This is a genomic window from Ruegeria sp. BG3 (genome assembly GCF_056538485.1).
In genome coordinates, this window is record NZ_JBQFTE010000015.1 from 1 (window position 1) to 54825 (window position 54825).

The window sequence follows — 54825 nt, forward strand, 5'->3', positions numbered from 1 at the left end:
CCGTCGGCGCCGGCGTTGTGTCAAAAATCACTGAATAAGTCGCGCAAGCGAATGATCAGACGGAAAGGGCGTCCCTCGGGACGCCCTTTTTTTGTTTGAGCCATACGGTTTCGAGGTGGGCCTAAACGTGTTCGAACTGAGATGACGCTTAGAAAGTTCGCGGTCGTTAAAGGGCAAAAACGGATTGAGATTTCTTAATCCAAAGTCCACCTCACCCAAAGACAGGAAACCCACGTGTGATCTGAAACAAAAAGCGGGGCGTGCGCCGGCCGAGCCGCTGACGTAACTAGGAGGAAATCATGTTAGGTTTTGAATTCTGGAACTATGGAGCGCAAATCCTTCACAGCAAGGATCTGGAGGACATGCGTGCTGCGATCCTTAGTGACGACGACCAGGAAGTCGACTGTGATATCAGTGAGTTTAGCCGCGAGCGTAAGCGGTTCGACGTCCGGCTTGCCGAGCAGCCTAACAGAATCTGAAGCGCTAAAGCACGTCCAGAACCTGTGTCGTCAACCAGCGTATTCACTGTAGCGTGGGGTGAAAACCTTCCAGACCAAGTCGGTTTTCTCTGAATGCTCAATTGTCGCGTGTAGGCTGTACACCTCGCCCATAGTTCTTTAGCGCGTTCTTGTTGCGAAGTTGGTTCTGAAGATCAGTTCTTGGTGCTGGATCGCGTCGCTCTTTAAGGCGGGACAAAGCCAACAAACCCCTTGCCAAACCCCACCAACCCCACTAATACGCGCGAGTTCTCAATAAGAACGTCAAGGCGGGGTGATTCCCGCCTTTTGGGTTCGAAGAGGGTTGGCGATGCGCGTCTGTCCTCCTCTCAACCTCAACGCCTAAAAAAGGCTGTTAATATGCAAAGCCAAAATATCCGTATTCGGCTGAAGGCATTTGACTATCGCGTTCTGGATGCCAGCACGCAAGAGATCGTCAACACTGCCAAGCGGACCGGCGCGAACGTGCGCGGCCCGATCCCACTGCCGAACAAGATTGAGAAGTTCACGGTTCTCCGTGGCCCTCACGTTGACAAGAAATCCCGCGACCAGTTCGAGATCCGTACGCACAAGCGTCTGCTCGACATCGTTGATCCGACCCCCCAGACCGTTGACGCGCTGATGAAGCTCGACCTCGCTGCTGGTGTGGACGTCGAGATCAAGCTGCAGTCGTAAGATCGGAGGGTATAGATTATGCGCTCTGGTATTATCGCAAAAAAAGTTGGCATGACCCGCCTGTTCATGGAAGACGGCAAGCAGATCCCTGTGACCGTTCTTCACCTGGACAACCTGCAGGTTGTTGCACAGCGTACCGCTGACAAAGACGGCTACACCGCCGTTCAGCTGGGCGCCGGTGCTGCCAAGGCAAAACGCACCTCGAAAGCCATGCGCGGTCACTATGCCGCTGCAAAGGTTGAGCCCAAGCGTAAGCTGGTCGAGTTCCGCGTCTCCGAAGATGGTCTGATCGAAGTGGGCGCCGAGATTTCGGCAGAACACTTCCTGGAAGGTCAGAAAGTTGACGTTTCGGGCACCTCGATCGGTAAAGGCTTTGCCGGTGCTATGAAGCGTTGGAACTTTGGTGGTCTGCGCGCCTCGCACGGTGTTTCGATCAGCCACCGTTCGCACGGTTCGACCGGTCAGTGTCAGGACCCGGGCAAGGTTTTCAAAGGCAAGAAGATGGCCGGTCACATGGGTGCTGCCCGTGTTACCACCCAGAACCTGGAAGTCGTCAAAACCGACGCCGACCGGAACCTGGTCTTCATCAAAGGCGCCGTTCCCGGACCGAAATCGGGCTGGGTCACTGTCAAGGACGCCGTGAAGAAGAAAGCACCGGAAGGCCTGCCTTTCCCGGCTGCTGTGAAGTCGGCTGCAACCGAAGCACCTGCGGAAGAAGCGCCCGCGGAAGGTGGTGAAGCATGAAACTTGATGTAATCAAACTGGACGGCGGCAAAGCCGGCGACATCGAGCTGAACGCCGATCTGTTCGGTCTCGAGCCGCGTGCGGACATCCTGCACCGTGTGGTCCGTTGGCAGCGTAACAACGCGCAGGCCGGCACCCACAAGGTCAAGACCCGCTCGGAAACCAGCTACTCGACCAAGAAGATCTATCGCCAGAAGGGCACCGGTGGCGCACGCCATGGTGACCGTAATGCGCCGATCTTCCGTGGTGGTGGTATCTACAAAGGCCCCGTCGTGCGTTCGCATGGTCACGACCTGCCCAAGAAGTTCCGCAAGCTTGGCCTGCGCCACGCTCTGTCGGCCAAAGCCAAGGCAGGTGAACTGGTTGTGATCGAAAACGCCGAAGCCGAAGGCAAGACCGCCGCTCTGGCCAAACAGGTTGCAAACCTGGGCTGGAAACGTGCTCTGGTCATCGACGGCGCGACCGTGAACGAAGGGTTCCTGAAAGCGTCCAAGAACATCGAAGGTCTGGATATCCTGCCGTCGATGGGCGCAAACGTCTATGACATCCTCAAGCGTGACACCCTGGTGCTCACCAAAGCGGCTGTCGAAGCACTGGAGGCTCGTCTGAAATGAGCGCGAAGGCAGAACACTACGACGTGATCCGCAAGCCGGTCATCACCGAAAAGTCGACCATGGCGTCCGAGAACGGCGCGGTTGTCTTTGAAGTGGCGATCGACAGCAACAAGCCGCAGATCAAAGAGGCCGTTGAGGCTCTGTTTGGTGTGAAGGTCAAAGCGGTGAACACCACCGTGACCAAAGGCAAGGTCAAGCGGTTCCGCGGCCAGCTGGGCCGTCGGAAAGACGTCAAAAAAGCATATGTGACCCTGGAAGAGGGCAACACAATCGACGTGAGCACCGGTCTTTGATCCGACGCTTACTGCGACTATTCACGGCCTCGGCGGTTCAACCCGCCGGGGCCGATTTCGTTTCAGACCCTGGAACTGTGCGTGCGCAGGTGCTGGAGCAGATGCGGGCGTTCAGTGCCGAGCCTTATTTTCAGATTGCCGATGAGAAGCTGGGGCTGCTGTCGGTGTTTGATGATCTGAAATACGACCGGGCGGATGTGGACATGATCTCTCCGGCGATGCGCAAGCATGTGGTCGGCAAGCTTGGCCCGCTGGGGTTCCGCCAGACCTCGGGCACGGTGTTGGAGCACGCCGAGGCCGATATGCGCGTGCACATCCCCAAGTTCCACGCCCTCGGCGCGTCGCCTTTCGATATCGCGCGCTACACCGAGAAACGCCCGCAGGACTACTGCCTGCTGACGCCCACGCAGGTGGCTTGTCAGTACGTGGATCACTATGAGTTGGACGACGGGGTGCAGCGGATCGAGGCGTTGATTGCGAAGCACCCGATCAACCTGCTCAAACTGGCGGATTATCTGGAAGGCAAACCCAAACACCGCGCCTTTCGCGAGGTGCTGGGGCATATCAAACTCAAGCAGCGGATCGCGGTGGAGTCCGAGCCGCTGTGCCGCCGGCGATCCCTCGGATAAGAGTACAAGTCGCGCCAGAGACTGCCCCTGGGATGGCGCTTCGGGGGCGTTTGCGCCTCGCTCTGATTTCGGATGTATCTGCCACCATACAGCGCATTGATTAGCTCGCCCGGTGCCATCCCACAGGCTGTCGCTGTCGCTGTCGCTGACGCGGCGGCGTTCGGCTGCGGTGCCTGGTTCAGCAAATGGACAGACGTCGAAATGGTATATGTGGCCCTGGAACGGGGGACACCATTGGCGTGTCTATCTGTCTCTGACAGAACCCGTCTTTAGAGAAAAAGGTTCTCGTGAAAGCTGATTTTTTTGTTTGGTGCAGGGTCCATACCTTGCTTCTACCTGGGCAAGATCTCTATATGGCCGGGAAGTAAAATGACGAGAGAATATTGTATGACTACAGTTGGTTCCGATGGGATTGGAGGCAGTATGGAGCAGGTTGTTATTCCCGATCGGTATGAAGTACTTGCCAGAACTGATACAGGCAATATCAACGGGATTATTGTTCCAGTAGAGGACACTCTACTGGAGATCGACAAAATATTTGCTGTGATGGATATGTCCAATCGGGGAGCGTTTACTATTTTGCGTGGACGATCTGGCGCAGGGAAATCCACTTTCCTGCACACGTTGCACCTATACCGCCAGGGAGTAGAGAGCGTATCAGTTCCTGGCGGGGAAAGCGTGCCAGAATTCTTGGCGAAGGTTTCTGTTGAAACCGAAACCAAGCTCAAAGTCATTGTGTTGGAGGAGCGTGAAGCCGCCGTTTCTTTTACAGATGAGGAGTTGGAGAGTTGGCTGCACTCGATCAATGCATTCATTCGTGGTGAAGTGGGTCGGCGTTGTCTTGTGGTTTGGCCGTGCAACAGTGACACCCTCCAAAAACGATTGGTAAACCTAGCGATGCAAATTGGCGGCAAAAGTCTGCTTGGAAGCCGGGTAGACGCGTTGCCGTTCAAAGGTCCAAAAAAGCCAGAATTCTCTGACATTGGCGCTCGTACTCTAAGTATTTTAAACCAAGGGGCTGGATTATCCGACTTTGGACTCACAATTGGGGAGGTGGAAGATGTCGCTCAACGAGCTGAGACTGTTGGCGATTTTCTAGGCGATATCCGCGACCTAATAATTGATAAGCAAATTAAAGTTGCAAAGCTGTTGCCTCAAGAACAACCGAAGGTGTGGATAGTTGTGGTAGCTGGCAACGAGCCGATAGGTGACGTCGCGGGCTTGACGAGAGGCAATCTAGCGCTTGTCGATATGGATCGGTTAATGAGCTCAACAGACGCCAACATCGTGAAAGAGCTCAAGAAAAATCCCGAGCAATTGGGAGTTCTTGCTACAGTTCTAAATGCTAAAGTTCTACATCTTCCGGTTCTTGCAGCAACTGCTGCGGTCCGAGCATTTTCAGATGAGAAGCTCAAAGACAAACTGAGAGAGCAAGACTTCTCACTAGCGTCACCAAAACCCGATGAAGTGAAAAAGCGAATTCTGCAATCTGAGTTTGGGTCTGTGATCTCCATGGGTAGTCAAAAGACTCTCACGCGAGGACAAAAGCTCGGGTCAAAAAGCAAAGAATCGTTTGAGAAAGTTGCGAAAGTTGCTTCAAATGATGATGCTTCAGTTAACCGAGCAATTGGGCGGGCGTTGGTTCATTGTGGATTGGTAGACAGCTTTGACGTTGAAGTAAACCTGAAGGGAAGAAACACACTGCGTTCCGACCTCGTTGTTACTGGCAAATTCGGGGAAGCGCGAATCGAGATGATGTGGCGGTCCAAAACCGGGCGAGCTGAAATTTCTAACTACACATTGAAGAAGCTAGAGGGATACGGAAAAAACATTGGCTTGATATAGGCTCAAAGCCCCAATGGCTATTTTCCTACAGGTCCTAGACACCCACCCCCAACCCTGTTAAATGCTCCCAATCTTGCGGCCTCGGATTCGTTCCGGGGCCTCTGATATTTGTAACCGGGGACCTTCGGGGCCCTATACCCTTGGCACCTACGGGGGCCTATCACATAGCGGGGAAACTCCCTGCACTTGCTAAACGGAAGACAGAAAGCATGGCACTCAAGTCGTACAAGCCGACGACGCCGGGCCAGCGCGGGCTGGTGCTGATCGACCGTTCGGAGCTTTGGAAAGGACGTCCGGTCAAGTCTCTCACAGAGGGTTTGACCAAATCGGGCGGCCGGAACAACACCGGACGGATCACTTCACGCCGCCGCGGCGGTGGCGCAAAGCGTCTCTACCGGATCGTTGACTTCAAACGGAACAAATTTGATGTCGCGGCAACCGTCGAGCGGATCGAATATGACCCGAACCGGACCGCATTCATCGCACTGGTAAAATACGAAGACGGCGAGCAGGCATATATCCTTGCTCCGCAGCGTCTGGCTGTTGGTGACAAAGTCGTGGCATCCGCCAAGGCCGACATCAAGCCTGGCAACGCAATGCCGTTCTCGGGCATGCCCATCGGTACCATCGTCCACAACATCGAGATGAAGCCTGGCAAAGGCGGTCAGATCGCACGTGCGGCTGGTACTTACGCTCAGTTCGTTGGTCGCGATGGCGGCTACGCTCAGATCCGTCTGAGCTCGGGCGAGCTGCGCATGGTCCGTCAGGAATGCATGGCCACCATCGGTGCCGTGTCCAACCCCGACAACAGCAACCAAAACCTCGGTAAAGCCGGTCGTATGCGCCACAAAGGCGTGCGTCCGTCGGTTCGTGGTGTTGCAATGAACCCGATCGATCACCCGCACGGTGGTGGTGAAGGTCGTACCTCGGGTGGCCGTACACCGGTTACGCCGTGGGGTAAGGACACCAAGGGTAAGCGTACCCGCAACAAGAACAAAGCGTCCCAGAAGCTGATCATCCGCTCGCGGCACGCCAAGAAGAAGGGACGTTAATCTATGTCTCGCTCTGTTTGGAAGGGTCCTTTCGTCGATGCTTACGTGCTGAAAAAAGCCGAAGCAGCGCGCGAGTCGGGCCGCAACGAAGTCATCAAAATCTGGTCGCGTCGTTCCACCATTCTGCCCCAGTTCGTGGGTCTGACATTTGGTGTGTACAACGGCCAGAAGCATATTCCCGTCAACGTCTCGGAAGACATGATCGGTCAGAAGTTCGGTGAATACTCGCCAACTCGTACCTATTATGGCCACGCCGCAGACAAAAAAGCGAAGCGGAAGTAAGTCATGGGCAAGGAAAAGAACCCCCGCCGCGTGGCTGAAAACGAAGCAATGGCGAAAACCCGCATGCTTCGCACCAGCCCGCAGAAACTGAACCTGGTTGCGCAAATGATCCGCGGCAAGAAAGTTGAGAAGGCTCTGACTGACCTGACTTTCTCGAACAAGCGTGTCGCGCAGGACGTCAAGAAGTGCCTGCAGTCCGCAATCGCGAATGCCGAAAACAACCACAACCTGGACGTTGACGAGCTGATCGTCGCCGAAGCATGGGTTGGCAAAAACCTGGTCATGAAGCGCGGTCGCCCGCGTGCCCGTGGCCGTTTCGGCAAGATCATGAAGCCGTTCTCGGAGATCACCATCAAGGTGCGTCAAGTTGAGGAGCAAGCCTAATGGGTCATAAAGTAAATCCGATCGGCATGCGCCTGCAGGTCAACCGCACCTGGGATAGCCGCTGGTACGCCGACACCAAGGACTACGGTGATCTTCTGCTGGAAGACCTCAAGATCCGTGAGTTCATCAACAAAGAGTGCAAGCAGGCCGGTGTTGCCCGTGTGATCATCGAACGTCCGCACAAGAAGTGCCGCGTTACGATCCACACAGCACGTCCCGGTGTCATCATCGGCAAGAAAGGTGCAGACATCGAAGTTCTGCGCAAAAAGCTTGCTCGTATGACCGACAGCGAACTGCACCTGAACATCGTCGAAGTGCGCAAGCCCGAGCTTGACGCGCAGCTGGTTGCCGAGTCCATCGCTCAGCAGCTGGAACGTCGTGTTTCGTTCCGTCGCGCCATGAAGCGCTCGGTTCAGAACGCCATGCGCATGGGCGCCCTGGGTATCCGGGTGAACGTCGCTGGTCGTCTGGGCGGCGCCGAAATCGCACGGACCGAGTGGTATCGCGAAGGCCGCGTGCCTCTGCACACCCTGCGTGCCGACATCGATTACGCACATGCCGAAGCGATGACCCCCTACGGGATCATCGGGATCAAGGTCTGGATCTTCAAAGGTGAGATCATGGAGCACGATCCGCAGGCACGTGACCGTAAAGCACAGGAACTCCAGGACGGCCCTGCACCTCGTGGTGCTGGTGGCGGTCGTCGCTAAGGAGGGAAAGATATGCTTCAACCAAAGCGTACTAAATTCCGCAAGATGCACAAAGGCCGGATCAAGGGTCTCGCCAAAGGCGGCTCTGATCTGAACTTTGGCACCTACGGCCTGAAAGCTCTTGAGCCTGAGCGTGTGACTGCACGCCAGATCGAAGCTGCACGTCGTGCCATGACGCGTCACATGAAGCGTCAGGGTCGTGTCTGGATCCGCATCTTCCCCGACACTCCGGTCACGGCCAAGCCGATCGAAGTTCGTATGGGTAAAGGTAAAGGTTCGGTCGACCGCTGGGCATGCAAGGTCAAGCCTGGCCGCGTGATGTTCGAGATCGACGGCGTCAATGACGACATCGCCCGCGAGGCCCTGCGCCTGGCCGCGATGAAGTTGCCGATCAAGACTCGCGTCGTGGTTCGCGAAGACTGGTAAACAGTCCGGGAAAACCCGAACAGTATTGCCCCCGCCGAGAAATCGGTGGGGGCTTTTTCGTTTGTGGCCTCTCGCAAACCCGCTAGGCGCCCAATTCCGCGATTCAATACCGGCATTGCAAAAAAGATGGGGCTCAGGGGTGGCATATTCTCTCATCTGGTGAAAAGAAGCGCTCGCAAAACCTTCTCAATCAGAGCTTGGGTCGATCATCCTCCGACACGGCTTGAGCACGTACCGTGCCTTGGCTCTGAAACCCCGCTGAAAGACCGAGGACACGTATGGGCCTTACTTGCCGGGACGTTATGGTCCCCCCTGAAAAACAGAAGACAATTCATCCCGATGACACAGTCGCCAAGGCGTTTGAGATCATTCGCGACAGCCGCGCCCGGTTCTTGCCGGTGGTGGGGGATGACGGTAGCTTCCAAGGCGTTTTCACCGCGCCCACGCTGATCAAGATGATCTTGCCACAGGCCGCCCGTATTGGCGTCAGCGATGAGACCTCGCGCGTTGCAATCAGCCATCTCAACTTTATGGATCTGACCAAGGAAGACATCAGCGAACAGATCAAGCGCCTGCACGAAGAGCGGGTCGGAGATCACATGTCGAACCCGGCCAACATCCCGGTTCTCGCACCAGACACGCCGGTGATGGAAGGCATTTTCCTGATCCACAAATTCAAACGCCACGTTTTCCTCGTGGAACCCGAGACCAATCGCTTCGTCGGCTCTGTCAGCCCGAACTCGTTGATTGATCACGCGCTGAGCTAACCCCTAAAGACCGGATCAGACCATTGACCGACCATTCCGTTTCGCATGGAGAACACGCGTTCTCCGTACCTCAAATGTTGGGGATTGACCCTCTGTGGGTCGCCACCGGTATCTTGATCGCAGTATATGCCGTCCTGGTGACCGAAAAAGTGAACCGCGCCATTCTGGCCATGCTGGGGGCATCGCTGATGGTGCTGTTCGGCATCATCAACCAGGAACAGGCCGTCGCGGGCGTTGATGCCAACACCTTGGCGCTGCTGATTGGCATGATGGTGATCGTCGGGATCACCAGCAAATGCGGGTTGTTCCAATTCGTCGCCATCAAGGCCGCAAAGGTGGTCAAGGCCAATCCGACAGGCATCCTGATCATGCTGACGCTGATCACGGCGGTGTTCTCGGCTCTGCTCGACAACGTAACGACCGTTCTGTTGATCGCGCCGATCACTTTGCTGATCACAGACGCGCTCGAGACGCGTGTTTACCCGTTCTTCTTTGCCGAGATACTGGCCTCGAATGTGGGCGGTACGGCCACTCTGATTGGTGACCCGCCGAACATCATTATCGGCTCGGCTGCGGGCCTTAGCTTCAATGACTTTGTGGTCAATCTTGCGCCGATCTCGGCCATCTGTCTGGTGGTGTTGACCGGTATAATTTATTTGATGAACCGCCGCACGCTGGCTGACATCCCCAAATCGGCCTGCGAAAAGATCATGCGTTTCAATGAAAACGAAGCGATCACCGATGTCGGCTTGATGATTAAGTCTCTGTCGGTTCTGGCGCTGACCTTGCTTGGTTTCACGCTTGGCCATGGCTACGGCATCCAGCCGGGCACCTCGGCACTGGCCGGTGCTGCGCTGCTGATGCTTTTGGCTTACGGACACCAGCATGGTGAGGAGCAATCCGAATCCGTTCACCACATTTTTGGTGAGGTTGAGTGGATCACCATTTTCTTCTTCGGCGGTTTGTTCGTCATCGTTGCAGGCGTTGAGCACGTCGGCCTGCTTGAGTTCTTTGGAGAGAAAGTGCTGGAGCTGACCGAAGGCGACATGATGTGGACTGCGTTCTTCATCTTCTGGGCCTCGGGCATCTTGTCGGCCATTCTGGACAACATCCCCTTTGTGGCGACGATGATCCCTCTGATCGAGTCAACCGCTGATACGTTCGGCGGGCCTGATGCGATCGAGCCTCTGTGGTGGTCGCTGGCTCTGGGCGCCTGTCTGGGCGGTAATGGTACCTTGCTGGGCGCAAGCGCCAACCTGACGGTTGCTGCCTTTGCCGAAAAGGCCAAGCAGCCGATTGGCTTCGTCAAATTCGCGCTCATGGCGTTCCCGATCATGATCCTGACCCTGATGATCGCCAACGTCTACCTGTGGCTGCGCTACTTCTACTAAGGCGCTTAACGATAAGTCGCACCCGAGCAGCCGCTTTTCTGAGGCGGCTGCTCTCGCCCTCGTGCCTCGGCTGGGATATAGCCGGGGCATGGCACAGATTGAATCACTCTTCGTTACCCGTCTCTATCGCGCAGCTTTGTCCGAGTTCGATCCCGAGATCGACGCGGGCGAGCTGAAAAACTCCTGCCTTGTTATCGCCGAGGATGATGAGGCCGGGCAGGAATGGTGTGAAGAGAATGGCTATCCCGGCTATACCAGCTACGCCTCGCTGACCGATCTGCCGTGGCGTTTCCCGATTTTTAACGATCTGGTGAAAGCGCTGGATCAGCACGTCGCCGCCTTTGCCAAGGATCTGGAATTTGATCTGGGCGAGGGGGAGCTTAAGCTTGAAGACCTATGGATCAACATCCTGCCGGAGGGTGGGATGCACTCCAGCCATTTGCACCCGCACAGCGTGATCTCAGGCACGACCTATGTTGCGATGCCCGAAGGGGCGAGCGCGTTGAAGCTGGAGGACCCCCGCTCAGGCCGCATGATGGCCGCGCCGACGCGGATCAAAGGCGGGCGCCGCGATTTGCAACCGTTCATTTATATGAAGCCACAAGTGGGGGATGTCCTACTCTGGGAAAGCTGGCTGCGGCACGAGGTGCCGATGAACATGTCGGAAGAAGAGCGGATCAGTGTTAGCTTTAACTACAAGTGGGATTAATCCTTGCGTAAAATACGCTGTAGAAGCTTCGACCCCTGTTCTTTGGGGTGGAGTTGCATTGCTTAGTTTTCTGACATTCTATCGAACAGATTGGGATATTCGCGAGACTATTTTGGAGATTTTTGGATTTCGCGGGTTGGCCAATAAAACGGTGCTTGAAGTACTGGTTTTGGCCGCGACTTTGGGCGCAACAATTTATGTTGTCTTCCAGGCGATGGAAGCTTGTAAACAGACTTTGAGCTAGTCTTGTTTCGATGTCTTGCGGGTGCGTTTCAACTTCCTCTTGCCACCCACCCATTAAACCCTTATACGGCGGCATCCTGCAAGTCCCCCGGCCGAGTCGGGGGATTCGCATGTCTATCATTCATCCACCAGGTCCAAGGTGACCCTGTCAGGGGGCCTTCTGGTGTTTTGAGCAAAGGAAAAAGGCGATGAACGCCCAAGAACTGCGTGACAAGACCCCGGACCAGCTCCGCGAGGAACTGGCCAACCTGAAGAAAGAAAGCTTTAACCTGCGCTTTCAACAGGCAACCGGTCAGCTGGAAAACACTGCTGGCATCAAAGCGGCTCGCCGCAACGCTGCCCGCGTCAAAACCATTCTGAACGAAAAGGCCGCTGCTGCGGCATCGGAGGAGTAATCCTATGCCCAAGCGTATCCTGTCCGGCGTGGTAACCAGCGACGCCAACGAGCAAACCGTAACCGTTTCGGTTGAGCGTCGTTTCAAGCACCCGCTGCTGCACAAAACCGTTCGTAAGTCCAAGAAATATCGGGCTCACGACGAAAAGAACGCCTTCAAGGTCGGCGACACAGTCCGCATCATCGAATGCGCGCCGAAATCGAAGACGAAACGTTGGGAAGTTCTGGAAGCGTAAGCCTCCGGGATTTTCCCATTTGTCGAAACCCTGGGGGATCTAACGAGACCAGCCCCCACAGGTCGGGAGAAACCACATGATCCAGATGCAGACCAATCTGGATGTCGCTGACAACTCCGGCGCACGCCGAGTTCAGTGCATCAAGGTCCTGGGTGGTTCCAAGCGTAAATACGCCTCCGTTGGCGACATCATTGTCGTCTCGGTGAAGGAAGCCATCCCGCGCGGCCGCGTAAAGAAAGGTGACGTCCGTAAGGCCGTCGTCGTACGCACCGCCAAGGAAGTCCGTCGCGAAGACGGCACCGCGATCCGTTTCGATCGCAACGCCGCCGTCATCCTGAACAACAACAACGAGCCAGTCGGTACCCGTATCTTTGGCCCCGTTGTTCGTGAACTGCGCGGCAAGAACTTCATGAAAATCATCTCGCTGGCTCCGGAGGTGCTGTAATCATGGCTGCTAAACTCCGCAAAGGCGACAAGGTCGTCGTGCTGGCCGGCAAGGACAAGGGCAAAGAGGGAACCATTTCCTCGGTTGACCCCAAAGCCGGTAAAGCTGTTGTCGAAGGCATCAACATTGCCATCCGTCACACACGTCAGTCGCAAACCTCGCAAGGTGGTCGCCTGCCTCAGGCAAACCCGATCGAGCTGTCGAACCTGGCGCTGCTGGACAAGAACGGCAAAGCAACCCGCGTTGGCTTCCGCATGGAAGGCGACAAGAAGGTGCGCTTCGCCAAGACCACAGGGGACGTGATCGATGCTTGATACCGCAACCTACACCCCGCGTCTGAAAGCTCAGTACGTTGAAACAATCCGTGCCGCTCTGAAAGAAGAGTTCGGCTACAAGAACGACATGCAGCTGCCCAAGCTGGACAAAATCGTTCTGAACATCGGTTGTGGTGCTGAGGCGGTCAAAGACTCGAAGAAAGCGAAAGCTGCTGTCGAAGATCTGACTGCGATTGCTGGTCAAAAGGCCGTTGCAACCAAGGCGAAGAAGTCGATCGCGGGTTTCCGCGTCCGTGAAGACATGCCGCTGGGCGCGAAAGTGACCCTGCGCGGTGACCGGATGTACGAATTCCTGGATCGCCTGATCACCATCGCGCTGCCGCGCGTTCGTGACTTCCGCGGTGTTAAGCCTTCTTTCGATGGTCAGGGCAACTTTGCCATGGGCATGAAAGAGCACATCGTGTTCCCGGAAATCGACTTCGACAAGGTCGACGAGGTCTGGGGCCTGGATATTGTAATTGCCACCACAGCGAAAACCGACGCTGAAGCGAAGAGCCTGTTGAAAGCATTCAACATGCCGTTCAACGCGTAAGCGCCGGGAGGATTGAGACATGGCTAAAAAAGCAATGATCGAACGCGAGAAGAAGCGCGAACGCCTGGTGGCCAAATATGCCGCAAAGCGTGCCGAGCTGAAAGAAATCGCGAATGACGAAAGCCGCCCGATGGAAGAGCGTTTCAAAGCGCGTCTGAAACTGGCGAAACTGCCGCGCAACAGCTCGGCTACCCGTCTGCACAACCGTTGTCAGCTGACCGGTCGTCCCCACGCTTACTACCGTAAGCTGAAGGTCAGCCGTATCGCGCTGCGCGAGCTGGGTTCTGCTGGTCAGATCCCCGGCATGGTGAAATCGAGCTGGTAAGGGAGACATAGATATGAATGATCCTATCGGCGATATGCTCACCCGTATCCGCAACGCGCAAATGCGCGGCAAGTCCACCGTTTCCACCCCGGCTTCCAAGCTGCGCGGTTGGGTTCTGGACGTGCTGGCGGACGAAGGCTACATCCGTGGCTATGAAAAGACGACCGGTGCAAACGGTCATCCGGCCATCGAAATCAGCCTGAAGTACTACGAAGGCACCCCTGTTATTCGCGAGCTGAAGCGGGTTTCGAAACCCGGTCGTCGCGTCTACATGGGCGTCAATGACATCCCGCAGGTCCGTCAGGGTCTGGGCGTGTCGATTGTCAGCACTCCGAAAGGTGTGATGTCGGACGCAAACGCTCGCTCCAACAATGTTGGCGGCGAAGTGCTCTGCACCGTCTTCTAAGGAGGTCTGCAATGTCTCGTATTGGTAAAAAACCGGTCGAGCTGCCCAGCGGCGTTACCGCCTCTGTGTCTGGCCAGACCATCGAAGTTAAAGGTCCGAAAGGCACCCGCAGCTTCACCGCCACCGACGACGTGACGCTGTCGGTTGAAGACAACGTGGTCAAGATCGACCCCCGTGGCATGTCCAAGCGTGCCCGCCAGCAGTGGGGCATGAGCCGCACCATGGTTGCCAACCTGGTAACCGGTGTGACCGAAGGCTTCAAAAAAGAGCTGGAGATCCAGGGTGTTGGTTACCGGGCTCAGATGCAGGGCAACACCCTGAAGCTGAACCTGGGTTACAGCCACGATGTTGATTTCACTGCTCCGGAAGGTGTCACCATCACCGCGCCGAAGCAGACCGAAATCGTTGTGGAAGGTATCGACCAGCAGCAGGTGGGCGAAGTCGCGGCCAAAATCCGCGAATGGCGCCGTCCCGAGCCGTACAAAGGCAAGGGCATCCGCTACAAGGGCGAGTTCATCTTCCGCAAGGAAGGCAAGAAGAAGTAAGGACGCAAACAATGGCAAACAGCAAAAGAACCCTGTTTCTGAAGCGCCGCCTGCGCGTTCGGAACAAACTTCGCAAAGTCAACGCCGGCCGTGTACGCCTGTCGGTTCACCGTTCGAACAAGAACATCAGCGTTCAGCTGATCGACGACGTTCGCGGCGTGACCCTGGCATCGGCCTCGACCCTGGAAAAAGATCTGGGTGTTGTTGGCAAGAACAACGTCGAAGCGGCCACCAAAGTGGGCGCGGCCATCGCCGAGCGTGCCAAGAAGGCAGGCGTCGAAGAGGCCTATTTCGATCGTGGTGGCTTCCTGTTCCACGGCAAGGTGAAGGCAGTTGCCGACGCCGCGCGTGAAGGTGGTCTGAAGATCTAAGACTTGCGGGCAGCTTTGCGGCTGCCCCGATGATCCGGGGGCCTCGGCAACAGTCGCGGCTCACTTGGATTGAAGCAAACGGCGCCGTATGCGCCACATGAGAAGAGGGATGCCAAATGGCAGAACGTGAAAACCGTCGGGGCCGTGGCCGCGACCGTGAAGAAGCACCGGAATTTGCAGATCGCCTGGTCGCAATCAACCGCGTGTCGAAAACCGTAAAAGGTGGTAAGCGCTTTGGCTTCGCCGCTCTGGTGGTTGTCGGCGATCAGAAAGGCCGCGTCGGCTTTGGTAAAGGTAAAGCGAAAGAAGTACCTGAAGCCATCCGTAAGGCGACTGAGCAAGCCAAGCGTCAGATGATCCGCGTGCAACTGCGCGAAGGTCGTACTCTGCACCACGACATCGAGGGCCGTCACGGCGCTGGTAAAGTGGTTATGCGCACCGCACCTGAAGGTACTGGTATCATCGCCGGTGGTCCGATGCGTGCTGTGTTCGAAATGCTGGGCGTTAAGGACGTTGTGTCCAAGTCGCTGGGCTCGCAGAACCCGTACAACATGATCCGCGCCACCATCAACGGCCTGCAGAAAGAGCAGAGCCCGCGTTCGGTTGCCGCACGTCGTGGTAAAAAAGTTGCCGACATCCTGCCCAAGCGGGACGAAGCACCGGCTGAAGCCGAAGCGTAAGGAGTAGCGAGCAATGGCAAAAACCATCGTCGTCAAGCAGATCGGTTCTCCGATCCGTCGCCCCGCCGAACAGCGCGCAACCCTGATCGGTCTGGGCCTGAACAAGATGCACCGCACCCGTGAGCTGGAGGATACGCCTTCGGTCCGCGGCATGGTCAACAAGATCCCGCATCTGGTTGAGATCATCGAAGAGCGCGGCTAACCGCCCTCTCGATATGTTTTGGAAACGCCTCTGACCTGTGTCAGGGGCGTTTTCTTTTGCCCGACTGCATCTGCGAATCGCCTCGTTCGACCTCGTACTTCAAACATTGAAGAGGGTTGAACGGCCCGCTAAATCCCTAGGCGGCAACGGCGCAGAGGTCCTCTTAGAAGCCCGAGTTTCAGCTTTCCTAATCCCGAAATTTATCTTTTCTTAAATGAGGTTATTAGATCGAAAAGAGTTTCGTTTGAGGGTCCACTAACGCTTGCAAAGGCGATTTCGCCTCTGACAGAGTGGCCGCGCAGGAACCGGGAACAGGGGCGGACTATGGCGCGTGACTATCTCAAAAAGGCGATGCTGACGGCGCAATCTGATGCGCCCGAGGTTCACGATACGGTCAAGACCATTCTGGCGGAGATCGAAGCAGGTGGCGATGTGAAGGCGCTGGAATATGCGGCCAAGTTCGACAGGTTCGACGGCAACGTTCTGATGACGCAGGACGAGATTGACGCCGCCATTGCGCGGGTCCCCGAAAAGCTGAAGGCGGATATCCGTTTCGCCCACAACAACGTCCGCCATTTTGCCGAGGCGCAGAAGGCCACGATGACAGACGTCCAGACCGAGATCGTGCCCGGAGTGATCGCTGGTCAAAAGGCGATCCCGGTGGATGCGGCGGGGTGCTATGTGCCCGGCGGTCGGTACAGCCATATCGCCAGTGCAATCATGACCGTGACAACCGCCAAGGTCGCCGGATGCCGCCACATCATCGCGTGTTCTCCTCCGAAACCGGATGAGGGCGTTGCGCCTGCAGTAGTCTATGCGGCTCATATCTGTGGGGCCGACAGTATTCTGGCGATGGGAGGGGTGCAGGGTGTCGCCGCGATGCGATACGGCCTGTTCGGCCTGCCACGTGCGAACATCCTTGTTGGGCCGGGGAACCAGTTCGTCGCGGAGGCCAAGCGCATCCTCTACGGTGAGGTTGGTATCGACATGATCGCCGGTCCGACCGACAGTCTGGTCCTCGCCGACAGCAGCGCGGACCCGCTTGTTGTGGCCACCGATCTCGTCAGCCAGGCGGAACACGGGTACAATTCTCCTGTCTGGCTGGTGACAGATGACCGGGCGCTTGCGCAGAGGGTTATGGCGCTGGTGCCCGAGTTGATTGCAGATCTTCCTGACCTGAACCGAGAAAACGCGGCTGCAGCGTGGCGTGACTATGCCGAGGTGATCGTGTGTTCCGACCGCGAAGAGATGGCCGCTTGTTCCGATGACTACGCGCCAGAACACCTGACCGTTCAGGCTGAGGATCTGGAATGGTGGCTGGATCGCCTGACCTGCTACGGTTCTTTGTTTCTGGGGGAAGAGACCACGGTATCTTACGGGGACAAGGCGACGGGAACCAACCACGTACTGCCAACTTCGGGGGCGGCCAGCTACACAGGCGGGCTGAGCGTCCACAAATACATGAAGATCGTGACATGGCAGCGGGCGACCCGGGAAGGCTCAAAACCCATAGCCCTAGCCACCGCCCGGATTTCGCGCGTGGAAGGGATGGAGGGGCATGCACGGGCGGCCGATGTACGCCTCGCCAAGTATTTCCCGGATGAGGAATTCGATCTGCGAGCCGAGGGATGATCGGTCCAGCCTCCACCTGCCAAACTGTTCGCTGGCCTTGATGGCATACTGGGTACTATCCTTGGCTTGATAGGGCCGACCGGGCCGAAAGGAGTTTGACATGTACAAGAAAGTTCTCGTTCCAATGGCGCTGGATCACGATATCTCGCAACACACTCTGGAAGTGGCCCGAGCCTTGTCTCAGGACGGCGGAGAGATCATTGCTCTGCACGTTTACGAAATGCCACAGGGTTCGGTCAGTGCGTTTCTGGACAAGGATCTGGTGGCAGAAGGATATCGCCGCGTCCGACTGGAGTTATCGCGCAAAGTCGAAGGGCTGGATGGGGTGAGTTCCGAACTCGTGAAGGGCCACACGGCGCGTACGATCATAGATTATGCGGCAGAGAACGGCGTCGATTGCATCGTCATCGGGTCTCACAAGCCCGACCTCAGCGACTATTTCCTGGGCTCCACAGCGTCGCGCGTGGTGCGTCATGCCCCTTGCGCGGTGCATGTGTACCGCAGGTGACATCCGTCAATCACGCCCTTGGGCAACAACAACAGGACTGACAGCCGGAAGATGAACATAGACAAGAAGATCACTGACGATCTTGTGGCGAATGACATTTCGTTCGTGACCACCGTCCCCTGCAAACAACTTGCTGGTGTCATTGAAGAGATCGACCAGCGCGAGGGCATCTATCACATCCCGTCAAACAAAGAGGACGAGGGGATGGGCCTTTGCGCAGGTGCATGGATGGGCGGTAAGCGTCCTGCCATTATCATGCAGAACACGGCGATCGGAGTGACGATCAACACATTGGCGACTCTGATCCAGTATTACCGGATGCCTCTGCCGATGCTGATCTCGTACCGGGGTGAGCTGCGCGAGCCGATTGCCTGCCAGGTCGAGATGGCTGTTCACACCAAAGCGTTGTTGGCGCAGCTCAATATCCCGACTTACCACTTTCACCATCAGGCGGATGTGGCCGAGTTGGATGCGATCCTGAAATACACATTCATGTGCAACAAGCCGGTCGCCATTCTGACCGATGCCAACTTCTGGGGAGGCTATGGCGACCAATGATCCGTTCTGAAATCCTGAAAGAAATCGCTCCGATCCTGCGGGATCAACTGGTGGTTTGTAACATCGGCATTCCCAGCCAAGAGCTGCACGCGATTGATGACCAGCCAACGAATTTCTACATGCTGGGCACGATGGGGTTGGCCTCATCCATTGGTCTGGGGTTGGCGCTTTCCCAGCCCAAGCCGGTGATCGTGATCGATGGGGACGGTTCCGTTCTGACCAATCTGGGAACGCTACCGACCATCGCGAACAACGTGGCTGACAATTACATCCTGCTGATTGTCGACAATGGCTCATACGGATCCACCGGGGATCAGCCGACCTATGCCGGGTTGAAGACGTCATTGGCGAAAATGGCGGCTGCGGCAGGGTGTGAGCGCGTGATTGAATGCGCCGCCGAGGACACAGGTCGCGTGTTACAAGAGGCGCTGGACGCTCGGCAGATGACCATCATCGTCAGCAAATGCGAAAGCGGCAACGCCAAGATGCCGCCGATCACGATGGACCCGGTGGTGATCCGAGATCGGTTTATGAAGGCTGTACAGGCCTGAACACCTCTTCGGTTTTGCTGAATGCACTGATCAAAGCCGTCCTTTGGGTGCGGCTTTGGCACTAAATGTCTAGCGCGACAGAAGACGTCGTTTCTCGGCCATGACCTCGCGGCGCTGCTGTTCTATCCCCGTCCGGAAGGAGCGCTCGACAAAGTCGATATGGTCCAGTGCGGCCTGTTCGGCGCGCTTTTCGTCTCCGTCAATCACGGCTTGACCCAGAGCAAGGTGCTGATCCAGCAGCTGTTTGCCCGAACCGTCAATCGATTTCAGAAAGCTGCGGTTGTAGAAAACGCCGCGCTTGGTCAGTTCATAGATCGATGCCATCATATGGATTAAAGTGGCGTTCTGGCTGGCGTCGACGATGGCAGCATGCAAGGCGAAATCCGCCTCGCGTGAGGCTTTGGCATCGTTCGCCTCCCACGCCCGAACATTTTCGTCGAGAATTTCGGCGATCCTTTCCTTGTCGGCCTTGGTGGACCTTCGGGCGGCAAGGCGGGCGGCGAAGCCTTCTTGTTCTCGGCGGTATTCCAGGTGGTCGAAAAAGGCAGGCTCGTGCCGTTCGTATAGCGCCAAAAGGACCGGTAACATCGCTTGCCCGGTCAGGGCGGCGACAAAGGTCCCCTCACCATGCTGAGTGGTGACCAGCCCGCGCTCTTCCAGCACGGCCAGTGCTTCGCGCAGCTTCGGCCGTGAGACCCGAAGCATCTCGGCCAGATCCCTCTCGGACGGCAGCTTGCGGCCCTGTTTCAGAATGCCTGACGCGATGAGGTCTTCGATCTGTGCCACCACGGCATCGGCCAGCGATTCGTGTCCGACTGGTTCAAAAATCGCCTTGGTGTTCATGGGTTTTACCTAAGTAAGATGCCGAGGTGAGATATATTGGTAAATAAATGTAACCATATTGGCGTGTTTTTCAAGCATTCAGTTCCAGCATGGAAATACATCTTAACACTTTCATTAAAATAAGAATTTACGAAAATGTGCAGTAGTTCATCGAAACTGAGTGCGCCCAGTAAGGGACATTTCTGCAGATCCAGTGGTAAACAAAATTATTGACTGAGTAGCATTGGTAAAGTTAGTGAACCACTAATGCAAACCCGCAAGGGTCTGCGTTTGTGTTTGAGGCAGATGCCCAACCCACCCAGGAGGAGACATTATGAAAAAGACCCTGACGAGCTTTGCCGTAGCCGCCAGCCTGATGGCCGCACCTGCGGTTGCTAAAGATAAGCTGCTGTTGAAAACCCCGATTGCATTCTCGACCGAACTGCCTGGTCTTGGTTCGCCAATCCCGCGCGTTGCCGAGCAGTTGGACCTGATGTCGGGCGGTACGCTGAAGATGAAGGTGTATGAGCCGGGCAAACTGGTTCCTCCGTTCGAAATTCTGGATGCGGTTTCCACTGGCAAGATCAACTCGGGTTACACCACCGCCGGTTACTGGGCGGGCAAAATCCCGGCTGCTCCGTTGTTCTCGGCCGTTCCTTTCGGCCCTGAGGCGGGCGAATACATGGCGTGGCTCTACTACGGTAACGGCATGACGCTGTACCAGGAGATGTATGATCAGGCGGGCTACAACGTCCACGTGATCCCTTGCGCTGTCATTGCACCCGAGACCTCGGGCTGGTTCGCCACCGAGATCAACTCTCCCGAAGACCTGAGCGGCCTGAAGATGCGTTTCTTCGGTCTGGGCGGCAAGGTGATGCAGAAGCTGGGTGTTGCGACCTCTTTGCTGCCCGGTGGTGAGATCTTCCCGGCGCTGGAAAAAGGTGCAATCGACGCGACCGAGTTTTCGATGCCCGCCATCGACGCGCGTCTGGGCTTCCACAAGCTGGTCAAGTTCAACTACTTCCCCGGCTGGCACCAGCAAGCGACAGTTTTCGAGCTGATGATCAACAAAGACGTTTGGGCAGAGACCAGCGAGCAGCACAAAGCGATCATCGAAAACGCCTGTAAGGCTTCGATGGCGGATAGCTTTGCCGAAGGTGAAGCGATCCAGCACGCGGCTCTGATCGACAACGTTGAAAACAACGGCGTCACCCTCAAGCAGTGGTCGCCCGAGATGTTGGATACCTTCCGCAGCACTTGGGAAGAAGTCGCCGCCGAAGAGGCCGCAAATGACGCCTTCTTTGCCAAGGTTCTGGCCGACATGACCGAGTTCCGCGACGGCTACAACCTCTGGAAGACCAACGCCTTCCTCCCACGTCAGTAACTTCCTCACTGACGTCTCTGGGGCGGCGGACACTGCTGCCCCAGTCGATTTCTGATCTTCGGATTTTTCCAAACTTTCACCGCCCTTGCACAGGGCTGCCGGGCGAGGAATGACCATGAGCAATCCAAATACCACCAAAGATCCGGTTGAGGCCTATGAAGGCATCCTGGAGCATCCCGATACCGACCGTCAAAAAATCGCCGTAGCCATTGATACCAGCGTCAAAACTGTTGGCCATGTGGTCATGTGGGCGAATGTTCTGTTGATGGCAGCGATTTTCTCGCAGGTCGCGCTGCGCTATCTGCTCAGCCAGAACTACCCCAAACTGGATGAGATCCAGTGGCACTTCTACGGCATCGTTACGATGATCGGCATCTCATATGCCTTGATCACAGATAGCCACGTGCGCGTCGACGTACTGCATATGCAGTTGTCCCGACGGGCGCAGCGGATCATCGAGGTGATCGGCATTCTGACCCTGCTGACCCCGTTCATCTATCTGATGATCGATCAGGGCTATGACTATTTCTACGAGAGCTTCCGCGTCAATGAGCGCTCGGACAGCCCCACCGGCCTGCCTGCGCGTTGGGCCTTCAAGGCGGTCATTCCGATCAGCTTCGTTCTGTTGGCGCTGGCAGCTCTGGCGCGGCTGATCCATGACGGGCACGCGCTGATGTACGGGCCGGCCTCAGAACGCGAGGGGGCTCCTCTGCGTCGTATCCTGCTGGTTCTGGCTGTGTTTGCCGCCGTCTGTGTGGGCCTGACCTTCCTGGTCGAAACGACCGAGGAAAAACTGGTCATCGCGATGTTCCTGACCTTCATCGCGCTGCTCTTCACCGGCTATCCGGTGGCGTGGGTGCTGGCTGGTGTCGGTGTTGCCTATTGCGGTCTTGCTTACCTGTTCGACAATGACCTGATGTTGTGGACCGGGTTGGAGAGCACGTTTACCGGGCTCGATTATTTGACCCTCGGCGCGGTGGTGAACCGGGTCTACGCGACCATGTCCAACGCGGTTTTGGTTGCCCTGCCGATGTTCATCTTCATGGGCCTGATGCTGGACGAATCCGGCGTGGCCGAGCGTCTGATGACCTCGATGCAGCGCCTGTTCGGCACCGTAAGGGGTGGTCTTGCCATCACCGTGACCCTGATCGGGATCATACTGGCGGCCTCGACCGGTATTATTGGGGCCTCCGTGGTGCTGCTGGGCGTGCTGTCTTTGCCGTCGATGATGCAGCAGAAATATCAACCGACGCTGGCGGCGGGAGTGGTCTCTGCCTCGGGCACGCTGGGTATCCTGATCCCGCCCTCGATCATGCTGGTGATCATGGCCGACCAGATGGCACTATCCGTCGGAGACCTGTTCATGGCCGCTGTCTTTCCCGGTGTGATCATCGGAGGGCTATACCTGACCTATATCTTCATCCTCGCACAGGTGAAGCGCGACGCGGCCCCTGTGCCTGAAGGGGCAAAAGCGCCCGACTGGGACGCTGTCAAAGACGTTCTGATCGCGGTCATTCCAACGCTGCTGCTGATCCTCGCGGTTCTGGGCTCGATTTTCGGAGGTTTGACCACCCCGACCGAGGCCTCTGGCATCGGTGCCTTGGGCGCGACGCTGCTGGCGCTGGGATATCGCAAGCTGACCTTCGCGAAACTGTGGAACGTATTGGTTTCGACCTTCAACACCACCGCCTATATCTTCGCGATCTTCCTTGGTGCGACGGTCTTCTCCTACGTTCTGCGGGAACTTGGTGGCGATGAACTGATCGAACATGTGGTCCAATCCACCGGCTTCGGCGCCAATGGCACGATCCTGTTCATCCTGTTCATCGTATTCCTGCTGGGCTTTGTTCTGGACTGGATCGAGATCACCCTGATCGTACTGCCTCTGATGCGTCCGATCGTGAACGGCTTGGGCATCGACATTCCGGGCTTCGGAGTGCTGGATGAACCGGCGCTGGTCTGGTTCGTGATCCTCGTAGCGGTGACGCTGCAAACCAGCTTCCTGACCCCGCCGGTTGGCTTCGCGCTTTTCTACCTGAAAGGGGTCTGCCCGCCCGAGATCAAGCTGATGCATATCTACAAAGGCATCATCCCCTTTGTGCTGCTACAACTGACCGGATTGGCGCTTGTCTTCCTTTGGCCGACACTCGCCACCTGGCTGCCCTCTGTGGCGTACTAAGGAGATCACGCTATGCGTCTCAAGCATTGCCACAACTTTCACGACTTCCGGCAGCTGGCCAAGCGCCGCCTGCCGGGGCCGATCTTCAACTATATCGATGGCGGCGCGGATGATGAGGTGACCTATCGCCAGAACACCGCCGCTTTCGACCGCTGCGATTTGCTGCCCTCGGTTCTGCGCGGAGTGAAGGACGTGGACATGTCCGTCACCGTGATGGGCCAAAAGCTGGACATGCCGTTCTACTGCTCGCCCACCGCTCTGCAGCGGTTGTTCCACCACCAAGGCGAACGGGCTGTGGCCGCCGCGGCCGAGAAATATGGCACCATGTTCGGTGTGTCTTCGCTGGGCACAGTGTCGCTTGAAGAGCTACGCAAAAAACACAAGAACCCCCAAGTCTATCAGTTCTACTTCCACAAGGATCGCGGCCTGAACGCAGCCATGATGCAGCGCGCGAAAGAGGCCGGGGTCGAGGTCATGATGCTGACCGTCGACAGTATCACCGGCGGCAACCGAGAGCGTGACCTGCGCACTGGTTTCTCGATCCCGTTCCGCCTGACATTGGGCGGTATAATCCAGTTTGCAATCAAGCCGATGTGGGGGATCAACTTTGTTACCCACGAAAAATTCCGCCTGCCGCAATTGGAAGAGCATGTGGATATGGGCGGCGGTGCCAGCTCGATCGGCGGCTATTTCACCGAGATGCTGGACCCGTCGATGAATTGGGATGACGTCGCGCAGATGGTGCGGGATTGGGACGGTCAGTTCTGCCTCAAGGGGATCATGACCGTCGAAGATGCCAAACGCGCGGCTGAGATTGGCTGTACCGGGATCATTCTGTCAAATCATGGCGGTCGCCAGTTGGATGGCTCACGCACGCCGTTCGATCAACTGGCCGAGATCGTAGATGCGGTCGGCGACAAGCTGGACGTGATCATGGACAGTGGCATTCAGCGCGGTACTCATGTTTTGAAGGCGCTTTCGATCGGCGCGAAAGCGGTCGGTGTTGGACGTCAGTACCTGTATCCCCTGGCTGCCGCTGGTCAGCCGGGTGTCGAACGAGCGCTGGGCCTCATGCGGGCCGAGATCGAACGCGACATGAAGCTGATGGGTGTGACCAGAATCGACCAACTGAGCCGCGAGAATATCCGTTTTCGCGCCGCATAAACACACGAGGGACGCCATGACCAATGACGCGTTGATTGAACATTTCCGCTGGGTCGTTGGTGCGCGGCATGTCCTGACTGGCGAACGCGCGACCGAGCGGTTCCGGCGTGGTTTCCGCTCGGGCGAGGGCGAGGCGTTGTGCGTTGTCCAGCCCGGCAGCCTTTTGGAGCAGTGGAAGGTTTTGCAGGCCTGCGTTGCAGCCGACAAGATAGTCATCATGCAGGCGGCCAACACCGGCCTGACCGAAGGGTCGACCCCCTCGGGCAGCTATGACCGCGACGTGGTGCTGATCAACACGCGCCGTATGGACACTCTGGTGCCGCTGAACGACGGCGAGCAGATCGTCAGCTTTCCTGGCGCCACCCTGTTTGCGCTGGAAAAACTGTTGACCCCACTGGGTCGAGAGCCGCACTCGGTGATCGGCTCCTCGTGTATAGGCGCGTCGATTGTGGGCGGGGTCTGTAACAACTCGGGCGGGTCACTGGTGGAACGCGGCCCTGTTTACACCGAACTGTCCGTCCACGCGCGGATTTCCGAGCAGGGCGAGCTGGAGCTGGTCAACCATCTGGGAATTGATCTGGGCGACACGCCGGAGGAGATCCTGGCAAACCTCGATGCAGGCAGGTTCGACCGCAACCCGGGGGCCACGAACAAGCGCGCCTCGGCCAGTGACTACGCGCAGATCGTGCGCGATGTCGACGCCGAAACGCCTGCGCGGTTCAACGCGGACAAGGCGAAGTTGTTCGAATCCGCTGGCTCGGCGGGCAAGCTGGCCGTCTTTGCCGTCCGGCTTGATACGTTCCCCAAGAACGAGGCCGAGAAGGTCTTTTACATCGGAACAAACAGCCCCGATGATCTGGCCGCCCTGCGCCGTCACATCTTATCCGAATTCAAGTCGCTGCCCGTGTCCGCCGAATACATGCAGCGCGAGGTGTTCGACATCACGGCGCGATACGGCAAGGATACGGTCGTGATGATCGACAAACTGGGCACCGACCGGCTGCCGATGTTCTTTGCGCTCAAAGGCTCGGTGGATGCCCGCCTGCGCAGAATTCCGTTCCTGCGCAACTTCACTGATAGATTTATGCAGATGGCGGTCTCGGTCTGGCCGCGTGTCTTGCCGAAACGGATGGTCGAGTTTCGCGACCGCTACGAACACCATCTGATCCTGAAGATGAAGAACGAAGGGATTGCCGAGGCTGCTGAATGGCTGCCCATGTTCCTGAAAGACCGTGACGGCGATGCTTTTGAGTGCACCCCGCGCGAGGCCAAGATCGCGGGCTTGCACCGCTTTGCCGCCGCCGGAGCTGCCGTCAGGTACATGGCACTGCACGGCAATGAGGTCGAAGACATCATTGCGCTCGACGTAGCCTTGCGGCGCAATGATCAGGACTGGCTTGAGACGCTTCCGCCAGAGATTGAGGACCAACTGGTCCACAAGCTCTACTACGGTCATTTCATGTGCCACGTGATGCATCAGGACTACGTGGTCAAAAAAGGCGCTGACCCAAAGGCTTTGAAAGCCGCAATGCTGGAGTTGTTCGACACGCGCGGCGCGGAATACCCGGCTGAACATAATGTGGGGCATTTGTACAAGGCCAAACCCGATCTGGCCGCCCATTACAAATGCTGCGACCCGACCAATTCCTTCAATCCGGGGATCGGTAAAATGTCCAAAGCTCGAAACTACGCCGAGCCCGAATAACTCGGACGCATGTTGCCTATGGTCAGGGCACCGATCGCCCCTCAAACCTGAGGTCAAGCGTAGGTTTCGCAGCTGCGTTGAGGCAAAAAAATCCAGCCCTACGGGAATCCCCCAATTTCGCCATCTGTCGCGTCCCGATAAACAAGGGACAACAACTGGCCCCAAAGGGCCACACAGAGTTTCCCCGATGAGGGGCTGGTCCATACCCCCTCGGCCGGCCCCTCAATAATTTTCAGGGTCTGCGCTGAGGCCTATTTCACCTGAGCAGACATCTGCAGCATCTGCGCGACCAAGGACGGAATCTCGTCCGCCTTGTCATAGGCGATGTCGTGCGGAATATCTGTCACCGGCGACTTTCGATAGCCTTGCGTGAACAGGAGAAACGGGATCTCGGCACGCTCGGCTGTTTCTGCGTCCACCTCGCTGTCACCCACGAAAACACGCGACCCATGTGTCGGCAACGCTTTAAAGCTTGCAAACAGATGCTGAGGGTCGGGTTTCCTTGTAGTCAGGCTATCGCCACCCAGAACCGCATCGAAATATTGCGACAGGTCCAGTACGTCGAGGATATGCCGGGCAGGGGCCTCGGGCTTGTTGGTGCAGACGCCCAGTATGTGCCCCTGCGACTGCAAGCTGGCCAAAGCCTGAGGAATGCCGGGATAGGGCACCGTGGTTCTGCTGGCCCCTGCCGTGTAATGCGCGAGAGTCACTTTCGTCAGTTCGTCATGACGATACAAGGGCAATTCGCAGTGCCGGATCATACGCTCGACCAGTTTGGGGAGACCATTGCCGACGAATCGCCCGATCACCTCGCGCGGCAGAGGGGGCATGTCGAGATCGCTCAGCGTCTGGTTTGCAGCTGCAACGATGTCGCCCAGGCTGTCGACCAGAGTTCCGTCCAAATCAAATACAATTGCCGCGCCCATTGTAACCTCGGTGTTTTGCCTATGCGTTCAGGCCTAACCTGCCCGTCAAGAAGGCGCAACACGGCAACTTTCTGCAAGCGCAAATGCGTGGCTTGACAATCCTTACTAAAATAATCAGAATAAAGACAGAAGCCGACAGCCATCCCAGACTCGGGTCAGCCAGGTCATTGAAAAAGCGAACAGAGCAGGCCCATGCCTGAGATACCTCGGAGTTGTCAAATGAACGCGCAGACCCCTATCGCCAACCAATCCTTTGCCGTATCCATGCTGCCTTCGCACAAGGCCGAAGAACTGACCAAAGGCGGCAATCTCGCCCATATCGAACTGGGTGATCAGCTTTACACGCTGCGTATCACGCGTGCCGGCAAACTGATCCTGACAAAATGAGTAACCCGTCGTCTCGGGGCGGCGCAGCGGTTGGCCGCCTGACAGACCTTTCCCCGATCGAAGCAGGCGCGGTGATGTATTTGCGCCTCTGGAGCGAAGGTGCCAGAGGTCGCGCAGACGCTGCCAGTGATTTCGGCATTGCCTTGGGCGCCGATCAAGGGCGCGCCGCGATGTTGACCTTGGATCGTCTATGCTCGCTTTGCGCCAGCCACGGTCGCCGTCCGTTGATCCGGCATGGATTGGGATGTGCCTGTCTGGGCGCGGATGAGAACTGTTTTGCCCAGATGATTGCGGCCGCATCGGAAGGCGCGCGGGAAGACGCGATGATGATGGCCTCACTGATCGTGCGGCCGGATTTTGCGCCGGCCCTTGCCTCATTGTCAGAAGAGCTGGGGATGGCCCTGCGCCGCATGACAGCCGCCGTTCCAATGCCGACAACCGGTCATCAGACCCCCTCGGCCGTGTTGCATTGATCGGCAAATGAAACCCCGGCAGTTGCGCCGGGGTTCCTACTTAGCAGCAGCCACATCCCGCGTGATGGTGGTCGTGGTCGCAAACCGGGGCAGGCGCGTAATCGCCGACACCTTTCAGGACATCCCGCAACGCCCATAGGATCATGTCAACATCCTCGGCCTCGATGGTCAGAGGTGGGCGGATTTTCAGGATGTTGTCTTTCGGGCCTTCGCTGCCGATCAGGATGCGATGATCGCGCATCCGGTTCTTCACAAAACTGCAGATCTCGGTCCCTTCCGAGCCATCCGTGTTGATCAGTTCGACCCCCAGAAACAGGCCCATCCCACGCACGTCGCCGACGCAGCCGAACTCGGATTCGATTTGCTTCAGACCTGCCATCAGACGGTCGCCCATGATGCGGGCATTGTCCTGCAGACCTTCGTCATCGACGATGTCCAGAACCTCTTTCCCGATGCGGCAGGACAGGGTGGAACCGCCGAACGTCGAGAAGAACTCGATCCCGTTGTCAAAGCTTTGGGCGATTTCCTTTGTCGTCACCAGCACGCCCAGAGGGTGACCGTTGCCGATCGGTTTACCCATGACAACGATATCGGGCAGCGCGCCTTGGTGTTCGAAACCGAAATAGTATTCGCCCAGCCGTCCAAGCCCGGTCTGGACCTCATCCGCGATGCAGACACCGCCTGCGGCGCGGATTTTCTCATATATCGCAGGCAGATAACCTTTCGGTGGAATAATCTGCCCACCGACCGAAGGGAAGGTCTCGGCGATGAAACCGGCCACGCCCTGACCTTTCTCTTCCAGAGCAGCAATCGCCGGGTCCACGAGATCTGCGTATTTTTGCGCGCGGTCCGCATCGTCACGTTTGAACGCGCCACGGTAGTCATCCGCGACCTCGACCAGCTCGACCCAATCAGCCTGACCGATCCCGCCGGGTTTGTTGAACTTATAGGCCGACATCGCCACGGCCGCGTTCGTGTTGCCGTGATAGCCGTGATCCGGCGTCACGATCCCCTTGGCGCCGGTATGGGCGCGGGCCAGGCGCAGGGCCAATTCGTTGGCTTCGGTGCCTGAATTGACGAAGTAGCAGACCTCAAAGTGATCCGGCAGTTTCGATAGCACCTTGTTGGCAAACGCGGTCTGCGCCGGGTGTAGATAGCGGGTGTTCGAGTTCATCCGCTTCAGCTGATCCGCCGCGACGGCCTGAATGCGCGGGTGGGCGTGGCCCACATGCGGGACGTTGTTATAGGCGTCCAGATAGGGGCGGCCCCATTCGTCGAACAGGTGGTGTTTCCAACCGCGCACCAACATGACCGGGTCATTGTAGGTCAGGCTCAGGTTACCGCCGAAATGATCGTGACGCCCCTGAAGAACGGCCTGTTTGTCAGTCGGCTGATAGCAAACCTTGTCATCGGCGAGGTTCAGCAAGGCCGCTGGGTTCGGACAGACCGCGTTCCACAGCTCCAGCTCATCCGGGTCGGCGACACCGGGCCAGTCGGCCTCCATGCCATCGGTTGTCAGAGCGAGTTGGAAATGCACATGCGGGGCCCAACCACCGTTCTGCGAGGCATCCCCAAGGCGTACAAACGCAGCGCCCTGCGCCACCGGATCGCCCGGTTTCAGACGATCGCAAACCTCTGCGTCAAGATGGCCGTAGAGCGTATAGAACGGATCCCCCTCGGGCGTTTCATGATGCAGGATCACCACGCCGCCATAGTCGAGATGGCTGTCGCGGTTCTCGACCACTTCGACCCGGCCGCTCATCGGGGCGTGCAAAACCGTGCCAGCGGGCGCAAAGACGTCCACGGCCAGATGCACCGTGCGCCGGTCCGAGGCTTTCCACGGCCCCTTGCGGAAACCGGGCTCGGCGTAGATCAGGCGGGGTTCGTTGTAATAGCCCAGCCACAGGCCTTCACCGAACTCCTCACCCACCCGCGCGGCTTCTTCGAGAGGCATATGGAACGGGTTCTGCGGCCAGGTGGAGTTCTCAACGGAGAGAGAGCCCATCGGCACATCGCTCAGGTCCTGGCCAAACATCTCGGCAAAGTGGCCGCGATGGTCGGAGAGGTAGGCGTGAATGCGCTCGGCCCCATCGACCACCGGTAAGCCGCAGGCGCTGCGCAAGCGAGCGGACATCAGGCCGCCATTGACGGCCTCGTTCTCAAGGAACCGCCATGCCGGGGCCTGACTGATGGTCACATAAGGGTCGTCAGGGTTTTCCGCCGCCATCAGGGTCGAGTTCACCACGGACACCGCCAGCCGCATCCGCAACAGGGGCCAAATCAGATCGACCTCCTCTGCGCTCAGCCGATTGGCGGCGTGATAGCCTCGGACCAGAGCGGTCAGCGCGCGTTCGGGTTTCGGGTGATCCAGAACGATATAGGCCCCGGCAATGGCGACCTCGCACACACGCGGCGCGGCGCACATGTCGCCTAGGTCGATCAGGCCGGATACGGTACGCCGTTCGCTAAGCTCTCCTTCGACGAGAATGTTGTAGTCATTGGCGTCGTTGTGAATGGCTTGCGTGGGCAGGCTGTTCAGCGCATCTGAGATCGCAGTGAAACCCTGCACAATTTCGTCCAACAGCGCGCGGCGGGACGGATCGCCGACCGCGTCCAGTTGATCCGCGATCCAGTCGCCATGCATCAGGTCCCATTTGAAATCGTCCCGCTGCAGGCTGTCATGCGCAAACCCGGCCAGAGCGCGATCAGTCGCGCCAAGAACGCGTCCGAGTTTCAGGATCAAGTCTTCGGATTTCGGCTCGACCTTGGCGTAGCACTGACCCGGAAGGCGCTCCAACAGCCAAACCAAACGCGGGTGACCGTCCTGATCTTCGATCTCGGGCAGGACAGTACCATCCAGCGATGGGAATACTTTGGGGAAGGGCAGGCCCGGAGCCTCAGACGCGATATGTTTGAGCGCTTTGACTTGAAGGTCGACGAGCTCTGGTTCGCACCCCACGCGCATGACTTTCAGGACATAATCCTGACCGTTCGTCGCTTCGACCAGGAAGTTCAGGTCATACTCTCCGTCCAGCCGTGTCAGACGGGCATCCAGCCCCCAAAACTTGCGCAGAGCATCTGCCCAGAAATCACTCATGTCTTTCATTCCCATCCCTATCCGCCGCGCAACGCGGATCTCTTCATCTGGCTAAAAATATCTTCGGGGGTGAATTGGCCCACAGGGCCAAGAGGGGCAGACAGCCCCCTTAATCCATCGCCCGCAACCGCTTGATCAGCGACGAGGTATCCCACCGCCCACCACCAAGTTTTTGCACATCCTTGTAGAATTGATCCACCAGCGCGGTGACAGGCAAGGATGCGCCCGTCTCATTGGCCGTGTTTAAGCAGATGCCCAGATCCTTGCGCATCCAGTCTACCGCAAAGCCGTGGTCGAAATGGTCGTCCAGCATGGTCTCGTACCGGTTCGCCATCTGCCAGCTGCCCGCCGCACCCTGGCTGATCACCTCAACCACTGCGCGCCCGTCCAGACCGGCCTTCTCGGCGAAATGCAGCGCTTCGCTGAGGCCCTGAACTAAGCCGGCAATCGCGATCTGGTTGCACATTTTGGTCATTTGACCAGCACCGCTTTCGCCAATCCGCCGGCAGATTTTCGAATAAACCTGCATGATCGGTTCTGCCGCATCAAACACCGCCTGATCGCCGCCGCACATGATCGACAGCACGCCATTCTCGGCCCCGGCTTGACCGCCCGAGATCGGTGCGTCGACAAAAGAGATCCCTTGCCCCTTGGCCGCCTCGTAAAGCTCACGTGTCACCTTAGCGGAAACGGTGGTGTGATCCACAAAAATCGCGCCATCCGACATCCCGGCATAGGCACCATCCGCGCCGGTGCAGACCATTTGCAGGTCGTCATCATTGCCAACGCAGGACATGACGAATTCGGCCCCCTCCGCAGCACCTCTAGGGGTCGTCGCCATTCCGCCGCCATGTTCGGCCACCCAGGCCTCGGCCTTGGAGGCGGTCCGATTGTAAACGGTGACCTGATGCCCTGCAGCCTGAAGGTGCCCAGCCATGGGATAACCCATGACACCCAAACCAAGAAAAGCGACTTTTGCCATGGGATGATCCTCTCCGCTGACCGGCATTGCTTGATTGCCGGAGTGTTTGGCACTGACAAAGCAAAGCCTGCGCGAAAGGGCAACCCCGTGTTAGCCGTTCCCGCCCAGATCCTTCAGGATCGGGCAGTCCGGTCGGTCGTCTCCGGCGCAGGCCTCGATCAAATGGCTCAGCGTGTCGCGCATCGCCTTGAGGTCGGCGATTTTTGCGTCGATCTGCGCCAGATGATCCCGCGCAACTTGCTTAACATCCGCGCTTGCCCGGCTTTCATCTTCATAGAGCGCCAGCAGTGTGCGGCAGTCTTCGATGGTAAACCCCAAGGCGCGGGCGCGGCCTAGAAAAGTCAGCTTGTGGATGTCCTGCTCGCGAAACCGACGATAACCGTTGTCATCGCGCAGAGGTTTGATCAGCGCGATATCCTCGTAGTAGCGGATCGTTTTCGCGGGCAGTCCGGTTCGGGTTGAGACATCGCCAATATTCATGCGTGGGCCTCCTTCGCGGTTTTCTGCGCGCCTTCGGCGACGTTGGGGCGGACCCATCTCAGACGCAGCGCATTGGTGACGACAAAGACGCTGGAGAGGGCCATCGCGCCCGCCGCAAGCACCGGGGACAGCAATGGCCCGCCAAAGGGGTACAGCACTCCGGCAGCCACCGGAATCAGCAATGTGTTATAGCCAAACGCCCATCCGAGGTTCTGGCGGATATTGCGCATCGTCCGATGGCTGATGTCGATTGCGTTCACGACGCCGCGCAAATCGCCGGACATCAGAACCACATCGGCGGCCTCGATCGCGACATCCGTTCCGGTGCCGATGGCGACGCCGACATCAGCTGCCGCAAGTGCCGGTGCGTCGTTTATCCCATCGCCCACAAAGGCGAGCGCGCCGAATTCGCGGCCCAAGCCCTCTAGCGTTTTCTGTTTGTCACCGGGCAGCAGGTCGGCGGCCACGTGATCAAGGCCTAACCTGTCTGCCATCGCTTGCGCCGTCTGCGCGTTGTCTCCGGTTACTATGGCAAGCGTCAGGCCCATATCGTGCAGCTTGGCCAGCGCCTCGGCCGTGCCCGGTTTCACAGGGTCCGAGACAGCCAGACTGGCCGCCGCCACCCCATCAATGGCCAGGAACAGAGGGGTCGCCCCCTGCGCGGCCCGTGCTTCGGCGTCTGGTTTAAGGTCCGAGATATCCACGCCCTTCTGAAGCATCAATTTGTATGAGCCAATCAGCAGGTCATGCCCCTCTGCGCCGCCCTGAAGGCCAAGGCCGGTGAGGGACTGAACCTGAGAGACCTCGGGCAGATCAGTGGGTCCGGCGCGGGTGATCGCAGTGGCGATAGGGTGTTCCGAGCGCGCCTCGATCGCGGCGGCGAGCCGCAGGACCTGATCCCGCTCAAAGCCGTTGGTGGTGGTCACGTGGTCAAGTTCGGGGCGTCCAAGCGTCAGTGTGCCGGTCTTGTCGAAGGCAATCACCTTGGTCTGCTGCAAGTGTTGCAGCGCATCGCCTTTGCGGAACAAAACACCCAGTTCCGCCGCGCGGCCTGTTCCCACCATGATCGAGGTCGGCGTGGCCAGACCCATGGCGCAGGGGCAGGCGATGATCAGGACCGAAACGCCAGCCACCAAAGCCAGCGGCAGCGACGGAGAAGGCCCGAAGATCAGCCAAGCAGTGATGGTCAAAGCCGCAACCAGCATCACTGCTGGAACAAAGCGATAGGTCAGCCGGTCGACCAGGCTTTGGATGGGCAGCTTGGCCCCCTGTGCCTGCTCCACCATCGCGATGACCTGCGCCAGAACCGTATCCGCCCCAACGCGAGTCGCCTGCACACGCAGCGCACCAGTTCCGTTGACGGTACCGCCCACTACCGGATCGCCAGCGGATTTGCCAACCGGCACCGGCTCTCCCGTAATCATGCTTTCGTCTACGTAAGAGGTTCCGTCGAGGATATCTCCATCCACCGGAACACGTTCTCCGGGACGGATTTGCAGCACGTCACCCACCGCTATTTCGGCAATGGGGCGATCCTCGGTTGCACCGTTTCGTTCAACGCGCGCGGTCTTAGGCTGAAGCCCGATCAGCGCGCGGATTGCCGCGCCGGTTTTGCCCTTGGCGCGCGCCTCCATCAAGCGGCCCAGAAGGATCAGCACAACGATCACCGCAGCGGCCTCAAAATACACATTCGCTGTGCCATGCGGCAGCAGGCCGGGCGCGAAAGTCGAGATGATGGAGAACAGATAGGCCGCCCCCGTTCCCAAAGCGACCAGAGCGTTCATGTCCGGCATCCCGCGCAACAGAGACGGAATGCCTTTGGCGAAAAAGACTCGTCCCGGGCCAATCAACAGGGCCGTGGTCAGGGCACACTGGATCAGATAGCTGGTCTGCTGTCCGAGGGTTGCGTGGACCCAATGGTGGAAGGCGGGAACCATATGTCCGCCCATCTCCAGAACAAATACGGGCAGGGCCAAAATAGCGGCCAGCACTGTCGCACGTTTCAAGTTGCGCGCCTCATCCGGCGTATCATCGGATCGGGTTTCCGACCCCAGCGACGTCTTGAGCTGCGCGGGAAACCCAAGCTGAGTTGTTATCTGGGCCAGCGTCTGCGGCGTGGTCGCGCCCTCGACATAGGTGACCGACGCGCTTTGGTTGGCAAGGTTCACATTGGCCTCAAGAACGCCGGGGCTGGCTTGCAGAGTACGTTCGATCTTGGCCACGCAGGACGCGCAATTCATCCCTGTGATCTGCAAAGCGGTCTGATGTGTTGCCGCCGGATAGTCAGCGGCCTTCAATGCATCACTGAGGGCGGAGACCGGGCCGTCAAACGTGACCTGAGCCGTCTTGGTCGCAAAATTGACCGAGGCGTCCTGCACGCCAGGCACAGCCTGCAAGGCAGCCTCGGCGCGTCCAACGCATGAGGCACAGCTCATGCCCGTAATTTTCAATTGAGTGCTTTGGGTCATGCGACTCATCCCGACAGATATCTTGCTATCCACATGGGGGTTCCAGTGACAGGAAGGTCAAGAGGTGTTGCGTGATTTTTAGCGGCCCTCGCGCTGAAATAGGCTTTCAAGCAAGGATTGGGCATTGGGGCTCTCGGGGGCCGACCGCACCGCATTCGGTGAGGCAAAAAAGCCAAACAGTACTACAAGCAACAAAAAGGCAGATCCGATGATCAAGGCCGAGGCGATCTGCAAAGCTGAGCGTATCATACTACCGCCTTTTCACGTGGCCACCGTCGCAGTCAATAAAGCGAGCACCAAAGTGATTGGGACATATTGCGTGGCAACAAAGCTGGAGTGGCGTTTCATCGTTAGATCCCTGGGTGTACAGATCGGTAACTCTTTAAAAAATGTTCTCACTGGCTATGATTTGCAAGAGCTCACGTTGCAAAAAAGTGAAGTCGTTGTGATGCTTTGGGTTTGCGATGTGCAGTGACGGGAAGAAACTGCAATGGAAGTGGGATAAAAATGTACAGGCCGGTACACTCAGGTGCTTTCTGATGCGTCCAAACAAACGCGATGAACTGGTGCGAAAGGCGATGGAGGTCTTCTACCGAGACGGGTTCCACGCGACCGGCATGGATAAACTGGTGGTGGAAACCGGTGTGTCCAAGACCTCAATGTACAAACACTTCCGCACCAAAGAAGATCTGATCCTGGCCGTCCTGCGCCTGCGGGATGAGAGTTTCCGAAATCGGATCCTGCGACGGGTTGCGCAGCTTGCGGATACGCCAGCCGGGCAATTGATGGCCACTTTTGATGCGTTGAAAGAATGGTTCGAAGAGGACGATTTTCGCGGATGTATGTTCCTGAAAGCCGCGGCCGAGTATCAGGACGCCAGCCATCCAATCCATGTGCAGGCGGCAGAACATAAACGGGTTATGTTGGAACACCTGACCTCATTGGCGCGCCAATCCGGCGCACATGCGCCAGAGCTTCTGGCCCGTCAGATCGTCTTGCTGCAGGAGGGCGCGATCGTCTCAGCCGTTTTGTTGAAGAACGGTAATCCGGCTGAAGACGCCAAGGCTGCGGCGCAAATGCTGCTGGATGCTGCGCTGACCCGAAAGAACGCTGCGTTGCATTGACTGAACGCGGCGTTACGTGGATTGGCCTATCTTCGGTGCCGCGATAGCCTTTCAGGTAACACCTGATCGGAGAATACCACATGTCGCTTTTTACCTCGACCGCAGCCTGGGTCACTGACGAACACCGGATGTTTGCCGAAATGGCGGGGCGGTTTTTGGATGATGAACTGGTCCCTAATGCCGAAAACTGGGCCGCGAACGGCATCGTAGACCGTTCATTCTGGCACAAAGCCGGGGAAACCGGGCTGATGGCGGGTGCGATCCCGGAAGAATATGGCGGCGTGGGCGGTGATATGGGGTTTGACTCGGTCACTCTCTACGAACAGACGGCGCGCGGGGATGCCGGATGGGGATATGGGATCCAGTCGATCGTGACGCACTATATCACCGCCTATGGCAGTGAAGACCAAAAGCAGCGCTGGTTGCCCAAGCTGGCCTCGGGCGAAATGGTTGGGGCTTTGGCCATGACCGAACCGGGCACGGGCTCGGATGTGCAGGCGGTGCGGACCTCGGCTGAGAAGGACGGCAATTCCTACCGCCTGAACGGGTCGAAGATCTTCATCACCAACGGTCAGAGCGCCGATCTGATCATCGTTGCCGCCAAGACGGACAAGACCTTGGGCGCCAAGGGTGTGTCTTTGATTGTGGTTGAGACGGACGGGGCCGATGGTTTCCGGCGCGGGCGCAACCTCAAAAAGCTGGGCATGAAGGGCAATGACACCGCCGAGCTGTTCTTTGAAGATGTCAAAGTGCCGATGACCAATCTGCTCGGCCCGGAAGAAGGGCAGGGATTCTACCAGTTGATGAAACAGCTTCCTTGGGAGCGTTTGACCATCGGCATCATGGCACTGGGCGCGATTGATTTCGCCATCTCTGAGACAGTGAAATACGTGCAGGAGCGCAAGGCCTTTGGTCAGCGCGTCATGGATTTCCAGAACACGCGGTTCAAACTGGCCGAGTGCAAAACCAAGGCGGAAGTGCTGCGCAGTTTCGTGAATGATTGCATTGGCAAACTGGAGGCCGGTGAGTTGGATGCCGCCACCGCGTCCATGGTCAAATACTGGGGGTCTGAGGTCCAGAACGAGATCATGCACGAGTGCCTGCAGCTTTTTGGCGGCTATGGCTTCATGATGGAATACCCGATCGCCCGCCTTTATGCCGATGCCCGTGTGCAGATGATCTATGGCGGTACGAATGAGGTCATGAAGGAACTCATCGCGCGTTCGATTGACGTCTGAGGCCCTCCCGCCCGTCGTCGAAGTTCCTTTTGGAACATCTCCTCCCGTTGGGCCGGGCAGATTTTCGGGTGGCGGTCTGTTCAGAACTCTATGTGATCTCCGGGTCCAGCTGCCGTTCGAGCCATGCTCGAAATGACTTCAACGGTTCAGACTCAATCCTGTTCTTAGGCCATACCAGATAGTACGCGCCCAAGCTGACCTCCGGCCCATCCCACGCCAAGGCAAGGCGGCCGGTTTTGAGGTGCTCTTCGACGAGATAGCTTGGGAACAAACCAACGCCTAACCCATGGATCGTGGCCTGTATCATCGTTGAAAACTGGTCGAACAGCATCCCACGCGACCCGCTGACAGGATGGTCCTGCGCGGCAAACCAGCGCTCCCACCCGTCGGGGCGCGTTTCCATGTGCAAGAGGGGTGCCTGCTCCAGCCAGTCGATTTGATCGCTCTGGTCGGGCAGAAGGTCAGGGGCGCAGACGGGCACGACATACTCTGTCATGATCTTCAGGTAATTCACGCCGCTCCAATTCTGGCGACCAAAGTGAAAACCCGCGTCGAAGGCCTCGGTCTCGAAATCGAAGGGTCGCAGCCTTGTGTTCAGGTTGACTGTGACTTCTGGGTGATTGCGGGCGAAGTCCTGAAGGCGCGGGGCCAGCCAGTGCATCCCGAAAGCTGGCAGGATGGACAGGTTGAGGGACCCTCCGGTTGGGTTGGCCTTCAGTTTCAACGACGCCTGCGCCAGTTGATGCAGCGCTGTGCGGGCCGTTTGGACATATTCTTGCGCGGCAGGTGTCAGGTGCAGCCGCATCTGGGTGCGTTGGATCAGTTCGATGCCCAACTGCTCCTCCATCGTTTTCAACTGGCGGCTGATGGCGCTTTGGGTCAGCGATAGCTCCTCGGCCGCAGCGGATGCGCTGCCCAGCCTGTCCACAGCCTCGAGCGCGAGCAGGGATGAAATCGACGGAAGAAAGCGGCGCGGCGCGATCATATTACATTTCCTCATACCTTTGGGTTTGATTATCACTGGCTTTTTCCCGACACCAGCCGGATATACTGGCCTTTGACGCGCGCGCCCGCGCCGTTCGAAAACAAGACCCGCGGACAGCCCCGCACCATTTGAGAAAGCCGAGCTATGGATCGCGCGCAGATCGTCCATGAGAATTTCCTATCCCGCGTGGCAAACCGGGATTTTCCCGAAGGTGCACTCCCGGTCGGCGGATTGAGCCATGCGGATGCGGTGTCACTTTACCGCTCGCAGGTCCTCAGCCGGGCGCTGGATCGCACCAGCCGGGCGATGCAGAAGGCGGGGCAGGGGTTCTATACCATCGGCTCATCCGGACATGAGGGTATGGCCGCCATAGCCCACGCCCTGCGCCCGACGGATATCGCCTTTTTGCACTACCGCGATGCGGCGTTCCAGATTGCCCGGGCCGAGCAGGTCCCGGGCCAACAGATCGCCTGGGATATGCTGCTGAGCTTCGCCTGTTCGAAAGAGGACCCGACCTCGGGCGGGCGTCATAAGGTGCTTGGCTCGAAGGCTCTGATGATCCCGCCTCAGACCTCGACCATTGCCAGCCATCTGCCTAAAGCGGTTGGGGCGGCCTATGCACTAGGGGCCGCGCGTCGGCATGACCCCGAGCATCGGGTGCTGCCCGAAGATGGCATCGCCATGTGTTCGTTCGGGGACGCTTCGGCCAACCACTCGACCGCGCAAGGGGCGATCAACACGGCGGGTTGGACCAGCGTGCAATCCACGCCTCTGCCCTTGCTGTTCGTATGCGAGGACAACGGCATCGGGATCTCGGTGAAAACGCCGAAGGGCTGGATCGAGGCGTCGATGGCGCATCGCCCAGGCATTAAGTATTTTCAGGCCAATGGGCTGGACATCTATGAGACCTACGCCCTGGCTCAAGAAGCCGCGCATTATGTCCGCACGCGCCGTAAGCCCGCCTTCCTGCACCTGCGGACAGTCCGCCTCTATGGCCATGCGGGGGCGGATGTGCCGACCACATATCTCAGCAAGTCCGAGGTTGAGGCGGATGAGGCAAATGATCCGCTTCTCCACTCCGTTCGCCTTTTGGATCAGGCGGGGGCGTTGGCTCCGGATGAGGCGTTGAAAATTTACAAGGACAGCTGCGCCCGTACGGATCGTGTTGCTGCCGAGGCCGCCACGCGCCCACATTTGTCAACTGCGCAGGATGTTATGGCCAGCCTGATCCCGCCAAAACGCACCTGCAAACCAACTAACGGCCCCAGCGCGGATGCGCGGGCAAAGGCGTTCGGGGGCGACATGCGCGCGATGGCTGACCCGCAGCCCATGAGCCGCCTGATCAACTGGGCGCTGACCGATCTGATGCTGGAACATGGCGAGGTTGTCTGCATGGGCGAGGATGTGGGCCGCAAGGGTGGGGTCTACGGCGTGACGCAGAAGTTGCAGCAGCGGTTCGGACAGGACCGTGTGATCGACACTCTGCTGGACGAGCAGTCGATCCTCGGCCTCGCCATCGGAATGGGTCACAACGGGTTTGTACCGATCCCCGAAATCCAGTTCCTCGCCTATCTGCACAATGCTGAGGACCAGATCCGCGGTGAAGCCGCTACCTTGCCCTTCTTCTCGAACGGGCAATTCACCAACCCGATGGTTCTGCGAATTGCCGGACTTGGGTATCAGAAAGGGTTTGGTGGGCATTTCCACAACGACAACTCTCTGGCCGTTTTGCGCGACATTCCGGGTGTGATCATTGCCTGCCCCTCGACCGGGGAAGACGCGGCACAGATGTTGCGCGAATGCGTGCGGCTGGCGCGGGAAGAGCAGCGGGTCGTTGTGTTCCTTGAACCGATTGCGCTCTATCCCATGCGGGATCTGAATGCGACGCAGGACGGGGGGTGGATGACGACCTACCCCTCGCCCGACCGGCGGATTGCGCTGGGCGAGGTTGGGGTGCATGGCGACGGCACCGATCTGGCCATCGTGACCTACGGCAACGGCCACTACCTGTCGCGTCAGGCGCTGCCTGAGTTGCAGGCGGCCGGGGTGAACGCGCGTGTCATTGACCTGCGCTGGCTGGCCCCACTACCGGCCGAGGCGCTGCTAGAGGCGACCAAGGACTGCAAACACGTCCTGATCGTGGATGAATGCCGCCGCACAGGCAGTCAGTCCGAGGGGCTGATGACCCTCTTCCTTGAAGAAAGCGCCCAGACGCCTATCGCTCGCGTTGTGGCTGAGGATTGTTTTATCGCGACCGGCCCGGCCTATGCCGCGCCGCTGCCGTCCAAGGACGGTATCATCGCCGCAGCCCTCAACCTGACCGGAGTGCAGAAATGACCCGAACAGCTGTCGTGATCTGCCCCGGTCGGGGCACCTATAACAAGCCCGAACTGGGCTATCTGCACCGCCACCATGCGGACAAGATGCCAATGTTCCAGCGCTTTGACGCCATGCGCGCCGAGGCCGGGCAAGAGGGGGTAACCGCGCTGGACGGGGCCGCGCGCTTTGCGGTCAGCACCTATTCGCGCGGCGATGTGGCCTCGCCCCTGATCTATGCGGCCGCTTTGGCGGACGCGCAGTCGCTGGCCGATGATATCGAGGTGGTGGCCGTGACCGGCAACTCGATGGGTTGGTATATCGCGCTGGCTGCCGCTGGCGCGCTGAGCGCTGAGAACGGGTTCCGCGTGGTGAACACCATGGGCACTCTGATGCAGGAACATCTGATCGGCGGGCAGTTGGTCTATCCCTTCACCGATGACAGCTGGGCCGACAGCGCGCACCAGAAACAGACGTTGTTGCAGGACGTCTCTGACATCAACGCGGTCGAGGGGCAGGATCTGGCGTTGTCGATTGATCTGGGCGGTATGCTGGTGCTGGCCGGGAATGAGGCTGGTCTGGCCGCATTTGAGGCATCTCATCCTACCGTTCAGGACCGCTTTCCCATGCGGCTGCCGAACCATGCGGCGTTCCATACCTCTCTGCAGGCCCCGATTGCCGCTGAGGGCCGGGCACGGCTGGGGGCCGACATGTTCGGCCAGCCCCACCACCCGATGATCGACGGGCGTGGCAAGATCTGGTGGCCGGGCGCCACCGATACCGAGGCGCTGTGGGGCTATACGCTGGGTCATCAGGTGACCGAGGCTTACGATTTCACCCACGCCATTCAAACCGCCGCGCGAGAGTTCGCACCGGACCTATTCATCGTGACCGGGCCGGGGGCGACACTGGGCGGTGCGTTGGCGCAGTCTCTGACCATGGCGGGGTGGAACGGCATGACCGACAAGGCCTCATTCACCGCGCGGCAAGAGGACAAACCTATTCTTGTCGCCATGGGGCGCGAGGATCAGAGGGCTCTGGCGACAGGCTAGGCTCTGTTTCAGGTCTTGGCCTGAATAGCGCTGGCGAGGGTTTCGATCCGGTCACGCAGCCAGCGATGGGCCGGATCATTGGCGGATCGCTGGTGCCAGACCATGTAGATCGAAACCGGCTCGCAGTCGAACGGCAAGGGCGCGCAATCCAGCGCGGCCAGTGGTCCGTTTTTCATCAGCGCCGTGTCGGTGGAAATCAGGGGGCTGCCCGCGATGAAAGACGGGATGGCATTGAAATGTGGCAGCACGACGGTTGGCGGGCGGATCTGGCTTTGATCCACGCCGCGCATCACCGCGCGCGCATTCCGGCCGTCGGGAAAGCGAACCTCGACATGCTCACTCTGACAATAGGCCTCCCACGTCTCGGGCGCTGTCCGTCGGCTGCAGTCATAAAACACCATCAAGGGGCTTGAGATCAGCCGTTTCTGAAAGATGTCAGGCCCGTCCGGCGGCAGCGGCGTCAGCATCAACTGGCACCGGTCGCTGCGCAGCAGGTCCGGCCCCGGTACGCCGGATGAGATGAATTCCAACCGCAGTCTAATCCCCTCGGCACGGGTCGCGCGTAGAAGGTCGGGAAAGATCAGCTCTCGCGGCATATCGTTGGTGGCAACGCGGATTTCCATCTGCTCTGACAGGGGATCAAAGGGGCGTTCATCCGTCAGGGCGCGCATGCCGTCCAGAACGTTGCGGACCGGCTCTTGCAGGGCAAGCGCGCGTTCGGTCGGTGTCAGGCCTTGGCCGGATCGTACGAATAGCGGATCGCCAAGCACCATCCTTAGCTTGGCCAATGTGTGGCTAATGGCGGATTGTGTGACCCCCAACCTATCCGCCGCTTTCGAGACCGAGCTCTCCTCTAGTATCGTCAGAAATATGCGCAGGACCTTGCCGTCCAGATCAGTGAAATCGATTTTGCTCATACAATCTATGACTAAGCATGAATGGTTTTGCTGTCGAGAGGGCGCTAGGTCAGGCGCAAACAAGGGGCACGCATATGGGACTTCGCTTTTTCTCGGACAAGAACCGACCCGTTCACATGGGGTCGTACCCTCTTGAGCGTCTGGCGCGTCAGATGGCGATGCCCGACCTGTCCCAACTACCCCCGATGCCCGAGCTTAGCTTTCACCGGCCAGACCGGCCCGAGAGCATCGTGAATGCGATGGGCGAATTTCAGGCCATGCTGGACACGATCCGGGATGGGCTGGTGAACCCTGTCGCCTCGGACATCCCGCAGGACCCGCAGGCGCGGGCGGATCACCTCAAGGCGTTTGGGTATTTCAACGATGCCTCGATGATGGGCTGCGGGCCGCTGCCGCCCGAGGCGCTGTTGGACCAGCCGCGCCGCAACCCAGATATCGACCGCCTCGCCCATGCGTTGAAAACCCGCCAGACCAAAACACTGGCCTCGGGGATCGACGTCATCATGGCTGATCTTAAGGAAAGCATGGAGGCCGCGCCGCATCCGATGGCCTCGCATCGTCATGTTCTGGTGTTCCTCTACGAACATAACCGAGATCCGAACCCGGACGAGCCGGGGTCCGAGTGGATCATGGATGCGCAGGACCACCGGGCCTGTCTGCTGGCGACCGAGAATGCTGTCGTGATCGCCAACTACATCCGCCTGCTGGGATTCGATGCGCGGGCACACACGGCGATGTCGACCGAGGTGGATCTGGGCAAGCTGGCGGTCGCGGCGGGTTTGGCCTTGGTCGAAGACGGCACGCTTGTTGCCCCATGGCTGGGGCGTCGTTTTGGTCTGGCCGCCGTTACGACCGAGATGGAGATTGCCCACGATCAGCCCCTGCAACCGATGGCGCAACAACCGTGGTTCCGGACTCAAGGACCTGCGTGGTGGCTTGGCACCGGGTTCGCCAAGAATGCGCTCAACCGCGACGTCTATGCAAAACGCCGCTATGTGGATGGGGCGCAACCGTTTGAGCGGCTCAAGCGGGTCGAGACGCCCACCACTTATATTGATGAAGCCAACGTCGCGCGCGTTCCCAAGCGCGCTGACATGTTCGCGCGGGCGCAGTTCGGCGATATGGGCAAACACCTGCAGGATGCCGCCAAGGGCGGATACTACGTGCGCAAATCGGCCCCCAGTTTCGCACAACGCCGGGCGCTGGGCGCGTTTGTTCTGTTGCAGGATGGTGAAAGCGCAAAGGTCTCGCCCCCGACAGATGCCGAGCGCAATGCCGCCAATATCAAGGCCGCCAGTTACTTCCTTGGGGTCGATGCGGTTGGCCTCAGCCGTTGCCCGGACTGGGCGTGGTATTCCCATGATGCGACAGGGGAAGAGATCACGCCGCCCCATGATCAGGCCATCAGCATGATCATCGACCAGGGCTACGAGACGATGGAGGGCGCAAGCGGTGATGACTGGATCAGTGTTGCGCAATCCATGCGCGCCTATCTGCGGTTTTCACTGCTGGGTGGCGTGATCGCGCAGCAGATCCGCAACCTCGGTTACAAGGCCAAGGCCCATACGGTGATGGATGGCGAGGTGCTGCAGCCACCGCTGTTGCTGTTGTCGGGGTTGGGCGAGGTCAGCCGGATCGGCGAGGTCATCCTGAACCCCTATCTCGGCCCACGTCTGAAATCCGGTGCGGTGACGACTGATATGCCGATGACCCATGATAAGCCGATTGATTTCGGCCTGCAGAGTTTCTGCGAAAGCTGCAACAAATGTGCCCGGGAATGCCCCTCGGGAGCGATCACGGCCGGGCCAAAGCTGATGTTCAACGGCTATGAAATCTGGAAATCCGACAGCCAGAAATGCGCCACCTATCGCGTGACAACGCCCGGAGGGTCGATGTGCGGGCGCTGCATGAAGACCTGCCCGTGGAACCTTGAGGGGATTTTCAAAGAACGCCCTTTCCGATGGGCGGCGATGAATATCCCTCAGGCCGCGCCGGCCTTGGCAAGACTGGACGATGCGGTGGGCAATGGTGGCCTGAATGACGTTAAAAAGTGGTGGTGGGATATCGAGCTGCAGTCGGATGGCTCCTATCGCCCCTCAGTGCATCCGCTGAATCGGCGTGATCTGCAGCCCGATCTGAATCTGAAATACGAAGATCAGACGTTGGCCGTTTATCCCGCCTATCTGGCCCCACATCCGTGGCCCTATCCCTTTGCCATGGACCGCGAGGCGGGGATTGCCGCCTATGAAGCGATGGTGAGCGCCGAGGAATACAAGGCGCGCAAATCGGCTGGCGACATGTCGGTTGTCCATCGCTACGAGATCGCCGGCGATGCGCCGGTCATGCGGGTCGAATTGACCAAGGTCGACAAGATGACGGCCGATGTGACCAAGTACGAATTCTCGACGCTGGACGGCTCTCCTTTACCCGAATGGACAGCGGGCGCGCATCTCGACGTTTTGGTCGCGCCCGAGTTCCTGCGCCAGTATTCGATGTCCGGTGACCCTTCGGATCGAGCAACCTATCAGATCGGTGTTTTGCGTGAGGATGAGGGGCGCGGTGGTTCGGCTTTGCTGCATCGCATCTTCAACGAAGGCCGCAAGGTTTTCATCTCGAAGCCGATCAATCATTTCGAGCTGGATGAGACCGCGACAAAAACCTTCCTGATGGGTGGCGGGATCGGCATCACCCCTATGATCGCCTTCGCCCATCGTTTGCACGCGCTGGGCAAACCGTTCGAGCTGCACTACTCCGCCAGTACCCGTGCCAGCGCCGGGTATCTGCATGACCTTGCCGCGATGCCGTGGGCAGATCACGTTCATTACCATTTCTCGGATGAAGGCACGCGTGCCGATCTGGATGCGATCGTGTCAGGCTATCAGGACGGCTGGCACGTCTATACCTGCGGGCCCGATCGCTTCATGGACGGCGTCATGCAAGCGGCCGAACGGCAGGGTTTCCCTGAAGAAGCGCGGCATCTGGAGTATTTCTCGGTCCCCGAGCAACCAGAGTATGAAAACTTCCCGTTCACGTTGAAGCTGGCGAAATCAGGCCAGGAACTGACCGTGCCGGAAGACAAGGACGCTGCGCAAGTGCTGAACGAGGCGGGTATTCACGTGGATGTGAAATGCGCCGACGGTATCTGCGGCGTCTGTAAATGCGGTGTTGTTTCGGGTGAAATCGAACATCGCGATTTTGTCCTGTCCAACAAACAACGCGAGAGCGCTGTCATTTTGTGCCAAAGCCGCGCCGCACAACCGGATGGCGTGATTGAGATCGACCTCTGACCCGAGGTCGAAAAACGACATGAAGTTGTGAAAAAATTGGTCGCTCCGGCCATGGACGCCGGGGGGCTGCTGCACTAACGTCCCCTCTGAACCCAGTGAATCCTGATTGACAGGTGCGAGGTATTTTCATGGATTATCACAGCCCCGCCAGCTTTGCCGAGGCGTCGGCTCTGGCTGCAAACGCGACGGGCACGACACGGTTTCTGGCAGGCGGCACCGATGTGTTGGTGCAGCTGCGCTCGGAATTGGTGACGCCCGATACACTGATCGACATCAAGAAAATCAACGGTGTGGATCAGATCACGCAAAACGCCGACCGCAGCTGGACACTTGGCGTCGCTGTCACCGGCGCTGAAATGAGCGAGCATTCTGAGCTGGGCCGCGACTGGCCGGGTGTGGTCGAGGCGATGGATCTGATCGGATCGACTCAGGTGCAGGGCCGCGCGACGTTGACGGGCAACCTTTGCAACGGCTCTCCGGCGGCGGATTCGGTGCCTGCGATGGTTGCGGCGGGTGTAACGGTCACCGTGACTGGCCCGGATGGCGCACGCGAGGTGGCGGTCGAAGACATCCCCACCGGACCCGGCAAGACCTCGCTGGCGAAGGGTGAAGTGGTTTCAGCCGTCAAAATCCCCGCGCGGGGCGACAATGGCGGTGACGCCTATCTGCGCTTCATCCCACGCACTGAAATGGACATCGCCGTAGTCGGCGTGGGTGTCAGCCTGCGTCTGGACGGCGACGTGATCACTGAGGCGAGGGTGTCCTTGGGCGCTGTCGCCCCGACCGTTTTGCTGGTTGAAGACTGCGCCAAGGCCATCATCGGCAGCACTCTGGATGACGCCGCGCTGGGCGCGTTGGCGGCTGCGGCCTCGGCGGCCTGCAACCCGATTGACGACAAACGCGGCACGATCGAGTTCCGCACTGAGGTCGCGGGCGTTCTGGCCAAGCGCGCCGCGAAAATCGCCTATGCCCGCGCCAAGGGAGAAGACGCATGAGCAAGCTCCACGTATCCACCACCGTGAATGGGGACACGGTTGAATACCTCTGCGACCCGCGTGAAACGCTGCTGGACTGTCTGCGCGACAAGCTGAACCTAACCGGCGCGAAAGAAGGTTGCGGCACCGGCGATTGCGGCGCGTGCTCCGTCACCGTAGATGGCCGTTTGGTCTGTTCCTGCCTGATGCTGGGCGTTGAGGCCGAGGGCAAGACCATTGAAACTGTCGAAGGCATCGCGGATGGCGACGTTCTGCATCCGCTGCAGAAGAAGTTCATCGAACATGCGGCGCTTCAGTGCGGCATCTGCACGCCGGGCATTCTGGTGGCGGCCAAGTCGCTGCTGGAAAAGAACCCCAACCCGACCGAAGAGGAAACCCGGTACTGGCTGGCAGGCAATCTCTGCCGCTGCACCGGCTATGACAAGATCATTCGCGCCGTGATGGAAACGGCGGAAGAGCTGCGGGAGGCTTCGTAATGGCACTCGACGATCGCAAATCTGTATTCACTTTCGTTGGCACGCGCCCGGATCGTCCTGACGGGTTAGACAAGGTCACGGGCCGCGCTAAATTCGGGGCTGATGCCTATGCGCCCGGCATGTTGCACGGAGCGGTTCTGCGCTCTCCCCATGCCCACGCGCGGATCGTGAAGATCGACACCTCGAAAGCCGAGGCGCATAAGGACGTCAAAGCTGTCGTCACCCGCGCGGATTTTGCCGATGTCCCGTTCAAACCTGGTCTTGAGGGTGAGTTCTGGAACGTGCTGGAAAACGTCATGGCGGGCGAAAAGGCGCTCTATGATGGTCACGCTGTCGCTGCGGTCGCGGCCACGTCGGCCCTAGCAGCGCGGGATGCGCTCAAGCTGATCGAGGTCGAATACGAAGTTCTGCCCCATGTGACCGATGTGGATAAAGCGATGGCGTCGGATGCGCCGGTCATTCGGGAAGGCGCGGCGGACTATTCGGTACCCGAAGGTTTGCACCCGAACGTCGTACGTTACCACGAAAGCGGCCACGGAGATGTTGAGGCCGGGTTTGCCGAAGCGGATCTGGTCATCGAAGACAGCTTTGTTACTGAGGCGACCCATCAGGGCTATATCGAACCGCACGCCTGTCTGGGCATGCTGGGCAATGACGGCAAGGGTGAGCTGTGGTGCACCACGCAAGGCCACTGGATCGCGCAAAAGACCTGCGCCGCGCTGCTGGGGATTGAGACCTCGCAACTGCGCGTCACCGCGTCCGAGATTGGCGGCGGCTTCGGCGGCAAAACCACTGTTTTCATCGAACCCGTTGCGCTGGCGCTGAGCCGCAAGGCCAACCGTCCGGTCAAGATCGTTATGACCCGGTCCGAGGTGTTCAGGGCGACGGGGCCGACCGCGTCAGCGTCGATGGACGTCAAGATCGGCATTAAAAAAGACGGTACGATCTCGGCCGCTCAAGGGGTATTCCGTTTGCAGGGTGGGGCGTTCCCCGGTGCGCCGGGTGACATGACCGCCATGTGCGCCTTCGCGCCGTACAACCTGACCAACGTCAAGCAGATCGGCTATGACGTGATGTCGAACCGTCCGAAACAGGCCGCTTACCGCGCGCCGGGCGCACCCATGGGTGCTTTCGCGGTCGAGTCGGTGATTGATGAGCTGTGCAACAAGCTGGGCCTCGACCCCGTTGATGTGCGCTTGAAAAACGCCGCTCATGAAGGCTCCAAGGCCAGCTATGGCCCGACCTACGAACGCATTGGTCTGGTCGAAACGCTGGAGGCTGCCAAGGCGCACCCGCACTATTCGGCCCCGTTGAAGCCGGGGCAGGGGCGCGGGATTTCCTGTGGTTTCTGGTTCAACCACGGCGGTGAGACCTCGGTTTCGCTGGCCCTGTCCGAGGACGGCTCGGCCCAGCTGATGGTGGGAACGCCGGATATCGGCGGTTCTCGCGCGTCGATGGCGCTGATGGCGGCCGAGGTTCTGGGCATCCCATACGAGAACATCCGCGTGACCATCGCGGATACGGCGACGCTGGGTTATAACGACGTCTCACACGGCTCGCGCGTGACCTACGCGTCGGGTCTGGCGACCATCAAAGCGGCCAAACACGCGGTTGAGAAACTGTGTGAACGCGCGGCGGCCAAGTGGGGTATCCCGGTCGAGGCCGTGAAATGGGAAGACGGCTGTGCTGTGCCCTCAGGCCCCAACGCAGGCGACTTCGACCCGCTGGCCCTGTCCGACATCACAGCGGATATGGGTCGCACCGGTGGTCCGATCTCGGGCCATTTCGAGGCAACTCCGGAAGGTGCGGGTGTGTCCTTTGGCACTCATATTGTCGATGCCGAGGTCGACCCGGAAACCGGCAAGACCAGCGTGACTCGCTACACGGTCATTCAGGACGCCGGCAAGGCGATCCACCCGACCTACGTAGAAGGCCAGTTCCAGGGCGGTGCCGCGCAAGGCATCGGCTGGGCGCTGAACGAGGAATATATCTACGGCGAGGACGGGCGGTTGCAGAACTCAATCTTCCTCGACTACCGGATTCCCGTCGCCAGTGACCTGCCGATGATCGACACGGTGATTGTCGAAGTGCCCAACCCCGGCCACCCGTTTGGGGTACGCGGTGTGGGCGAGACCGGCATCGTGCCGCCGCTTGCCGCCATCGCCAACGCGGTTTCCAACGCGGCGGGTGTGCGGATGAAGCAACTGCCGATGTCACCTCCGCGTGTTCTGGCCGCGCTCAAAGGCAATGGTTGAGGTTCACCTCTGGTCCGGCCTCCGGTCTCTGACCGGGGGCTTGGCCGTTGTCGAGGTCGAGGCCAAAACGACAGGAGAGTTGCTGCGTGCCCTGGTGCGCGCGCATCCACAATTGCAGGCCCCTATTGATGCGGGCGTCTCTATCGCGATCGACGGGCGCGTGATTGCAACGGGCCTGACGGAACCAATCCCGGAAGGCAGCGAAGTCTATCTGATGCAGAGGCTGCGCGGCGGCTAGGGTTTAGGCGACCACGGTTCGCGCCCGACCATCCGGTCGGCCTCGGCCGTGATGTCGTTCATGTGCTGCTCAAGGTTTTGGCGCAGGGTTTCGATCTGCTCTTCACTGGCTTTGCGAGGCACAGTCTCGGTCCATTCGCGGCATAGAAACACGCCTTCGTTGCGCCAGGGGCGGGGCATCAACAAGCGGTCCCATGTACCGGCCTCTCTGCCATGACGGGCCGAAAAGGTGATTCCGAACACCCGTTTGCCCGATGTGCGCGCCCAGACCAAAGGCACGGTCGACAGCACCCGTTCCGGCCCGCGGGGCCCGTCGGCGGCAATGCCAATAGAAATCCCCTGCTTCATCTTGCCCAGTACTTCACGCGACACGGCGACGTTGCTTTTGTGTTTGCTGGCCATGGCGATCGTGTCCATACCGAAAAGCTTTTGCACGCGGCCCACCATGCTGCCCGCCCGCGCCGAGGACGTGATCGAGCAGATCTGCGCCTTGTCCAGCGGGAAGAAATAGGGTGACTGCGCCAGCCGCTGATGCCACAGAACAACGATGACCGGTTCGCCCTGTTCGGCCAGCTGGTCTAGTTCCTCATAGCCGATGCGCTGCCATTTGGTGTTACGGTTGACCATCCGAATATAGCTCGCAATACGGCGCGCCGCCCAATTTAACACGGCTTCGCTGTCGGCGATCTTTTTGCGGATACTCACGGATGGGTCCCTCATATTGGCCAAAATGTGTCTTATAGAACTCAACGCCGCGTGCAACTTGTTTGTCTTGTCGAGAAGTGGTCGAGAAACTGAAAAAGCCTCTTGAGTCCGCCGCGCGGCTGGCATATCTGAGGCTTAGCCTAGGGGTATAGCTCAGTTGGTAGAGCGACGGTCTCCAAAACCGTAGGTCGCGGGTTCGAACCCTGCTGCCCCTGCCATTCAAAACTTCCCAAAACTTGAATATTCGCTTTTGCGGGTGCGTCGAATCCTATTTTCGCCGTGCGAATTTCCCTTCGAGGTTCCTCAGGGGCAGTTTGAGCGGCGGCCATATTGCGCAGTGGGTAGAGATTTGACGTAGCGTCCCGAAATTTCTTCCGCTTCGGCGTAGTTGACGCAAACGTAAGATGCGGCTCAATTTTTTACTTTGCATGCACAAAAGTGACGAAAACCGGGGCTTTCTTCCCCCTTACGTCTCAAAATGAAATCCCTAAATGCACCTCGTCGCTGCGGGGTGCCACTCACGGACTGTGATCCTTGAGCTTTGGCCAACCACTGAGGTTCGGATCGGCCCCGCAGTGACAAGGTTTGCGCAGTTCATTGGGAGGAAAGGAATTTGATACAGAGTTTTTGGTCGATCTTTCGTGACTCCCGCTGGCCAGCGGCACAACTGACGCAGCCTCGGTCCGAAGAGACCTGTGCTGCAGATGAAGAAACAAGCGAATCCACGGTGAAAGAGGCCGAGTTCCGGAGCCTGTTTCAAACGACATTGCTGGAAATGGAACAGCCGCAAGCAGGCGATGAGGGCTCTGACACTTGGCGAATTTAAGCCTGCCGAAAACCTGCCTAGCCCGATAGGGCGCAAATGCACCATGTTTCGTATCAATTCGATCCCGATGTTGCTGACCGGTGAACGTGGAGATATGCACTGAAGACTATATTTGGTTTGTATTCGAAGGTGTTGAATGGGATTGCGAAGCCTGATTGCCGAAAAGATTGCCTTGCGTGTTCTTGGCAACGGTAAAACCCGGCGCGCCGTCATGAATGAGCTGCTTGATCAGGATACTCTGTTGTTTCGGGACTTGGGCGATCATGCCTTTGCCTTCTTTCCAACGGATGCAATCGGACGTTCACTTTTCCAGAACGGTGAATTCGCCCGCGGCTCAGTCACGGATCTGCGGGCGTTTCTTGAACAGAACAATGCCTTTAAGCTCGGAATGTCCGTTCTGGAGGTTGGGGCTAATATCGGCACTCAAACCGTCTATTTCTTCCTCGATCTTCAGTGTGACGACGTCGTGGCGATCGAGCCGGACCCGGACAACATAAACCTGCTGCGTCACAATCTTGCGTTGAATGGGCTGACAGACAACGTGAAGATTTTGGGTGTCGCGGCTTCGGACACGAGTGGAACGGCGGAGTTTACCCGAGATCTGTTCAACCGCGGCGGCTCACGTCTGGGGGCTAAACGCACAAGCGGTAAAACCCGAGAGAGTTTCTCAGTCGAGATCGTTCGGATCGATGATCTGGTGCAGTCGGGCACCCTTCAGGCTGATCAAATTGGGTTGGTCTGGATGGATGTCGAGGGCCATGAGCTATCTGCCCTCAAAGGGATGAAGCAGTTGATTGGAGCCCACAGGCCCCCAATATTTCTGGAATACACGCCGGACGGACAGCACAGCACCCAGCAAGAGCTTTGTGACCTGCTATTTGACAACTATCAGGGCGTTTATCGTCATGCTGGGGGCTTTCATCACGTGTCGCGGGGCGAGTTTGCGCAGATTGATCATCAGGTCGATCTTCTGGTCATGTAAGGCCCCACCCGTTCTCAAAGCACGGCGGCGACCGTCTTTCCTCTGCTTGCGGGATCGCCTAAAGTCCCCACAAATCGCAGACACCGGGAATGAGGGTACATGTCGCGTTTCGATGGATATTTCCTGCGGCAGTTGCTGGTGCTGTTCGGCTTTTTCACTCTGGTCCTGGTCGGTGTTTTCTGGATCACGCGGTCTGTCAGCCTGTTTGACCGGGTGATCAGCGGCGGCCAGTCGGCGGTTGTTTTCCTCGAATTCACCGCTCTGACGCTGCCGACCCTGATCCGGACGGTGATGCCGATGGCTGTGTTTGCTGCTGCCGTTTACGCCACGAACCGCCTCAGCCGGGAAAGTGAGATGACGGTCATGCTGGCGACTGGCTCCAGCCCGTGGCGCCTCGCGCGGGCCGTGGTGCTGTTCGGTCTTGTCACAGGGGTGATGATGGCGGCGATCAGCGTTTTCCTGCGTCCTGCCTCGGTCGAGCAGCTCGAGATCCGGCAGGCCGAAGTTGCAGGTGACGTGACCGCCCAATTGCTGAACGAAGGTGAGTTTCTGCACCCCGCCGACGGTGTCACGGTCTATATCGGTCGGATTGATCTGGACGGGACTTTGCACGAGGTCTTTGTCTCAGACCGGCGGGACCCGGCGAATTCGGTAAGCTATTCAAGCTCAACAGCGTATCTGGTGAACAATGCGGCGGGCATCAACCTCGTCATGCTGGATGGGGTCGCGCTGCGTCTGGACAAGGACGGGCGCACCCTGTCATCGACCCTGTTTCAGGACGCCTCTTACGATATCTCGGCGCTGACCAGTACCGGCGGTATGAATACCCGCAGCCTTGAAGCGATCCCCACGATGGAATTGATCCGGGACCGCGAAGCGATCACCAGCGCAGAAGGGTTCAGCCCAGGTGAACTGACGGATGAGTTGCACCAGCGATTCTCGTGGATCGCGATTTGCGTGGCAGTTGGGCTGGTCGGCTATGCCACCCTGTTGCTGGGCAGTTTCTCGCGTTTCGGGTTGTGGCCGCAGATTCTGGGGGCGTTTACCATTCTGGTTTTACTTGAAGGTGTCCGGGGGTTTGTCTCTCCGGTCGTGATAGGTGATCCGGGTCTTTGGATCGTTCTCTACGCACCGGCGGTCATAGGTATCCTGATCTCGTGCCTGTTCTTGGCGGTTGCGGGACGTCCAATCTGGCGCCGTTCCAGGGCCGAGGTCGCTGTCTAGGCAGGGTCTCGCAGACCATGCAGGCAGTCTAGAATATCCTCGAACGCAGCGCTGTCGGGGCGGGTTACGAGATAGAGCGGCAACATCAGGTCCGGACTCGGCTCAACCCGCACCAGCGCGCCAGAGCGAATATGCTCTGCGGCCAAATAGGCGGGAAAAAAACCACGCCCCCCTCGTTTGAGGACATAGCGCAGGGCCATCATGCAATTGCCTAGAAAGACCGTCTGCCCCTCTGCCTGGCGGGCCGTGGTCCGCACATGGTCCTGGTAGGCGGTCCCAAGTTCGAGATTGACGAATACCGAGTTGTCGACCATTGCCTCAGCGGTTTCGACCAGAACCAATCGCTCTGGTGGCAGGGTTTCAAACATCACCCGCCTGTCTGAGGGCTTTTCGTGTGTCAGCGCAGCGTCCAGTACATGTGTTGCGACCGCGTCCACCATATCCAGGTCATGATCGTAGTTCAGCGTCAGCAGCAATTGGCCAAGATGCTGTTCGAAACGTATGGCGAGATCGACCAGCAAGGGGTCCCAAACGCTGAGCTGCGCCCCCAGCCTCAGTGCCGGGCGATTCTGGTTTTGCGTGGGTAAATCAGTCGACGCATAGGACCAGAGTGAGAGCATCTGCTCCGCGTAAGGGCGAAATTGGCGACCGAAATCTGTTAGTGCCGTGCCTCCGGCCCCGCGGGTGAAAAGGGGCTTTCCTGTGGCGTCTTCGATCTGCCTTATGCGCGCACTGACAGCCGTTTGGGTCACATTCAGCTTGCGCGCTGCTGCGTGAAACCCTCCGGTCTCAGCAACGCATAGAAAAGTTTCAAAAGCTTTGATCTGCATAGTGCCAATATTTTTTGATCGTCATGATAAAATCAATTCATTTTTTTCAGCACGCAAGTCGAGGTATCCTGTTCCCGATCAGGACAAAGGACATGCCATGCTGGACAAAAGCCACAAGCCGACCTGGACCAGTTTTGAAGAGGCCACAAAAGCCGACTGGGACGCCGTTATGGACTATGAAGAGGCCTACAATGCTGCCTTGCCAGACCGGATTCTGGACGCGATTCGTTCGTTGGATGAGGAATGGACGCCGTATCCAGTGAACCGCTACCAACACTCTCTGCAGGCCGCGACGCGGGCCTATGAGGATGGCGCGGATGAGGAACTT

General features: G+C 58.5%; 60 protein-coding genes and 1 tRNA gene (1 of these 61 only partly in view). 51 read left to right on the plus strand and 10 right to left on the minus strand.

The features are described 5' to 3' along the window. The first annotated feature begins 299 nt into the window (after positions 1 to 299). The 30 genes from ACR0AI_RS20665 to comE all read left to right on the plus strand — a co-directional run bounded on the left by ACR0AI_RS20665 (position 300) and on the right by comE (position 18981). Entirely contained in the window at positions 300 to 479 is a 180-nt protein-coding gene (locus ACR0AI_RS20665) for a hypothetical protein (protein ID WP_480676943.1), read from the plus strand. A 378-nt stretch (positions 480 to 857) separates the two neighbouring features. Continuing rightward, positions 858 to 1172, plus strand: a complete 315-nt coding sequence (gene rpsJ, locus ACR0AI_RS20670; protein ID WP_008756422.1) for a 30S ribosomal protein S10 — start codon at positions 858 to 860, stop codon at positions 1170 to 1172. Between the two features lie 18 nt (positions 1173 to 1190). Further along, positions 1191 to 1916, plus strand: a complete 726-nt coding sequence (rplC, locus tag ACR0AI_RS20675) for a 50S ribosomal protein L3 (RefSeq protein ID WP_480676945.1) — start codon at positions 1191 to 1193, stop codon at positions 1914 to 1916. Continuing rightward, positions 1913 to 2530, plus strand: a complete 618-nt coding sequence (gene rplD / locus ACR0AI_RS20680) for a 50S ribosomal protein L4 (RefSeq protein WP_008756644.1) — start codon at positions 1913 to 1915, stop codon at positions 2528 to 2530. Before rplC ends, rplD begins: the two co-directional genes overlap by 4 nt. Then, positions 2527 to 2823, plus strand: coding sequence for a 50S ribosomal protein L23 (locus ACR0AI_RS20685; RefSeq protein WP_010437040.1), 297 nt, complete (start codon positions 2527 to 2529; stop codon positions 2821 to 2823). Before rplD ends, ACR0AI_RS20685 begins: the two co-directional genes overlap by 4 nt. After that, positions 2820 to 3452 carry a hypothetical protein gene (locus tag ACR0AI_RS20690; protein ID WP_480676947.1) on the plus strand — a complete coding sequence of 211 codons (633 nt, stop codon included), beginning with the start codon at positions 2820 to 2822 and terminating at the stop codon, positions 3450 to 3452. Before ACR0AI_RS20685 ends, ACR0AI_RS20690 begins: the two co-directional genes overlap by 4 nt. A 423-nt stretch (positions 3453 to 3875) precedes the next feature. Then, positions 3876 to 5297, plus strand: a complete 1422-nt coding sequence (locus ACR0AI_RS20695; protein WP_480676949.1) for a hypothetical protein — start codon at positions 3876 to 3878, stop codon at positions 5295 to 5297. A 209-nt stretch (positions 5298 to 5506) separates the two neighbouring features. After that, entirely contained in the window at positions 5507 to 6349 is an 843-nt protein-coding gene (rplB, locus tag ACR0AI_RS20700; protein ID WP_120633917.1) for a 50S ribosomal protein L2, read from the plus strand. Between the two features lie 3 nt (positions 6350 to 6352). After that, a complete protein-coding gene (gene rpsS, locus ACR0AI_RS20705; protein ID WP_005980699.1) occupies positions 6353 to 6631 on the plus strand; it encodes a 30S ribosomal protein S19 in 279 nt (92 codons plus the stop codon). Between the two features lie 3 nt (positions 6632 to 6634). Beyond that, complete coding sequence (rplV, locus tag ACR0AI_RS20710; protein ID WP_039538267.1) at positions 6635 to 7015, plus strand: 50S ribosomal protein L22; 381 nt, start codon at positions 6635 to 6637, stop codon at positions 7013 to 7015. Continuing rightward, a complete protein-coding gene (rpsC, locus tag ACR0AI_RS20715; RefSeq protein WP_008758042.1) occupies positions 7015 to 7725 on the plus strand; it encodes a 30S ribosomal protein S3 in 711 nt (236 codons plus the stop codon). Before rplV ends, rpsC begins: the two co-directional genes overlap by 1 nt. Positions 7726 to 7737: 12 nt before the next feature. Next, positions 7738 to 8151 (plus strand): 50S ribosomal protein L16, encoded by a 414-nt coding sequence (rplP, locus tag ACR0AI_RS20720; RefSeq protein ID WP_058283513.1) that lies wholly within the window; start codon positions 7738 to 7740, stop codon positions 8149 to 8151. Between the two features lie 302 nt (positions 8152 to 8453). Continuing rightward, positions 8454 to 8918 (plus strand): CBS domain-containing protein, encoded by a 465-nt coding sequence (locus ACR0AI_RS20725; protein ID WP_170556421.1) that lies wholly within the window; start codon positions 8454 to 8456, stop codon positions 8916 to 8918. Positions 8919 to 8941: 23 nt separating this feature from the next. Beyond that, positions 8942 to 10309, plus strand: coding sequence for an ArsB/NhaD family transporter (locus tag ACR0AI_RS20730; protein WP_480701458.1), 1368 nt, complete (start codon positions 8942 to 8944; stop codon positions 10307 to 10309). Positions 10310 to 10397: 88 nt separating this feature from the next. Beyond that, on the plus strand, positions 10398 to 11018 hold the full coding sequence (locus ACR0AI_RS20735; RefSeq protein WP_480676954.1) for a 2OG-Fe(II) oxygenase family protein: 621 nt from the start codon (positions 10398 to 10400) through the stop codon (positions 11016 to 11018). A gap of 431 nt (positions 11019 to 11449) precedes the next feature. Further along, the gene (gene rpmC / locus ACR0AI_RS20740) at positions 11450 to 11656 is read left to right on the plus strand and encodes a 50S ribosomal protein L29 (RefSeq protein ID WP_010437082.1); all 207 of its coding nucleotides are present in this window, start codon (positions 11450 to 11452) and stop codon (positions 11654 to 11656) included. A 4-nt stretch (positions 11657 to 11660) separates the two neighbouring features. Further along, positions 11661 to 11891 carry a 30S ribosomal protein S17 gene (gene rpsQ / locus ACR0AI_RS20745; protein ID WP_152459158.1) on the plus strand — a complete coding sequence of 77 codons (231 nt, stop codon included), beginning with the start codon at positions 11661 to 11663 and terminating at the stop codon, positions 11889 to 11891. 76 nt (positions 11892 to 11967) lie between these two features. Next, positions 11968 to 12336, plus strand: coding sequence for a 50S ribosomal protein L14 (gene rplN, locus ACR0AI_RS20750; RefSeq protein ID WP_008757934.1), 369 nt, complete (start codon positions 11968 to 11970; stop codon positions 12334 to 12336). Between the two features lie 2 nt (positions 12337 to 12338). After that, positions 12339 to 12650, plus strand: coding sequence for a 50S ribosomal protein L24 (gene rplX, locus ACR0AI_RS20755; protein ID WP_068340764.1), 312 nt, complete (start codon positions 12339 to 12341; stop codon positions 12648 to 12650). Then, positions 12643 to 13203: a 50S ribosomal protein L5 gene (gene rplE / locus ACR0AI_RS20760; RefSeq protein ID WP_480676956.1), complete on the plus strand. Its 561-nt coding sequence runs from the start codon at positions 12643 to 12645 to the stop codon at positions 13201 to 13203. The genes rplX and rplE overlap by 8 nt, the downstream gene beginning before the upstream one ends. Positions 13204 to 13222: 19 nt before the next feature. Continuing rightward, positions 13223 to 13528, plus strand: coding sequence for a 30S ribosomal protein S14 (rpsN, locus tag ACR0AI_RS20765; RefSeq protein ID WP_068340744.1), 306 nt, complete (start codon positions 13223 to 13225; stop codon positions 13526 to 13528). A gap of 13 nt (positions 13529 to 13541) precedes the next feature. Further along, positions 13542 to 13934: a 30S ribosomal protein S8 gene (gene rpsH, locus ACR0AI_RS20770; RefSeq protein WP_170373360.1), complete on the plus strand. Its 393-nt coding sequence runs from the start codon at positions 13542 to 13544 to the stop codon at positions 13932 to 13934. A gap of 11 nt (positions 13935 to 13945) precedes the next feature. Next, the gene (gene rplF / locus ACR0AI_RS20775) at positions 13946 to 14479 is read left to right on the plus strand and encodes a 50S ribosomal protein L6 (protein WP_170373361.1); all 534 of its coding nucleotides are present in this window, start codon (positions 13946 to 13948) and stop codon (positions 14477 to 14479) included. 11 nt (positions 14480 to 14490) lie between these two features. After that, the gene (gene rplR, locus ACR0AI_RS20780; protein ID WP_039523386.1) at positions 14491 to 14850 is read left to right on the plus strand and encodes a 50S ribosomal protein L18; all 360 of its coding nucleotides are present in this window, start codon (positions 14491 to 14493) and stop codon (positions 14848 to 14850) included. Positions 14851 to 14966: 116 nt separating this feature from the next. Then, positions 14967 to 15530, plus strand: coding sequence for a 30S ribosomal protein S5 (gene rpsE / locus ACR0AI_RS20785; protein ID WP_170356677.1), 564 nt, complete (start codon positions 14967 to 14969; stop codon positions 15528 to 15530). A gap of 13 nt (positions 15531 to 15543) precedes the next feature. Continuing rightward, entirely contained in the window at positions 15544 to 15732 is a 189-nt protein-coding gene (gene rpmD, locus ACR0AI_RS20790) for a 50S ribosomal protein L30 (RefSeq protein ID WP_074736195.1), read from the plus strand. A 324-nt stretch (positions 15733 to 16056) separates the two neighbouring features. Continuing rightward, positions 16057 to 17364, plus strand: a complete 1308-nt coding sequence (hisD, locus tag ACR0AI_RS20795) for a histidinol dehydrogenase (protein ID WP_480676958.1) — start codon at positions 16057 to 16059, stop codon at positions 17362 to 17364. 100 nt (positions 17365 to 17464) lie between these two features. Further along, positions 17465 to 17872 (plus strand): universal stress protein, encoded by a 408-nt coding sequence (locus tag ACR0AI_RS20800; RefSeq protein ID WP_480676960.1) that lies wholly within the window; start codon positions 17465 to 17467, stop codon positions 17870 to 17872. 51 nt (positions 17873 to 17923) lie between these two features. Next, the gene (gene comD / locus ACR0AI_RS20805) at positions 17924 to 18430 is read left to right on the plus strand and encodes a sulfopyruvate decarboxylase subunit alpha (protein WP_170642090.1); all 507 of its coding nucleotides are present in this window, start codon (positions 17924 to 17926) and stop codon (positions 18428 to 18430) included. Further along, entirely contained in the window at positions 18427 to 18981 is a 555-nt protein-coding gene (comE, locus tag ACR0AI_RS20810) for a sulfopyruvate decarboxylase subunit beta (protein WP_170494501.1), read from the plus strand. Before comD ends, comE begins: the two co-directional genes overlap by 4 nt. 69 nt (positions 18982 to 19050) lie before the next feature. Here the strand turns inward: comE and ACR0AI_RS20815 are convergent, their stop codons facing one another. Continuing rightward, positions 19051 to 19824, minus strand: coding sequence for a FadR/GntR family transcriptional regulator (locus tag ACR0AI_RS20815; protein WP_480676963.1), 774 nt, complete (start codon positions 19822 to 19824; stop codon positions 19051 to 19053). A gap of 313 nt (positions 19825 to 20137) precedes the next feature. Between ACR0AI_RS20815 and ACR0AI_RS20820 the strand changes: the two genes are divergently transcribed. The 4 genes from ACR0AI_RS20820 (at position 20138) to dld (ending at position 26235) form a co-directional block, all read left to right on the plus strand. Next, positions 20138 to 21187, plus strand: coding sequence for a TRAP transporter substrate-binding protein (locus ACR0AI_RS20820; protein ID WP_480676965.1), 1050 nt, complete (start codon positions 20138 to 20140; stop codon positions 21185 to 21187). A gap of 115 nt (positions 21188 to 21302) precedes the next feature. Then, positions 21303 to 23366 carry a TRAP transporter large permease subunit gene (locus ACR0AI_RS20825; RefSeq protein ID WP_480676967.1) on the plus strand — a complete coding sequence of 688 codons (2064 nt, stop codon included), beginning with the start codon at positions 21303 to 21305 and terminating at the stop codon, positions 23364 to 23366. A 12-nt stretch (positions 23367 to 23378) separates the two neighbouring features. Continuing rightward, positions 23379 to 24530, plus strand: coding sequence for an alpha-hydroxy acid oxidase (locus tag ACR0AI_RS20830; protein WP_480676969.1), 1152 nt, complete (start codon positions 23379 to 23381; stop codon positions 24528 to 24530). Positions 24531 to 24546: 16 nt separating this feature from the next. Continuing rightward, complete coding sequence (dld, locus tag ACR0AI_RS20835; protein WP_480676971.1) at positions 24547 to 26235, plus strand: D-lactate dehydrogenase; 1689 nt, start codon at positions 24547 to 24549, stop codon at positions 26233 to 26235. Between the two features lie 251 nt (positions 26236 to 26486). Here dld and gph read toward each other — a convergent pair whose 3' ends face one another. Beyond that, positions 26487 to 27161 (minus strand): phosphoglycolate phosphatase, encoded by a 675-nt coding sequence (gph, locus tag ACR0AI_RS20840; protein WP_480676973.1) that lies wholly within the window; start codon positions 27159 to 27161, stop codon positions 26487 to 26489. 219 nt (positions 27162 to 27380) lie between these two features. Between gph and hemP the strand changes: the two genes are divergently transcribed. Both hemP and ACR0AI_RS20850 read left to right on the plus strand, forming a co-directional pair. Further along, positions 27381 to 27548, plus strand: a complete 168-nt coding sequence (gene hemP, locus ACR0AI_RS20845; protein ID WP_480676975.1) for a hemin uptake protein HemP — start codon at positions 27381 to 27383, stop codon at positions 27546 to 27548. After that, the gene (locus ACR0AI_RS20850) at positions 27545 to 28021 is read left to right on the plus strand and encodes a hypothetical protein (RefSeq protein WP_480676977.1); all 477 of its coding nucleotides are present in this window, start codon (positions 27545 to 27547) and stop codon (positions 28019 to 28021) included. The genes hemP and ACR0AI_RS20850 overlap by 4 nt, the downstream gene beginning before the upstream one ends. A 40-nt stretch (positions 28022 to 28061) precedes the next feature. Here the strand turns inward: ACR0AI_RS20850 and ACR0AI_RS20855 are convergent, their stop codons facing one another. The 4 genes from ACR0AI_RS20855 to ACR0AI_RS20870 all read right to left on the minus strand — a co-directional run bounded on the left by ACR0AI_RS20855 (position 28062) and on the right by ACR0AI_RS20870 (position 35048). After that, the gene (locus ACR0AI_RS20855) at positions 28062 to 31127 is read right to left on the minus strand and encodes an aminotransferase class III-fold pyridoxal phosphate-dependent enzyme (RefSeq protein ID WP_480676979.1); all 3066 of its coding nucleotides are present in this window, start codon (positions 31125 to 31127) and stop codon (positions 28062 to 28064) included. A gap of 100 nt (positions 31128 to 31227) precedes the next feature. Beyond that, a complete protein-coding gene (locus tag ACR0AI_RS20860; RefSeq protein WP_480676981.1) occupies positions 31228 to 32100 on the minus strand; it encodes an NAD(P)-dependent oxidoreductase in 873 nt (290 codons plus the stop codon). A gap of 90 nt (positions 32101 to 32190) precedes the next feature. Continuing rightward, a complete protein-coding gene (cueR, locus tag ACR0AI_RS20865; RefSeq protein ID WP_170468556.1) occupies positions 32191 to 32580 on the minus strand; it encodes a Cu(I)-responsive transcriptional regulator in 390 nt (129 codons plus the stop codon). Then, complete coding sequence (locus ACR0AI_RS20870; protein ID WP_480676983.1) at positions 32577 to 35048, minus strand: heavy metal translocating P-type ATPase; 2472 nt, start codon at positions 35046 to 35048, stop codon at positions 32577 to 32579. The genes cueR and ACR0AI_RS20870 overlap by 4 nt, the downstream gene beginning before the upstream one ends. A gap of 208 nt (positions 35049 to 35256) precedes the next feature. Between ACR0AI_RS20870 and ACR0AI_RS20875 the strand changes: the two genes are divergently transcribed. From ACR0AI_RS20875 to ACR0AI_RS20885, 3 genes are all read left to right on the plus strand, one after another. Next, positions 35257 to 35523: a hypothetical protein gene (locus ACR0AI_RS20875; RefSeq protein WP_480676985.1), complete on the plus strand. Its 267-nt coding sequence runs from the start codon at positions 35257 to 35259 to the stop codon at positions 35521 to 35523. Positions 35524 to 35587: 64 nt separating this feature from the next. Continuing rightward, complete coding sequence (locus ACR0AI_RS20880; RefSeq protein ID WP_480676987.1) at positions 35588 to 36172, plus strand: TetR/AcrR family transcriptional regulator; 585 nt, start codon at positions 35588 to 35590, stop codon at positions 36170 to 36172. 80 nt (positions 36173 to 36252) lie between these two features. Beyond that, positions 36253 to 37410, plus strand: a complete 1158-nt coding sequence (locus tag ACR0AI_RS20885; RefSeq protein WP_480676989.1) for an acyl-CoA dehydrogenase family protein — start codon at positions 36253 to 36255, stop codon at positions 37408 to 37410. Between the two features lie 88 nt (positions 37411 to 37498). Here ACR0AI_RS20885 and ACR0AI_RS20890 read toward each other — a convergent pair whose 3' ends face one another. Further along, positions 37499 to 38395, minus strand: coding sequence for a LysR substrate-binding domain-containing protein (locus tag ACR0AI_RS20890; RefSeq protein ID WP_170643889.1), 897 nt, complete (start codon positions 38393 to 38395; stop codon positions 37499 to 37501). A 144-nt stretch (positions 38396 to 38539) separates the two neighbouring features. Between ACR0AI_RS20890 and ACR0AI_RS20895 the strand changes: the two genes are divergently transcribed. Both ACR0AI_RS20895 and ACR0AI_RS20900 read left to right on the plus strand, forming a co-directional pair. Further along, on the plus strand, positions 38540 to 40732 hold the full coding sequence (locus ACR0AI_RS20895) for a dehydrogenase E1 component subunit alpha/beta (protein WP_480676991.1): 2193 nt from the start codon (positions 38540 to 38542) through the stop codon (positions 40730 to 40732). Next, positions 40729 to 41763, plus strand: coding sequence for an ACP S-malonyltransferase (locus ACR0AI_RS20900; protein WP_480676993.1), 1035 nt, complete (start codon positions 40729 to 40731; stop codon positions 41761 to 41763). The genes ACR0AI_RS20895 and ACR0AI_RS20900 overlap by 4 nt, the downstream gene beginning before the upstream one ends. 8 nt (positions 41764 to 41771) lie before the next feature. On the opposite strand, the gene ACR0AI_RS20905 is transcribed toward ACR0AI_RS20900, so the two are convergent. After that, positions 41772 to 42680 carry a LysR family transcriptional regulator gene (locus ACR0AI_RS20905; protein ID WP_480676995.1) on the minus strand — a complete coding sequence of 303 codons (909 nt, stop codon included), beginning with the start codon at positions 42678 to 42680 and terminating at the stop codon, positions 41772 to 41774. 74 nt (positions 42681 to 42754) lie between these two features. On the opposite strand from ACR0AI_RS20905, the gene ACR0AI_RS20910 reads away from it, so the two are divergent. From ACR0AI_RS20910 to ACR0AI_RS20930, 5 genes are all read left to right on the plus strand, one after another. After that, positions 42755 to 45967: a reductive dehalogenase gene (locus ACR0AI_RS20910; RefSeq protein WP_480676997.1), complete on the plus strand. Its 3213-nt coding sequence runs from the start codon at positions 42755 to 42757 to the stop codon at positions 45965 to 45967. Between the two features lie 128 nt (positions 45968 to 46095). Next, positions 46096 to 46962, plus strand: a complete 867-nt coding sequence (locus tag ACR0AI_RS20915; protein ID WP_480676999.1) for an FAD binding domain-containing protein — start codon at positions 46096 to 46098, stop codon at positions 46960 to 46962. After that, positions 46959 to 47438 carry a (2Fe-2S)-binding protein gene (locus ACR0AI_RS20920; protein ID WP_170380550.1) on the plus strand — a complete coding sequence of 160 codons (480 nt, stop codon included), beginning with the start codon at positions 46959 to 46961 and terminating at the stop codon, positions 47436 to 47438. Before ACR0AI_RS20915 ends, ACR0AI_RS20920 begins: the two co-directional genes overlap by 4 nt. Further along, positions 47438 to 49693: a xanthine dehydrogenase family protein molybdopterin-binding subunit gene (locus ACR0AI_RS20925; protein ID WP_480677001.1), complete on the plus strand. Its 2256-nt coding sequence runs from the start codon at positions 47438 to 47440 to the stop codon at positions 49691 to 49693. Before ACR0AI_RS20920 ends, ACR0AI_RS20925 begins: the two co-directional genes overlap by 1 nt. Beyond that, positions 49686 to 49931 carry a MoaD/ThiS family protein gene (locus ACR0AI_RS20930; RefSeq protein WP_170468530.1) on the plus strand — a complete coding sequence of 82 codons (246 nt, stop codon included), beginning with the start codon at positions 49686 to 49688 and terminating at the stop codon, positions 49929 to 49931. Before ACR0AI_RS20925 ends, ACR0AI_RS20930 begins: the two co-directional genes overlap by 8 nt. Here ACR0AI_RS20930 and ACR0AI_RS20935 read toward each other — a convergent pair. Further along, positions 49928 to 50635, minus strand: a complete 708-nt coding sequence (locus ACR0AI_RS20935) for a DUF374 domain-containing protein (protein WP_170556445.1) — start codon at positions 50633 to 50635, stop codon at positions 49928 to 49930. The genes ACR0AI_RS20930 and ACR0AI_RS20935 overlap by 4 nt on opposite strands. Positions 50636 to 50777: 142 nt before the next feature. Here ACR0AI_RS20935 and ACR0AI_RS20940 point away from each other — a divergent pair. The 4 genes from ACR0AI_RS20940 (at position 50778) to lptF (ending at position 53667) form a co-directional block, all read left to right on the plus strand. Beyond that, positions 50778 to 50853, plus strand: a tRNA-Trp gene (locus tag ACR0AI_RS20940). Between the two features lie 395 nt (positions 50854 to 51248). Then, complete coding sequence (locus ACR0AI_RS20945; protein ID WP_170668105.1) at positions 51249 to 51461, plus strand: hypothetical protein; 213 nt, start codon at positions 51249 to 51251, stop codon at positions 51459 to 51461. 136 nt (positions 51462 to 51597) lie between these two features. Continuing rightward, complete coding sequence (locus ACR0AI_RS20950) at positions 51598 to 52443, plus strand: FkbM family methyltransferase (RefSeq protein WP_480677004.1); 846 nt, start codon at positions 51598 to 51600, stop codon at positions 52441 to 52443. Positions 52444 to 52542: 99 nt separating this feature from the next. After that, positions 52543 to 53667 (plus strand): LPS export ABC transporter permease LptF, encoded by a 1125-nt coding sequence (gene lptF / locus ACR0AI_RS20955; protein WP_480677006.1) that lies wholly within the window; start codon positions 52543 to 52545, stop codon positions 53665 to 53667. Here the strand turns inward: lptF and ACR0AI_RS20960 are convergent. Next, complete coding sequence (locus tag ACR0AI_RS20960) at positions 53664 to 54497, minus strand: LysR family transcriptional regulator (RefSeq protein WP_480677008.1); 834 nt, start codon at positions 54495 to 54497, stop codon at positions 53664 to 53666. The two genes, lptF and ACR0AI_RS20960, sit on opposite strands and share 4 nt — an antisense overlap. Positions 54498 to 54594: 97 nt before the next feature. Between ACR0AI_RS20960 and ACR0AI_RS20965 the strand changes: the two genes are divergently transcribed. Continuing rightward, positions 54595 to 54825: the beginning of an HD domain-containing protein gene (locus ACR0AI_RS20965; protein ID WP_239342824.1), read on the plus strand. 360 nt of this gene lie beyond the right edge of the window; the window shows 231 of its 591 coding nt (coding positions 1-231); it begins with the start codon at positions 54595 to 54597; its stop codon lies beyond the right edge, outside the window.

What these genes read in the sequence shown, in the direction of transcription:
- ACR0AI_RS20665 (WP_480676943.1), top strand. Translation starts at nt 300, where the DNA reads ATGTTAGGTTTTGAATTCTGGAACTATGGAGCGCAAATCCTTCACAGC.
- rpsJ (WP_008756422.1), top strand. Translation starts at nt 858, where the DNA reads ATGCAAAGCCAAAATATCCGTATTCGGCTGAAGGCATTTGACTATCGC.
- rplC (WP_480676945.1), top strand. Translation starts at nt 1,191, where the DNA reads ATGCGCTCTGGTATTATCGCAAAAAAAGTTGGCATGACCCGCCTGTTC.
- rplD (WP_008756644.1), top strand. Translation starts at nt 1,913, where the DNA reads ATGAAACTTGATGTAATCAAACTGGACGGCGGCAAAGCCGGCGACATC.
- ACR0AI_RS20685 (WP_010437040.1), top strand. Translation starts at nt 2,527, where the DNA reads ATGAGCGCGAAGGCAGAACACTACGACGTGATCCGCAAGCCGGTCATC.
- ACR0AI_RS20695 (WP_480676949.1), top strand. Translation starts at nt 3,876, where the DNA reads ATGGAGCAGGTTGTTATTCCCGATCGGTATGAAGTACTTGCCAGAACT.
- rplB (WP_120633917.1), top strand. Translation starts at nt 5,507, where the DNA reads ATGGCACTCAAGTCGTACAAGCCGACGACGCCGGGCCAGCGCGGGCTG.
- rpsS (WP_005980699.1), top strand. Translation starts at nt 6,353, where the DNA reads ATGTCTCGCTCTGTTTGGAAGGGTCCTTTCGTCGATGCTTACGTGCTG.
- rplV (WP_039538267.1), top strand. Translation starts at nt 6,635, where the DNA reads ATGGGCAAGGAAAAGAACCCCCGCCGCGTGGCTGAAAACGAAGCAATG.
- rpsC (WP_008758042.1), top strand. Translation starts at nt 7,015, where the DNA reads ATGGGTCATAAAGTAAATCCGATCGGCATGCGCCTGCAGGTCAACCGC.
- rplP (WP_058283513.1), top strand. Translation starts at nt 7,738, where the DNA reads ATGCTTCAACCAAAGCGTACTAAATTCCGCAAGATGCACAAAGGCCGG.
- ACR0AI_RS20725 (WP_170556421.1), top strand. Translation starts at nt 8,454, where the DNA reads ATGGTCCCCCCTGAAAAACAGAAGACAATTCATCCCGATGACACAGTC.
- ACR0AI_RS20735 (WP_480676954.1), top strand. Translation starts at nt 10,398, where the DNA reads ATGGCACAGATTGAATCACTCTTCGTTACCCGTCTCTATCGCGCAGCT.
- rpmC (WP_010437082.1), top strand. Translation starts at nt 11,450, where the DNA reads ATGAACGCCCAAGAACTGCGTGACAAGACCCCGGACCAGCTCCGCGAG.
- rpsQ (WP_152459158.1), top strand. Translation starts at nt 11,661, where the DNA reads ATGCCCAAGCGTATCCTGTCCGGCGTGGTAACCAGCGACGCCAACGAG.
- rplN (WP_008757934.1), top strand. Translation starts at nt 11,968, where the DNA reads ATGATCCAGATGCAGACCAATCTGGATGTCGCTGACAACTCCGGCGCA.
- rplX (WP_068340764.1), top strand. Translation starts at nt 12,339, where the DNA reads ATGGCTGCTAAACTCCGCAAAGGCGACAAGGTCGTCGTGCTGGCCGGC.
- rplE (WP_480676956.1), top strand. Translation starts at nt 12,643, where the DNA reads ATGCTTGATACCGCAACCTACACCCCGCGTCTGAAAGCTCAGTACGTT.
- rpsN (WP_068340744.1), top strand. Translation starts at nt 13,223, where the DNA reads ATGGCTAAAAAAGCAATGATCGAACGCGAGAAGAAGCGCGAACGCCTG.
- rpsH (WP_170373360.1), top strand. Translation starts at nt 13,542, where the DNA reads ATGAATGATCCTATCGGCGATATGCTCACCCGTATCCGCAACGCGCAA.
- rplF (WP_170373361.1), top strand. Translation starts at nt 13,946, where the DNA reads ATGTCTCGTATTGGTAAAAAACCGGTCGAGCTGCCCAGCGGCGTTACC.
- rplR (WP_039523386.1), top strand. Translation starts at nt 14,491, where the DNA reads ATGGCAAACAGCAAAAGAACCCTGTTTCTGAAGCGCCGCCTGCGCGTT.
- rpsE (WP_170356677.1), top strand. Translation starts at nt 14,967, where the DNA reads ATGGCAGAACGTGAAAACCGTCGGGGCCGTGGCCGCGACCGTGAAGAA.
- rpmD (WP_074736195.1), top strand. Translation starts at nt 15,544, where the DNA reads ATGGCAAAAACCATCGTCGTCAAGCAGATCGGTTCTCCGATCCGTCGC.
- hisD (WP_480676958.1), top strand. Translation starts at nt 16,057, where the DNA reads ATGGCGCGTGACTATCTCAAAAAGGCGATGCTGACGGCGCAATCTGAT.
- ACR0AI_RS20800 (WP_480676960.1), top strand. Translation starts at nt 17,465, where the DNA reads ATGTACAAGAAAGTTCTCGTTCCAATGGCGCTGGATCACGATATCTCG.
- comD (WP_170642090.1), top strand. Translation starts at nt 17,924, where the DNA reads ATGAACATAGACAAGAAGATCACTGACGATCTTGTGGCGAATGACATT.
- comE (WP_170494501.1), top strand. Translation starts at nt 18,427, where the DNA reads ATGATCCGTTCTGAAATCCTGAAAGAAATCGCTCCGATCCTGCGGGAT.
- ACR0AI_RS20815 (WP_480676963.1), bottom strand. Translation starts at nt 19,824, where the DNA reads ATGAACACCAAGGCGATTTTTGAACCAGTCGGACACGAATCGCTGGCC.
- ACR0AI_RS20820 (WP_480676965.1), top strand. Translation starts at nt 20,138, where the DNA reads ATGAAAAAGACCCTGACGAGCTTTGCCGTAGCCGCCAGCCTGATGGCC.
- ACR0AI_RS20825 (WP_480676967.1), top strand. Translation starts at nt 21,303, where the DNA reads ATGAGCAATCCAAATACCACCAAAGATCCGGTTGAGGCCTATGAAGGC.
- ACR0AI_RS20830 (WP_480676969.1), top strand. Translation starts at nt 23,379, where the DNA reads ATGCGTCTCAAGCATTGCCACAACTTTCACGACTTCCGGCAGCTGGCC.
- dld (WP_480676971.1), top strand. Translation starts at nt 24,547, where the DNA reads ATGACCAATGACGCGTTGATTGAACATTTCCGCTGGGTCGTTGGTGCG.
- gph (WP_480676973.1), bottom strand. Translation starts at nt 27,161, where the DNA reads ATGGGCGCGGCAATTGTATTTGATTTGGACGGAACTCTGGTCGACAGC.
- hemP (WP_480676975.1), top strand. Translation starts at nt 27,381, where the DNA reads ATGAACGCGCAGACCCCTATCGCCAACCAATCCTTTGCCGTATCCATG.
- ACR0AI_RS20850 (WP_480676977.1), top strand. Translation starts at nt 27,545, where the DNA reads ATGAGTAACCCGTCGTCTCGGGGCGGCGCAGCGGTTGGCCGCCTGACA.
- ACR0AI_RS20855 (WP_480676979.1), bottom strand. Translation starts at nt 31,127, where the DNA reads ATGAAAGACATGAGTGATTTCTGGGCAGATGCTCTGCGCAAGTTTTGG.
- ACR0AI_RS20860 (WP_480676981.1), bottom strand. Translation starts at nt 32,100, where the DNA reads ATGGCAAAAGTCGCTTTTCTTGGTTTGGGTGTCATGGGTTATCCCATG.
- cueR (WP_170468556.1), bottom strand. Translation starts at nt 32,580, where the DNA reads ATGAATATTGGCGATGTCTCAACCCGAACCGGACTGCCCGCGAAAACG.
- ACR0AI_RS20870 (WP_480676983.1), bottom strand. Translation starts at nt 35,048, where the DNA reads ATGACCCAAAGCACTCAATTGAAAATTACGGGCATGAGCTGTGCCTCA.
- ACR0AI_RS20875 (WP_480676985.1), top strand. Translation starts at nt 35,257, where the DNA reads ATGATCAAGGCCGAGGCGATCTGCAAAGCTGAGCGTATCATACTACCG.
- ACR0AI_RS20880 (WP_480676987.1), top strand. Translation starts at nt 35,588, where the DNA reads ATGCGTCCAAACAAACGCGATGAACTGGTGCGAAAGGCGATGGAGGTC.
- ACR0AI_RS20885 (WP_480676989.1), top strand. Translation starts at nt 36,253, where the DNA reads ATGTCGCTTTTTACCTCGACCGCAGCCTGGGTCACTGACGAACACCGG.
- ACR0AI_RS20890 (WP_170643889.1), bottom strand. Translation starts at nt 38,395, where the DNA reads ATGATCGCGCCGCGCCGCTTTCTTCCGTCGATTTCATCCCTGCTCGCG.
- ACR0AI_RS20895 (WP_480676991.1), top strand. Translation starts at nt 38,540, where the DNA reads ATGGATCGCGCGCAGATCGTCCATGAGAATTTCCTATCCCGCGTGGCA.
- ACR0AI_RS20900 (WP_480676993.1), top strand. Translation starts at nt 40,729, where the DNA reads ATGACCCGAACAGCTGTCGTGATCTGCCCCGGTCGGGGCACCTATAAC.
- ACR0AI_RS20905 (WP_480676995.1), bottom strand. Translation starts at nt 42,680, where the DNA reads ATGAGCAAAATCGATTTCACTGATCTGGACGGCAAGGTCCTGCGCATA.
- ACR0AI_RS20910 (WP_480676997.1), top strand. Translation starts at nt 42,755, where the DNA reads ATGGGACTTCGCTTTTTCTCGGACAAGAACCGACCCGTTCACATGGGG.
- ACR0AI_RS20915 (WP_480676999.1), top strand. Translation starts at nt 46,096, where the DNA reads ATGGATTATCACAGCCCCGCCAGCTTTGCCGAGGCGTCGGCTCTGGCT.
- ACR0AI_RS20920 (WP_170380550.1), top strand. Translation starts at nt 46,959, where the DNA reads ATGAGCAAGCTCCACGTATCCACCACCGTGAATGGGGACACGGTTGAA.
- ACR0AI_RS20925 (WP_480677001.1), top strand. Translation starts at nt 47,438, where the DNA reads ATGGCACTCGACGATCGCAAATCTGTATTCACTTTCGTTGGCACGCGC.
- ACR0AI_RS20930 (WP_170468530.1), top strand. Translation starts at nt 49,686, where the DNA reads ATGGTTGAGGTTCACCTCTGGTCCGGCCTCCGGTCTCTGACCGGGGGC.
- ACR0AI_RS20950 (WP_480677004.1), top strand. Translation starts at nt 51,598, where the DNA reads ATGGGATTGCGAAGCCTGATTGCCGAAAAGATTGCCTTGCGTGTTCTT.
- lptF (WP_480677006.1), top strand. Translation starts at nt 52,543, where the DNA reads ATGTCGCGTTTCGATGGATATTTCCTGCGGCAGTTGCTGGTGCTGTTC.
- ACR0AI_RS20960 (WP_480677008.1), bottom strand. Translation starts at nt 54,497, where the DNA reads ATGCAGATCAAAGCTTTTGAAACTTTTCTATGCGTTGCTGAGACCGGA.